The organism is Streptomyces sp. NPDC091377 (assembly GCF_044757045.1).
Taxonomy (GTDB): Bacteria; Actinomycetota; Actinomycetes; order Streptomycetales; family Streptomycetaceae; genus Streptomyces.
In genome coordinates, this window is record NZ_JBIVUE010000007.1 from 115,344 (window position 1) to 171,255 (window position 55,912).

Consider the following 55,912-nt stretch of genomic DNA (forward strand, 5'->3'; position numbering starts at 1 on the left):
CGTAGGCGCGGACCTGGTCGGTCAGGCGGCGGCGCCCCCGGTGCCCTGCCGGGGGCGCCGCCTCGACCGGGCGGACCGCGACCTCGGCCGTGGTCCGCCGCTGTGCCGTCTTGGTCATCTCGGGTCAGCCCCGGGCGAGGATGTCGTCGATCTTGCCGGAGGCGTCCTTCAGCAGGGAGTCGATGTCGGCGTCCTCCTTGGTGAGGACGGCGGAGACGACGCCGTCGAGGACGGAGTAGATCTGCTGGGCGTTCGGCGGCTCGATCTTCATGTCCAGCCGCTGGTTGCCGTCGAGGAAGGACTGGTAGTTCTCCACCGGGACATTGGCGTTGGCCTCTTTGACCTGCTGGTCCTTCTCGTCGGCGGTGCCGGTGAACAGCCGCGGCTCGGGCAGCCCGACGGGGGCGTCGTGCTGCTTGGCGCGGGCGTAGTCGCCGAGGAAGCCGTCGCCGGGGGTGAGGAACATGGCGTCGAGCCATCTGAGTCCGGCGCGGATCTGCTCGGGGTCGGCCTTCTTGTTGACCATGTAGCCGTCGCCGCCGATGAGGGTGCCCTGGCCGCCGGGCATGGGCGCGATGGCCATGTCCTCGTACGCGGCGCCCTTCTCCTTGACCAGGATCGGGATGTTGTCGGGGGCGGCGAGGTACATGCCGAGCTTGCCGGAGCCCATCATCTGCTGCACGTCGTTGATGACGAGGAGTTGCTTGCTGCCCATGGAGTCGTCGGTCCAGCGCATGTCGTGGAGGGTCTGGAGGACGGCCCGGCCCTGGGGGGTGTCGACGGTGGCCGACGTCCCGTCCTCGCTGACCACGTCGCCGCCCTGGGAGTACAGCTCGGCGGTGAAGTGCCAGCCGCCCTGGTTCTGGGCGCTGTAGTCGGCGTAGCCGACGGTGCCGTTGCCGAGGTCGGCGATCCGGTCGGCGGCGGAGCGGACCTCGTCCCAGGTGGTGGGCGGCCGGTCGGGGTCGAGTCCGGCCTTCTCGAACAGGGCGCGGTTGTAGATCAGTCCCATCGAGTAGCCGGTGCGCGGGACGCCGTAGATCTTTCCGTCGACGGTGTAGATGTCGCGCAGTTGCCGCTGGATGGTCTCGTAGCTCTTCAACTCCTTGATATACGGAGTGAGATCGGCGGCCTGATCGATGTCGACGACGTGCCGGGCGTCGGTGAAGTAGGTGTAGAACACGTCCTCCATCTGGCCGCCGGCGAGTTTGGCGTCGAAGGTCTTCGGGTCCTGGCACGGGAACGCGTCGTGCGGGACGACGTCGATGTCCGGGTTGGCCTTCTCGAAGGCGGCGACATCGTCCTCGAAGAACTGCCGGTCGACCTTGGCGCTCTTGGGCGGCATGCAGTTGACCGTGATGCGGGTCTTGCCGCCGGCCGAGTCCTCGTCGTCGGCACCGCAGGCGGTGAGCGCGGTGAGGGCGAGGGAACAGGCGGCGACGGTGACGACGGTGCGGCGGAACCCGGAGCTTCTCATCGGTGGACCCCTTCGGGCTGAGCGCTGAGCCCCTTCGGGCCGAGCGGGTGGGCAGCGCTCACTCAAGCACCGACGGCATCGCCACGCAAGATGTCGCGGAGGGATTGCAATAAATTGACAGCCGGTGTCGGCCTGGCCGGGGTCAGCCGCGCGGCGCTTGCGCGGTGGAGCCGCGGACCACCAACTCGGGCTCGAAGAGGAGTTCCTCCGCCGGGACCGCGCTCCCGGCGATCTGGGCGTTCAGCAGTTCCACCACGGCCCGGCCCATCGCCTCGATGGGCTGGCGGACGGTGGTCAGCGGCGGTTCGGTGCAGTTCATCAGCGCGGAGTCGTCGTACCCGACGACGGAGATCCGGGACGGCACGTCGAGCCCCTTGCGGCGGGCGGCCCGGACCACGCCGAGGGCGAGCGGGTCGCTGGCGCAGATGAAGCCGGTCACGCCCCGGTCGATCAGCTTGGCCGCCGCCGCGTGGCCGCCCTCGATGGAGAACATCGTCCGCGCCACGTGCTCATCGGGCAGCCCACCGGCGATCTCCCGCGCTGCGGCCAGTTTGCGCGCCGACGGCACATGGTCGGCGGGGCCGAGCACCAGGCCGATGCGCTCGTGCCCGAGGGAGGCCAGATGGCGCCACGCCTGCTCGACGGCGACCGCGTCGTCGCAGGAGACACAGGGGAAGCCGAGATCCTCTATGGCCGCGTTGACCAGCACCACCGGGATGTTGCGGCCGGCCAGCAGCCGGTAGTGGTCGTGCGGGGCGTCGGCCTGCGCGAACAGCCCGCCCGCGAACACCACGCCGGACACCTGCTGCTGGAGCAGCAGTTCCACGTAGTCCGCCTCCGAGACGCCGCCCTTGGTCTGGGTGCACAGCACCGGGGTCAGCCCGAGTTGGGCCAGCGCACCGCCGATGACCTCGGCGAACGCGGGGAAGATGGGGTTCTGCAACTCGGGCAGGACCAGCCCGACCAGCCGGGCGCGCTCACCGCGCAACTGGGTGGGCCGCTCGTACCCGAGCACGTCGAGCGCGGAGAGCACCGACTGCCGGGTGGCCTCGGAGACTCCCGGCTTGCCGTTCAGCACCCGGCTCACCGTGGCCTCACTGACCCCGACCTTCTTCGCCACTTCAGCAAGTCGTCGCGTCATGTCCGCAAGAATAGCGCAAGGTACGCAAGCGGCTTGCGTGAACGATGGGGCTCCGAGACGTGGAGAGAGCGTGGAGGCGGCGCGTGGGGTGCGTCGCTTGCGGGGCCCGGCGAGGCACGGCGGGGCCAGGCGAGGCACGGCGGGAAGGCATGGCGACAGCAGAAAAGCGAGGAGGGGGGTGGCCGGGGCGCGGGGAATCGACCGAGGCGCCGTCGGCGACCTGAACGCCGACGGTGCCCGGTCAGTTCTCGGGGGTGCGGACCACGCTCAGATGACTGACTCCGCCGCGGCGCTCACGGGCCGGGCGGCGCGGGGCGGCGGCGGGGCGGCGCGCCTCGCGCAGGACCAGCGTCAGCCGGGTGAAGCCCAGCTCGCGCAGGGCCCGCGGGGTCTCCCCGACGATCCGGCACTCGGTGGCGCCCCAGCGCGGGTCGGGATGGAACAGGGGACGGACCGAGCCGTCGTGCTCGAACGCGTACTCCCCCATCGCCCGGATCCAGTGCGGCAGCCCCTGGCGGAAGGCCGCGTCCATGATCGGGTCCTGTGCGATGTCCCGGCGGACGGACTGGAGCTGATGGTCGTGGCTGTGGCGCTCCACCGACACCGCGAAGTGGGCCAGCATCGGCAGACACCACTGCGTCTCATGGTCACCGAGTACCGTGCCCGCATCCGGATGGAACAGGACGAACCGCAGGAAGTTGTCCCACGGCATGGCCGTCGGATGGGGGCCGACCTCACGGAAAAGTGTCTCGAACGCGCTGTTCGCCAGGACCGTGTCCCAGCTGCGGTCCACGACGAAGGACGGGAAGGAGAGGGCATCCAGAAGCGCGGCGTAGTCCTGGAGATACGCCTGGGCCTCGCGGCTCGCGGGAAGGGACCGCGGCGCCGACCGCTGCCCACCTGCCTGATATGCCATCGGGAGGTCACCCCTCTTGCCTATGCGGCCTTCTCGCGGCGCCCCGATCCTGCTGCCCCGGGACAAGCCGTGTCAACTATCGTGGCATTCCGCGACAGTTGACGGCTGAAATTGGCCACAGTTGTGGCGAGACCTGGATGTGAGTTCGAAGCAACGGCTACGCTCCGGGAAGTTCACGGCAAACCGCTTGAGAGACGGCTGCTTGAGAGACGGCTGTGAGAAACGTAGGAGACACGTCGGTGACGGATGGCTACGAGGTTCCGGGCGCCACGGCGCCGGCAGTGCTGTCGGCCGTCATCGAACGCGTCACCGCGCTCACCGACCGGCTCGGCATCGCCCACACCGAGGTCTTCGACACCGCCCGGCTCTCGGTGGCCTGCGGGGTGCCCGAGCCCGTGGTCACCGCCCTGCTCGCCGGACGGGCCGCGGGGGAACCCGACGTACAGGCGCGCTTCCTCCAGCGGCTGGACCTGCTGCGCCGCACCCGCCTCAAGCCCAACGGGCGCAAGTACACCCAGCAGGAGATCGCGGACGGCGCCGGGATGTCCCGGCAGCAGGCCGGGGCGCTGATCAACGGCGACCGGCGGCCCACCATGGAGCACTGCGACGCCATCCAGCGGTTCTTCCGGGTGCACGCCGGTTTCCTCACCGCCGAGGACCCCGAGGCGCTCGCCGACACCCTCCGCCGCACCGAGCAGGACCTTCTCCAGCAGCTCACCGACCGCGAGCGGCAGGCGGCGGCCCGGGCCACCGAGGACCCGCTGGAGAAGCTGCTCCAGGACCACGGGGTGCGCGGTATCGCCTGGCGGGCCGCCCAGCTGCCCACCGACCAGCATCGCGACAAGGTCGCCGAATGGCTGGACATGCTCTTGGAGAGCGTCAAGCGGCCCGAGTCGTGATCCGGGGAGAACCAGTGGCCATCGGTAAGGAAATGCGCCGCCTGTGCGGCGAACTGGTCGCGGAGCTGACCCTCCCCGCGCCGGCGTCGCCCCCGGAGCTGTACGCCGCCCTGTGCGGCGCGATGGGCAGACGGCGCGGCCGTCCGGTCCAGTTCCGTACGGCGGCCTTCCCGCAGAACACCGCGAGCGGGCTCTGGATCGACCTCGCCGACCTGGACCTGGTGGTCGTGGAGGAGCGCACCGCCCCCGACCATCAGCTGGTGATCCTCGGGCACGAGCTGTGGCACATGGCGGCCGGGCACAGCGGTCACCATGTCGAGGGCGCCACGGTCGCCGCCCGGCTGCTGCGCGACGACGCCGACCTGCGGGCCACCGTCCGCACGGTCGCGGCGCGCACCCGTTTCGACCTGACCGACGAGCAGGACGCCGAGACCTTCGGGCTGCTCCTCGCCAGCAAGTGCCGCGGCTGGCTGGCCGGTTCCGCGCAACGGGGGCAGCGGGACCATCTGGCGGGGCGGATCGAGGCGTCGCTGGGGTACCTCGGACGGGAGTGACCGACTCCCCCCCCCGGGGGTGCCGTGAGGCTCTCCCGCCGGGTCCGCCGGGTCGGCGGGGTCCGCAGGGTCTGCGGGGTGCCGGGTTCGCGGGGTTCGCGGGGTATCTGCGGAGTCTGCGGGGTCCGCCAGGTCCGCCAGGTCCACCGGGGTGTCGCGGGGGGTGGCGCCGGAGCCCGTGGATGTCCTCTCCGCTTCCCCCGCGCCTCTCCTGGGCCCTGCCAGGGGTGGTGTCGTGCTGCGCTGTGCGGGCGAACGGGCGTGTGGTCGGGGTGGATTGTCAGTGGTGGTTGGCAAGCTGGTGGGTGCGTCCCGGATGTCCGGTGGCGCGACCGAGACGAGGGAGAGCCGACCGATGCGCACCGCCGTACCCACCGACCGCGAACGCACCGCCGTCCAGGCGTATCTGCGCCTGCTGCACACGGTCCGGGCGGCCTGTGACACGGACGCCGGGCCGCCCGGCAGCACGCGACCACCGCTCGTGCCGCCGTCCGTGCTCGCCGAGGCCGATCGGGCGCTCGCGGAGGCGGGGCTCAGCGGCAACGAGGAGTGGTTCTTCCGGATGCTGGGGAGCTGGTGCCCGCCGGTCCGGTAGCGCGGCCACCGCCCTGCCATCGCCCTCGGTCAGTCCGACGGCACGGTGACGGTCGTCGTCGCGAGCCCCCGCCGGACGCTCCAGCGGCCCTCGAAGAAGCGCAGACGGCGGCCGGCCACCACGGGGCCGGGGACCAGGAGTTCGGCGCGCAGCGTGCCCCGGGTGTCCACCCCGGCGTCCGGGATCAGTTCGATGTCGGCCTCGGAGAAGTCGAGCCACTTCCGGGTCAGCGGGAACCACGCCTTGTAGACCGACTCCTTGGCGCTGAACAGCAGCCGGTCCCAGTGCGGCCCGGGGTGGGCCGCCGTGAGCCGGGCCAGCCGGATCCGCTCGGCGGGCAGGGCGATGCTCTCCAGCACCCCTTCCGGGAGCGCCCCGTGGGGTTCGGCGTCGATGCCGAGGGAGGCGAGATCGCCCGCGCGGGCCAGCGCGGCGGCGGCGTAGCCCTCGCAGTGGGTCATGCTGCCGACCAGCCCCGGCGGCCACCCCGGGGCGCCGCGCTCACCGGGCAGCACGGGCTGCGGCGGCACGCCGAGTTTGTCCATCGCGCGCCGCGCGCAGACCCGTACGGTGGCGAACTCGCGGCGGCGTTTGGTGACCGAGCGGGCGACCAGCGCGGCCTCCTGCGGGTACAGCGCGGCCTCCGCGTCGTCGTCCGGGCCGAAGGTCTCCACGGAGACCACCGAGCCGGGCAGCAGGTCCCCGATCATCGGGCCGCGACCTCCTTGGGCAGGATCCGGCGCAGCTTGCCGGGCGGTTCGGACCGCTGGCGCCACTCGCGCGGATAGCCCACCGACACCTCCTCGAAGGGGACGCCCTCGTGGACGGTGCTGCGGGGGATGTGCAGATGGCCGTAGACCATGGTCCGGACGCGGAAGCGGCGGTGCCAGTCGGCGGTCAGCCGGGTGCCGCACCACATGGCGAACTCCGGGTGCCACAGGACGTCCGTCGGATGCCGGTCCAGCGGGTAGTGGTTGACCAGCACGGTGGGCAGGTCCTCGGGCAGCGCGGCAAGCCGGCGCTCGGTGGCGGCGACCCGGGCGCGGCACCAGTCCTCGCGGGTCGGGTAGGGGTCGGGGTGCAGCAGGAACTCGTCCGTGCACACGACGCCGGTGGAGTGGGCGTACTCCAGCCCCTCGGCCTTGGTGGCGCTGCCGGACGGCAGCCAGGTGTAGTCGTAGAGGAGGAAGAGCGGCGCGACGGCGACCGGGCCGCCCGGTCCGTCCCACACGGGGTACGGGTCCTCGGGTGTGATGACGCCGAGGGAGCGGCAGAGCGCGATCAGGTGCTCGTAGCGGGCGACCCCGCGCAGGGTGACGGTGTCCTTCGGGTGGGTCCACAGCTCATGGTTGCCGGGCGCCCACACGACCTTGCGGAAGCGGCCCGCGAGGGTCTCCAGCGCCCAGCGGATGTCGGCGACCGTCTCGGCCACGTCACCGGCCACCAGCAGCCAGTCCTCGTCCGTGGTGGGGCGCATCCGCTCGACCAGGGCGCGGTTCTCCTCGTACCCGATGTGCAGATCACTGACGGCCAGCAGTTGACCGGTGCCGCCGGCCGTGGATGTCACCCGTGCCCCCTTCGATCATGTCGACCTCACCACGGAAACATATCCGTGCGGCGACGGGCAAGGGCTGCCTTGATCAGACGGGGCACGGACAGACACAGACAGACACGGACAGGCACGCACAGGCACGGTCCGGTACGGACGGGCATGGACGGGCCTGGACGGGCGGGGGCGAGCAGGGATGGACGAGTACGGACAGGTACGGTCAGGTACGGGCGACAGGGTGCGTCAAGCGGACATCATCGGAAAATCCGTAACACGCATGTTGCACGCGTGGTCCCCGCAAACCCGTATGATCGCCCCGACACCACCGCCGCTAAACCTCCTGTCGCGCAGGGCGGTTCGGTGTGCCTCCAACCACCCCTGCCCGGGACGGGCCCGCTGAGCCCTGCCCACGAACCGTGAAAGGCGGCCTGCATGGTCTCTCGCGTACGCGTCTGGCTCAACCGCACGTACGCGGAGAACGTGTTCTTCATGGATCAGCTGCGGAGAAATCCCAGCGATCGGGCCGTCGAGATCCATGCGACCCACGGCGACCCCGACTCCCCGGTCCTGGCCGCCGCCGACACCGCCGAACTCGAACCGGAGGGCCTGTCGGCCGCCGGATACGTCGAATTCGCTCTGGACCAGTGCCAGCGGCGCGGTATCGATGTCTTCGTGCCCCGGCTGCACCAGTCGGCGCTGGTGGCACGCCGCGCCGACTTCGCGGCGCTGGGCACGGCGCTGCTGGCCCCGCCCCCGCAGGCGGTGGCGGTCTTCCGGGACAAGGTGATCGCGTACGAGGCCGTGCAGGCGATCGGGGTGCCGGTGCCGCCGTGGTGGCGGGTGCGCAGCGCCGATGAACTCCTCGCAGCCGTGGGGGAGTTGGAGGCGGCGGGGCATCAGGCGTGCTTCAAGCCCGCGTCCGGTGCGGGCGGGGTCGGCTTCCGGATGATCACCCGTACGCCGTTCTCGCTGAGCCAGCTGCACGGCTTCCCCTCCCCCCACGTCCAGCTCGATCTGGTGCTCCAGGCGCTGCGGGAGGCCGAGGAGCCGGTGGACTGGCTGGTGATGCCACGGCTGGAGCAGCCGGAGGTGTCGGTGGACCTGCTGACCGGGCCGGACAACCGGGTGCGGCTGGCGGTGGGCCGTACGAAGAACGGACGGCGGCGCGGGTTCAGCCTCGGCGAGCAGTGGCTGGAGCCGGCCCGGCGCACCGCCGAGGGCTTCGGGCTGCACTATCTGTCCAATGTCCAGTTCCGGATGTTCGGCGACCGTCCGGTACTGATGGACGTCAACACCCGCCCGGCCGGTGGCCTGCACCAGCTGTCGCTGTGCGGGCTCAACGTCCCCTGGGCGGCGGTGCAGTTGGCGCTGGGCGAGGACCCCGGGGAGCTGTCGCCGCCGTTCCTGGGCCAGGACTACACGGTGGTGTCGGGGCTGCGTCCGCTGCTGGAGTCGGCCCCGGCGCCGCGCCCCGAGGAGCCCGCGCCGCCGCGCCCGACGGTGCCCGCGCCGCGCAGCGAGGCGGCCCCGCTGCAACCCCTGACCCCCTGACCCGCCCCCGTGGCCGCCGAGGGGCGGGCTACCACGGCGGGCCACCACCGCGGGCTACCGCAGGTACGCGAGACCGGGGTGGACGGCCGTGTAACCGTCCACCAGGCGCCGGGCCACGTTGACCGAGTCGACCAGCGGGTGCAGCGCGAACGCCTTCACAGCCGTCGTACGGGAGCCCGAGCCGGCCGCGGCCAGCACCTCGCGCTCGACGGCCTTCACCGCGCAGACCAGGCCGGTGGCGTGGCCGGGCAGCGGGGCGACCGCGACCGGGTGGGCCCCGTTGGCGTCGACCAGGCAGGGCACCTCGATGACGGCCTCGGTGTCGAGCACGGCGAGGGTGTCGCGGTTGCGGGCGTTGAGGATCAGGGTGGTGCGCTCGTCGCGGGCGATGGCCCGCATCAGGGCGAGGGCGACCTTCTCGTAGCCGCCGGAGAGATCGTCGGCGTCGCGGTCGCCCGCGCCGGCGCTCTCCCGGTTCTCGGCCATGTAGGTGGCCTCGCGCTCGGCGCGGGTGCGGTCCCAGGCCGCGAGCGCGGGGGCGTCGGGGTCGCGCATCTCCTCGTAGAAGCGGGCCTGCTGGTCGTGGAGGAAGGCGCCGCGGGTCCGTTCGGCCTCCTGGTAGGCGCGGACGGTCTCCCGGTTGAAGTAGTAGTAGTGGAGATATTCGTTGGGGATCGCGCCGAGCGACTGGAGCCAGTCGGGGCCGAACAGCTTGCCCTCCTCGAAGGAGCCGAGGAGGGCGCGGTCGGCGAGCAGGCGCGGGAGTTCGTCGCGGCCGGCGATGCGCAGGCCGCGCACCCAGCCGAGGTGGTTGAGACCGACGTAGTCGATCCACGCCTCGGCGGGGTTGCGCACGCCGAGCGTCCGGGCGATGCGGCGGCCGAGGCCGACCGGTGAGTCGCAGATGCCGATGACCCGGTCGCCGAGGTGGCGGGCCATGGCCTCGGTGACCAGACCGGCCGGGTTGGTGAAGTTGATGACCCAGGCGTCGGGGGCGAGCCGGGCGATCCGGCGGGCGATGCCGTCGGCGACGGGCACGGTCCGCAGCCCGTAGGCGATACCGCCCGCGCCGACCGTCTCCTGGCCGAGGACGCCCTCGGCGAGCGCCACCCGCTCGTCCTCGGCCCGGCCCCGCAGACCGCCGACACGGAGGGCGGAGAAGACGAAGTCGGCGCCGGTCAGGGCCGTGTCCAGGTCGGTGGTCGCGGTGACGCGGGGCGCGTCGGGAATCCCGGCCGCCTGTTCGGCGAGGACACGGGTGACGGCCGACAGCCGCGCGGGATCCAGGTCGTGCAGCACCACCTGCGTCACCCGGCCCTCCGCCCGGTCGCCGAGCAGCGCCCCGTACACCAGCGGTACCCGGAATCCGCCGCCGCCCAGAATGGTCAGCCTCACGCCGTCTCCTCGTCTCTCAAGCCGCTGCCCGGCACACCCCCACCGACCGGCCGCTTCACCACGTCGACGGGGTGCGCGGTCGATGGGTTCGATGGGTCGATGGGTCGATGGGTCGATTATCGACCGGGGGCGCGGGCCCGGGCGGAAGCGGGGCGCTCCGTATATCCCTCTCACCGGTGAGGACCCGTCCCGCGCGGGTCGTGATACTGGGACGGCCCTGGTCGCGAGGAGCCGCCCATGCCAGCCCGGTCCTGGATCACCCCCGCCGTCACCCGGCTGCGGGCCACGAATCCCTACGTCATGGATGTGGCGTTCGCGGCCGTCGTCCTGTTCGCGACCACGGTGCAGTGGATCTTCCCGGGTGAGAAGTCCGAGCATCTGACCTGGCTGGGCTTCGTGCTGGGGGCACTGACCGCGCTCCCGCTGATCTGGCGGCGCCGGGCCCCGTTCCTGACGGCGTGCGCCGTGTCGGTGGCGACGACCTCGATGGCCCTGCACCACGCGCCGCCGCCCGACATGATCTACGGCGGGATGTTCGCGCTCTACACCGTGGCCAAGCTCAGTCCGCCCTGGCAACGGCGGCTCATGCTGGTGTGCTGGCTGGTCGGCTCCATCCTGACGTCGGCGCACAAGAACGACGCCCCGCTCTACCAGTACGCGTTCCTCGCGATGAGTGTGATCTGCGGTTACGCGCTCGGCATGCTGGCCCGGCTCCAGGGCGCCTACACCGCGCAGGTCGAGGAGCGGGCCCGGCAGTTGGAGCGGGAGCGGGCCGCCGACACCGAGCGGGCCAGGGTGCAGGAGCGGGCCCGGATCGCCCGGGACATGCACGATGTACTGGCCCACGCGGTGAGTCTGATGGTCGTACAGGCGGAGGCCGGGCCCGTGGTGGTGCGCAGCGATCCGGATCGGGCGGTGGCCGCGTTCGACGCGATCGCGGCGAGCGGCCGGGACGCGATGGGGCAGTTGCGGCGGATCCTCGGGGTGCTCAAGGAGGAACGGGCCAAGGGGGTGCCGCAGCGGTTGCCGCAGCCGGGTGTGGCCGCGCTGCCCGTCCTGGTCCATCAGGTGCGGGACTCCACCGGGCTGCGGGTGGAGATGCGCACGTCGGGCGAGCCGAGCCCGCTGCCGCCGGACACCGATGTCGCCGCCTTCCGTGTGGTGCAGGAGGCGCTCACCAACACGGTCAAACACGCGTACGCTTCCTCCGCGACGGTCGCACTCGACTGGACGGAGGACGCCTTGACACTGACGGTCACCGACGACGGACGCGGCCCCGCGGACACCCCCGGCGGGCACGGTCTGATCGGCATCCGGGAGCGGGCCGCTGCCTGCGGCGGCACCGCGCGCACGGGGCGTGGGCCCCAGGGCGGTTTCCGGGTGCTGGTCAGGCTGCCGTTCGCCGTCGAGCGGGAGGCGGCCGTCGGGTGAGCATCCGGGTGGTCGTCGCCGACGACCAGGAACTGGTCCGCAGCGGCTTCACCATGATCCTGGAGGCGCAGCCGGACATCGCCGTGGTCGCGGAGGCCGGGAACGGCGCCGAGGCGGTGGCCGCCGTCCGCGACCACGCGCCCGACGTGCTGCTGCTGGACATCCGGATGCCGGTGATGGACGGCCTGGAGGCGGCCCGTCAGGTGTGCGCGGGCTCCGACTGCAAGGTCGTCATGCTCACCACGTTCGATCTCGACGAGTACGTCTACGACGCCCTGTACGCGGGCGCGAGCGGCTTTCTGCTGAAGGATGTGCGCCGGGACGACCTGGTGCACGCGGTACGGGTGGTCGCGGCGGGCGACTCGCTGCTGGCGCCGACCGTGACCCGGCGGCTGGTCGCCGACATCGTGCGCCGCCGCCGCGAGGGGGCGTCGGCCGAGGCCACCCCGCAGCGCCTGGACGTGCTCACCGCCCGCGAGGTGGAGACCCTGCGGCTGCTGGCCCGGGGGCTGTCCAACGCCGAGATCGCCACGTCGCTGTTCGTCAGCGAGCACACGGTGAAGACCCATGTCAGCAATGTGCTGAGCAAGCTGGGGCTCAGGGACCGGGTGCAGGCGGTGATCTGCGCGTACGAGTCGGGGCTGGTGACACCGGGCGGCGGCTAGCGGCCTCCGGCGTGCGGCGTGCGGCGTGCGGTGGTGGGTATGGGGTCGGGCCGGTGGTCGGGTCACTCCCCACCCTCGTCCTCCCCCAGCTGCTCGAAGAGGGTGAGCTGGAGCGCGGCCGGGCCCTCCAGACGGGAGTTGAGGGAGTCCCAGGGGGTGCGGGTCGGCTCGGCGACCACCTCGGCCCCCGCGGCGGCGAGCCGTGCCGTGACGGCGGTGGAGTCGTCGACCTGGAAGGCGACACGGACATGGCCGGCGACCCGGCGGCCGACCTCCACGTCGTCGATGAACGCGGCGTGGTTCGGGTCGGTGATCTCCAGCGTGGCCCGGCCCGCCTCCAGGATCGTCACGTGGCCGTTCTCCGAGGAGTACGCGGCGCGTTCGGGCAGACCGAGCGCGTCCCGGTAGAAGCGCAGGGCCTTTTCGTAGTCCTCGGCACTCTCGGCGGTGACGACCAGACGCAGTTCGCGGACGGGGGATTCGTCGGACATCGGGGTTCTCCTTCACTGATCACCGGCATCACGGTGATCACGTCAACCGTCCGCCCCCGGCTTCCATTCCGCCTCCCTCTCAGGAGTGACCACTCCCCCGCACGGGCGATCTCCCGATACCGCTCGTCCCGGCGATCCGGTGACACCCCCCGCGCCGCGACGCTGTGGGCATGGCAAAACCCACGATCCGCCGGGAGGCACCGTGTTGACCGCACTCGCGCGGACGGCGACCCGCCGCCCGCTCACCATGATTCTCTTCTGGGCGTTGTTCCTGCTTCTCGGGTTCGGGCTGGGCACCGGGGTCTTCGCCCGGCTCTCCGACAATGTGCCGGAGGTCCCCGGTACCGAGTCGGAGTCGGCGGCCCGGTACCTCGACCGGGTCGACCCGGTGGGTGAGTCCATCACGGCGGTGGTCGCGGGCTCCGGGGTGACCGGGGCAGAGATACGCGGGCAGGTCGAGGCCGCCGTCACCGAACTGCGGGACATCGCCGGGGTGGCCGCCGTCCCGGACCCCTACACCACACCGGGACTGACCTCCGAGGACGGCCGGGCGGTACTGATCCCGGTCACCCTTGAGGGCGGTCTGGACGACGACGGTGAGAAGGAGACCGTGGACGCGGCGGTCGACCGGGTCCATGAGATCGAGGCGCCCGAGGTGCATGTCAGCGGGGGCCCGCTGCTGGGCACCCAACTCGGCGGCCAGGCGCAGAAGGACGTGCTGAACGCGGAGCTGATCTCCCTGCCGGTGGTGCTGGTGCTGCTCCTGGTGATCTTCGGCGGGCTGCGCGCGGCGGGGCTGCCGCTGCTGGTCGCGGTCAGCGGGATCGCCGGCGCGTTCCTCGCGCTGTTCGTCTTCAGCTACCTCACCGACATCTCCGTCTTCGCCATCCAGGTCACCACCATGCTGGGGCTCGGCCTGGCGGTGGACTACGCGCTGCTGATGCTGGTGCGGTTCCGGGAGGAGCGGCGGACCACCGCCGATCTGGCCGAGGCGGTGCACCGTACGGTCGCGGCGGCCGGGCGGACCGTGCTGTTCTCCGGGCTGACCGTGGCGGTGAGCCTGACCGGGCTGCTGGTCTTCCCCAGTGTGTTCCTGCGCAGCATGGGCCTGGCCGTCGCCGCCGTGGTCGTCATCGACATGCTGGCGGCGCTGACGCTGCTGCCCGCGCTGCTGATGCGGTTCGGCGGGAAGATCCCGCCCGCGAAGGAGCGCCCGGAGGGCGAGGAGGGGCGGGTCTTCGCCCGGCTGGCCCGGTTCGCGGCCCGGCGCAGGGTCGCCGTGCTCGCCGTGGTCGTCCCGGCCCTGCTGGTGCTGGCGTTGCCGGTGGCGGGGATGCGGATCAACACCGGTGACGCGAACCAGTTGCCCGCCAGTTCCGAGGCGCGTCAACTGTTCGACACCGTCGACGCGCACTTCCCGGCGGGCACCGGCGTCGCCCCGGTGACCGTGGTCATGAAGCCCGGCACCGACCCGGCCGTCGCCGAGCGCGTCCAGGCGCTGTCCCCGGGCGCCGAGACCCGGCGACTGCCGGGCGGGGCCGACGTCCTGGAGATCCCGTCGCCCGGCACGGTGGACGGGGACACGGCCACCGACCTGGTGAAGGAGATCCGGGAACTGCGCGGGGGCGAGTCCGTGGAGGTGACCGGTCCGGCGGCCCAGTTGGTCGACTTCCGGGACATGCTCTCCGAGCGGACGCCCTGGGCCGCCCTGACCGTCCTCGCCGGTATCTTCCTGCTGCTGTTCGCCTTCACCGGTTCGGTGCTGCTGCCGCTGCGCACCATCGCCACCACCCTGCTCAGTCTGGGAGCCGCGCTCGGTGTGGTGGTGTGGGTGTTCCAGGACGGCCATCTGGCGGGGCTGCTCGGCTCGGAGGAACTGGGCGCGCTCAGCCTGACCGCCCCACCGCTGATCATCGCGATCGCGTTCGGACTCGCCATGGACTACGAGTTGTTCATCCTGGCCCGGATGCGCGAGGCCCGGCAGCAGGGCGAGGACGAGCGGGAGGCCGTGGTCACCGGGCTGCGCCGCTCCGGCCGGGTGGTGACCTGCGCCGCGCTCTTGCTGGCGGTCGTCTTCGCCGCCTTCATGACCGGCGGGTTCGCCCCCATCCTCCAGATCGGTCTGGGGCTGACGCTGGCGGTCCTGATCGACGCAACGATCGTACGGATGCTGCTGGTGCCGGCGACGATGATGCTGCTCGGCAGGTACGCCTGGTGGGCGCCGAAGCCGCTGCGCCGGGTCCACGACCGGATCGGCCTCAGCGAGGAACCGCCGGCCCCGGCACCCCGGGAGCCCGCCGGGGTGTGACCCCGACCGGATCTCGGTCCGCAGGCTCGGCCGGTCATACGGGGCGGCCGGGCAGGCCGTCTCCAGGACGGCACGACACCGAGGCCAACGGCCGGCGAGTCTCCCGCGGGGGTGGGGACTCACCGGCCGTTCCCCTGCCGGGGGGGACGGGGCACGCATGTATGGGGGCACGCATCCACGGGTGCGCGGGGTCGCGAACCGCCGACGGGGGGCGGTGCGGGGGCGTGTTCGCGGGGGCGCGAATGCGCGGGGGTACGGCTCCACCGGGGGACGGGGCCACCGGGCCCCACCCCCACCCCCACCCCGGCTTCACCCGCTGAACTCACCTCCCCCCGAAGGGATTTCACGGCTTCACCTCTTGACGGCCGGAGTGACGGCGAGCACATTGACCGAACCGTGAGAGCGCTCTCACCCCCCGCACCCCCCGCATCCTCCGCGCCCCCGACCCCCCGCACCGCCCCCACCGCCCCCACCGCCCCCACCGCTCTCCTCGGTATCCGCGTAGCCACTCCCCACCCGAGAGGGACCCCCATGAGTGATCCCCGATCCCCGAGAAGCTCCGGCCGGTTGCGGCGCGGCCTGTTCGCCGTGCTCGGCACCCTCGCGCTCACCGCGACCGCGGCCACCGCCACCGGCCCCGCCGCGAGCGCCGCCGCTCCCCCGCCCCCGTCCGGTTGGACGCAGGTCTTCGCCGATGACTTCGACGGCCCGGCCGGCACCGGCGTCAACACCGCGAACTGGCAGTACGCCACCGGCACCGGCTATCCGGGCGGCCCCGCGAACTGGGGCACCGGCGAGATCGAACGGATGACGTCCAGCACCGAGAACGTCGCTCTGGACGGCGCCGGGAACCTCCGTATCACCCCGCGCCGGGACGCCTCCGGCACCTGGACCTCGGGCCGTATCGAGACCAACCGCACCGACTTCCAGCCGCCGGCCGGCGGCACCCTGCGGGTCGAGTCCCGCATCCAGATGCCCCACGTGACCGGCGCCGCCGCGCGCGGCTACTGGCCCGCCTTCTGGATGCTCGGCTCCCCGTTCCGGGGCAACTACTGGAACTGGCCGAGCGTCGGCGAGATCGACATCCTGGAGAACGTGCAGGGCCTCAACACCGTCTGGGCCACCCTGCACTGCGGCACCTCGCCGGGCGGCCCCTGCAACGAGACCACCGGCCTCGGCGGTTCCACCACCTGTCCCGGCGCCTCCTGCCAGTCCGCCTTCCACACCTACCGCATGGAGTGGGACCGTTCGGCGAGCGTCGAACAGATCCGCTTCTCCGTCGACGGCGTCAACTACCACACCGTCCGCGAGAACCAGGTCGACGCCACCACCTGGACCAACGCCACCGATCACGGCTTCTTCATCATCCTCAACGTGGCGATGGGCGGCGGCTTCGTGGACGCCTTCGGCGGTGGCCCCGACGCCGCCACCGTGCCGGGCCACCCCATGGTCGTCGACTATGTGCAGGTGCTCTCCTCCGCGGGCGGCACCACCCCGCCAGGTGACGGGCGGGACGCCTACGGCAGCATCCAGGCCGAGTCCTACGACGGCCAGTCCGGCACGCTGACCGAGGCCACGACCGACACCGGCGGCGGGCAGAACATCGGCGCCCTGGCCAATGGCGACTGGGCGCTCTACCGGGGTGTCGACTTCGGCTCGACGGCGGCACGGCAGTTCGTGGCGCGGGTGGCGAGCGGTGCGGGCGGCGGGGTGAGCGGACTGGTCGAGGTGCGCCTGGACAGCCGTGGCGCCACGCCGGTCGGGAGTTTCGCGGTGGGCGGTACGGGCGGCTGGCAGTCCTGGCGGACCGTACCGGCCAACATCTCCGGGGTGACCGGACGGCACGACGTGTATCTCACCTTCACCAGCGGCCAGCCGGCCGACTTCGTCAATGTGAACTGGTTCAGCTTCGGCCGCTGACGTTGTGTGGCGGGCGGCCGTCGGACCGCGGGTCGTCACTTCCGGCTCCCCACGCGCCGGAAGCGGCGGCCCGCTCCCACTGCGGGGGACGGTGTGGTGCGGGGCGGGCGGGAATGCGGGGCCGCCGTGCCCGGTTGATCCGATCGGCGTGGACGGATCGCTCTTCTGGCTGGTGGGAGGCCCGAATGTCATGATCGATATGCGGGCGGGCGAGGCCGGCCCCCCGGCGGTCGGGGAGGGCGTGGCCGAGGGGGTCGGTGCCGAGGTGACCTTGGTGTTCTCCCCGGCGGGTTACCGCCAGGTGATGGACGCCCGTTCCGCCGGGCCGGTGAGGGCACGGGCCGCGGGCCCGGATCTGGCTAGCATCCTTGCGATGGCCTCGTACTTCGCCGTGCCCTGGCGGCCGTCGAACCGTTCGGCGTCTCCTGCGACAGGGTCGTACGGCGGGGAACGAGAGAGGCCGACGCGAGGACGAGGACGTCACGGTGTCCGGGACAGCCCGGCCGATCCGGCCCGGCCCGCCGGGCACGGTGACCGAGTCGCTCAGAGGCGAGGGAGTTGACGGGCAATGAGCAAGAGACTGCCGCAACGGGGCGGAGCGGAGCGCCCGGTGGGCGAGCCGTCGGGCGCGGCGCCCGCGACGGGAACGCCCGCGGACGGGACGGCGGCGGCCACCGGGCCCGCCGGACCGCTCCCCCACTGGACCAACCCCCTCCGTGACCAGGGCGACCGCCGGCTCCCCCCGGTGGCCGGGCCCTGCGGACTCGTCGTCTTCGGGGTGACCGGGGACCTGTCCCGCAAGAAGCTGATGCCGGCGGTGTACGACCTGGCCAACCGGGGGCTGCTGCCACCGGGCTTCTCACTCGTCGGGTTCGCGCGCCGGGACTGGGCGGACGAGGACTTCGCGCAGATCGTGTACGAGGCCGTCAAGGAGCACGCGCGCACCCCGTTCCGCGAGGAGGTCTGGCGCCAGCTCGCCGACGGCATGCGGTTCGTGCCGGGCGACTTCTCCGACGACACCGCGTTCAAGCAGCTGCGCCACGCCGTGGAGGACCTGGACTCCGCACGGGGCACCAGCGGCAACTACGCCTTCTACCTCTCCGTGCCGCCGAAGTTCTTCCCGGCCGTCGTGCGCCAGCTGAAGAAGCACGGCCTGGCGAACGCGCCGGAGGGCTCCTGGCGGCGGGCGGTCATCGAGAAGCCGTTCGGTCGGGACCTGGCGAGCGCGCACGAGCTGAACGCGGTCGTGCACGAGGTGTTCGGCCCGGACCAGGTGTTCCGGATCGATCACTACCTCGGCAAGGAGACCGTCCAGAACATCCTGGCGCTGCGGTTCGCCAACACGATGTTCGAGCCGATCTGGAACCGGTCCTTCGTGGACCATGTGCAGATCACCATGGCCGAGGACATCGGCATCGGCGGCCGGGCCGGGTACTACGACGGCATCGGCGCCGCCCGAGACGTCATCCAGAACCACCTGCTCCAGTTGCTGGCGCTGACCGCGATGGAGGAGCCCGCCTCCTTCGACGCGCAGTCGCTGCTCGCCGAGAAGCTGAAGGTGCTCAAGGCGGTGCGGGGGCCGGCGGACCTGGGCCGGGACACCGTGCGCGGCCAGTACGCGGCGGGCTGGCAGGGCGGCGAGCAGGTCGTCGGCTATCTGGAGGAGGACGGCATCGACCCCGGGTCGGTCACCGACACCTACGCGGCGGTCAGGCTGGAGATCGACAACCGGCGCTGGGCGGGCGTCCCCTTCTATCTGCGCACCGGCAAGCGGCTGGGCCGGCGGGTGACCGAGATCGCGGTGGTCCTCCAGCGCGCCCCGCACTCCCCGTTCGACACGGAGGCGACGGAGGAGCTGGGCCGCAACGCGATCGTGATCCGGGTGCAGCCGGACGAGGGCGTGACGGTCCGGTTCGGTTCGAAGGTGCCGGGCACCTCGATGGAGATCCGGGACGTGACGATGGACTTTGCCTACGGCGAGTCGTTCACGGAGTCCAGCCCGGAGGCGTACGAGCGGCTGATCCTGGATGTGCTCCTCGGGGACGCCAATCTGTTCCCCCGTCACCAGGAAGTGGAAGAGTCCTGGAAGATCCTCGACCCGATCGAGGAGTACTGGGCGGCCCACGGCCGTCCGGCGCCCTACGCGTCGGGCGGCTGGGGCCCCGAGGAAGCCGACGAGATGCTCGCACGAGACGGACGGAGCTGGCGCAGGCCATGAAGATCGACCTGACCGACACCACGGCAAGCAAGATCAACAAGGCGTTGGTGGAGGGCCGCCGCGCCATCGGGACGCCCGCGGTGGGCATGGTCCTGACGATGGTGATCGTCACCGACGAGGAGAACGCCTACGACGCCATCAGGGCGGCCGAGGAGGCGTCGCACGAGCACCCCTCGCGCACCCTGGTCGTCATCAAGCGGCATGCCCGCACCCCGCGCGACCGCGCGGTACCGTCCCGGCTGGACGCCGAGGTGCGGGTGGGCGCCGACGCGGGCACCGGGGAGACGGTGGTGCTGCGGACGTACGGCGAGACCTCGGAGCACGCCGACAGTGTCGTACTGCCGTTGCTGCTGCCGGACGCGCCGGTCGTCGTGTGGTGGCCGGGAGAGGCGCCGGAGAACCCGTCGAAGGATCCGCTGGGCGCGCTGGCCCAGCGCCGGATCACCGATCTGTACGCCGTCGCGGACCCGTTCCGGGTGCTGGAGACCCGGGCGCGCACCTACGCGCCCGGCGACACCGATCTGGCCTGGACCCGGCTCACCCCGTGGCGTTCGATGCTGGCCGCCGCCCTGGACCAGTCGCGGACCGAGGTGATCTCGGCGGCGGTGGAGGCCGAGGAGGAGAACCCGGCCGCCGAACTGCTGGCCCGCTGGCTGCGGGCGCGGCTCGGCGTCACCGTCGAACGGGTCGTCACCCGGGGCCCGGTCGTCACCGCCGTACGGCTGGGCACGGCGGACGGGGACATCGTCATCGACCGTCCCGAGGGGCCGCTCGCCACGCTGTCGCTGCCCGGCCAGCCCTCGCGCACCCTGGCGCTGAAGGTGCGTCCCACCTCCGATCTGATCGCCGAGGAGCTGCGGCGCCTCGACGCGGACGAGATGTACGCCGTGGCCCTGCGGGGCGCGCCGGCCGAGGGGACCGTCTGATGTCGTACCCCAACCTCACCCGGCGCCCCGAGTGGACCGCGCTGGAGGACCACCGGGCCGCGTTCCACACCCCGCTGCGGGAGCTGTTCGCGGCGGACCCGGAGCGCGCCGGGCGCTATGTGGTGACCGTCGGTGATCTGCGGATCGACTACTCCAAGCACCTGGTCACCGACGAGACGCTCGCCCTGCTCGGCGAACTGGCCGTCGCCACGGACGTGGCCGGGCTGCGGGACGCCATGTTCCGCGGCGAGAAGATCAACAGCACCGAGGGCCGGGCGGTGCTGCACACGGCGCTGCGAGCCCCGCGCGACGCGGTCATAGCGGTCGACGGTGAGAACGTCGTCCCCGAGGTGCACGCCGTGCTGGACCGGATGGCCGCCTTCGCGGACCGGGTCCGTTCGGGCGCGTGGACCGGCCACACCGGCCGGCGGATCCGTGCGGTCGTCAACATCGGCATCGGCGGTTCCGACCTGGGCCCGGCGATGGCGTACGAGGCGCTGCGGGCGTTCACCGCGCGCGATCTGGTGTTCCGTTTCGTCTCCAACGTGGACGGCGCCGATCTGCACGAGGCGGTGCGGGACCTGGACCCGGAGGAGACGCTGTTCGTGGTGGCGTCGAAGACGTTCACCACGGTCGAGACGCTCACCAACGCCACCTCGGCCCGCGCCTGGCTGCTGGCGGGCCTGGGCGGCGAGGAGAAGGCGGTGGCCCGGCACTTCGTGGCGGTGTCCACCAACGCCGGGCAGGTCACCGGGTTCGGTATCGACCCGGAGAACATGTTCGAGTTCTGGGACTGGGTCGGCGGGCGCTACTCGTACGACTCGGCGATCGGGCTGTCGCTGATGATCGCGATCGGCCCGGAGCGGTTCCGGGAGCTGCTCGCCGGCTTCCGGCTGGTGGACGAGCACTTCCGCACCGCGCCGCTGGAGGCCAACGCCCCGGTGATCCTGGGCCTGCTGGGCGTCTGGTACGGCAATTTCATGGGCGCCCAGTCGCACGCGGTGCTGCCGTACTCCCACTACCTGTCCAGGTTCACCGCCTATCTCCAGCAGCTCGACATGGAGTCCAACGGCAAGTCGGTGGACCGGGAGGGTCACCCGGTGGAGTGGCAGACGGGGCCGGTCGTGTGGGGCACGCCGGGCACCAACGGGCAGCACGCCTACTACCAGCTGATCCACCAGGGCACCAAGCTGATCCCGGCCGACCTGATCGGCTTCGCGCGGCCGGTGGGTGAGCTGAGCGACCGGCTCAAGGGGCAGCACGACCTGCTGATGGCCAATCTGTTCGCGCAGGGCCAGGCGCTGGCCTTCGGAAAGACGGCGGAGGAGGTGCGCGCCGAGGGGGTGCCCGAGGAGCAGGTCCCGCACCGCACCTTCCGGGGCAACCACCCGACCACCACGATCCTCGCCCGCGAACTGACCCCGTCCGTGCTGGGCCAGCTCGTCGCGCTCTACGAGCACAAGGTGTTCGTGCAGGGCGCGGTCTGGCACATCGACTCCTTCGACCAGTGGGGCGTGGAGCTGGGCAAGGTGCTCGCCAAGCGCGTCGGGCCCGCCCTCACCGAGGGCGCCGACGTCCCTGGTCTCGACCCCTCCACCGCCGCCCTCGTGGCCGCGTACCGCACTCTCGGGAAGTGAGCTGACATGCAACTGGGCCTGATCGGACTGGGCAAGATGGGCGGCAACATGCGCGAGCGGATCCGCCGCGCGGGCCACACCGTCGTCGGATACGACCGCAACCCCGATGTCAGTGACGTCGGCAGTCTCGCCGAGCTGGTGGGCGCGCTGGAGGCGCCGCGCACGGTGTGGGTGATGGTCCCGGCCGGTGCCGTCACCCAGTCCGTCATCGACGAGCTGGGCGGGATGCTGGAGGCGGGGGACACCGTCGTGGACGGCGGCAACTCGCGCTGGACGGACGACGAGAGGCACGCGGCGGAGCTGGGCGCCAAGGGCATCGGCTTCGTGGACGCGGGCGTCTCCGGCGGGGTGTGGGGGCTCCAGAACGGCTACGCGCTGATGGTCGGCGGCGACCAGGAGCATGTCGAGCGGCTCCAGCCGGTCTTCGAGGCGCTCAAGCCGGACGGGCCGTACGGCTATGTCCACGCGGGCAAGGTGGGCGCCGGGCACTTCTCCAAGATGGTCCACAACGGCATCGAGTACGCCATGATGCAGGCGTACGCCGAGGGCTGGGAGCTGCTGGAGTCGGTCGACTCGGTGGACAATGTGCGGGAGGTGTACCGCTCCTGGCAGGAGGGCACCGTCATCCGCTCCTGGCTGCTGGACCTGGCGGTCAACGCCCTGGACCAGGACGAGCACCTCGACAAGCTGCGCGGCTACGCCGAGGACTCCGGCGAGGGCCGCTGGACCGTCGAGGCGGCCATCGACCACGCGGTCCCGCTGCCCGCGATCACGGCCTCGCTCTTCACCCGGTTCGCGTCCCGCCAGGACGACTCGCCGCAGATGAAGATGATCGCCGCGCTGCGCAATCAGTTCGGCGGACACGCCGTCGAGTCGGCCGACGAGCCGAAGTAGCCCGGCCGTGGGGGATCTTCTGCTGGTCCGGCACGGGGAGACGGAGTGGAGCCTGTCGGGCCGGCACACCGGCTGGACCGATCTGCCGCTCACCGAGCGCGGTGAGGAGCAGGCCAAGTCGCTCGCTCCGCTCCTGTCCGGCCGGCCCTTCGCCCGGGTGCTCACCAGCCCGCTGGGCCGCGCGGTCCGCACCGCCGAACTGGCCGGCCTCACCGGGGCCGAAACCGAACCCGACCTGCGCGAATGGGACTACGGAGGCTACGAGGGCGTCACCACCCGCGCGATCCACCGCGGCCGGCCCGACTGGTACCTGTGGACCGACGGCGTACCGCCGGGCACGGAGGGCCACCCGGGCGAGTCACCCCACCAGGTGGGCGCGCGGGCGGACCGGCTGCTGGCCGCGCTCGCCGCCGCGCTCGACACGGGCGATGTGGTGCTCGTGGCGCACGGCCACTTCCTGCGGGTGGTGACGGCCCGCCGCCTCGGCCTCCCGCCCGCCACCGGCCGTCTGTTCCAGCTGGCGACGGGGACGTTGAGCCGGCTGTCGACGGAACACGGGCGACCGGTGATCGCGGAGTGGAACACCAGGCCGTAGCGCCCCGCCCGCGGCGCCCGCCGAACAGCGGTCCGTCAGCGCCGTGTTGACAGCCGCGGGCGGTGGCATCAGAGTCGCGTTCCGATGGAGATCAATCATCTGACGCCGGCCGAACGGCGGGTGTGGCGGGCCTTTCCGCGCGGGGAGACGGTGGACTTCCGCACGGCCGGCGACGGCAGCGCGGGCGGTGCGGACGGTACGGGAGGTGCGGACGGTACGGAAGGTGAGGGCGGTACGGGAGGTGAGGGCGGCGCGGCCTGGGGGCCGGAGCGGACGCTACGGGCCTCGGTGGTCAAGGCGCTCCTGATCAGCGGGCCGCAGGTGGAGGGGGAGGTACCGGCGCTGCGGGTGTGCGGCGCCCGGGTGACCGGCCCGCTCGACCTCACCCACGCCGTGATCGACACTCCGGTGCGGCTGAGTCACTGCCACTTCACCGACCCGCCCGAGTTCTACGGCGCCCAGTTGCGCCGCCTCAGTCTGCGCGGCTCCAGTCTGCCCGCCCTCGATCTGGGCAGCGTCCGTATCGAGGGCGTGCTCCAGCTCTCGGAGTGCCGGATGCGCGGCCGGATCCAGCTCGCGGGCGCCCAGATCGCCGGAGCGCTGTTCCTCGCCCGCGCCGAACTCACCACCCGGGACCCCACCAAGGCCGCGATCCGGCTCGACGGGGCGACGGTCGGGGAGGACATCTGGGCGCCGGGGGTGCGGGCGACCGGGGAGATCCGGCTCAACGGCGCCACCGTCAACGGCAGCGTCAACCTCTCCGACGCCCGGCTCGACCCGGCCGAGGGGCTCGCCCTCGACGCCCAGAAGGCCACGGTGGAGGGCGACATGCTGCTGAAGCGCGCCCGGATCCGCGGCTGGATCGGCCTGCGCGGCGCCCGCGTCACCGGCCGCCTCGACCTGTCCTACGTCGATCTCGCGAAGCCCGGTGCGGCGGTGCTGCGGGCCAACAACGCGACCGTCGGCCAGCTCTGGCTGCGCAAGGGGCCACCGGTCGACGGCCGGATCAGTCTGCGGCACACCCAGATCGACGTGCTGTTCCTGGAGCCGGAGAAGGTGCCCGGCACGGTCTACCTGGAGAGCCTCGTCTACACCTCGCTCATCCCCAACGAGCCCGCCGCGCGGCGGCTGCCCCTGGTGGAGCGCGACGGCGACGGCTATGTGCCGTACGCCTACGAGCAGTTGACGGCCGCGTACCGCAGGAACGGCGACGAGGACTCGGCCCGCCGGGTCCAGCTCGCCAAGCAGCGCCGCCACCGCACCACCCTCGCCTGGTACGGCCGCGCCTGGGGGCATGTCCAGGACGCGGCCGTCGGCTACGGCTTCCGTCCGCTGCGCGCCTGCGGCTGGCTGCTGTCGCTCCTCGTCATCGGCACGGTCGCCTTCACTGTGCACCGTCCGCGCCCGCTGAAGCCCGCCGAGGCGCCGGAGTTCGACCCGTTCTTCTACACCCTGGACCTGCTGCTGCCGGTCATCTCCTTCGGCCAGGAACCGGCGTTCGCCCCGGACGGCGCGTTCCAGAAACTGTCGTACGTCCTCGTCCTGGCGGGCTGGATCCTGGCCTCGACGGTGATCGCGGGTGTGACGCGGGTGGTGAACCGTCAGTAGCCGACGACGAGCGCGGCGGGCGGGGTGACTATCGTGGGCCGGTCACACGGACAGGGTGACCGGTGACAGGGCGACGGGGTGACAGGAGAGGGGGCGGGGCGTGGCGGGGGCCGGGTGGATTCGGGTGCCGGTCGGGGACGACGCGGCACGGTGGGCCACACGGGGGCACAGCCGCAAGGTGCTGCTCGTCGTGCACAACGTGACCTCGGCGACCCGGCTGCTCGATGTCCTGCCGCTCTTCCACGACGACTTCCGGGTGCAGTTGCTGGCCACCTGCACGGGCTCGTCCGCGTTCGGCTCGGGCGTCGCCGAACTGCTCGCGGACACGGGCGTCCCGGTCGTCCCGTGGGAACAGGCCGTACGGACCCCGGTCGCGTTGGCGATCTCGGCCAGCTTCGGCGGTCAACTGCCCTCTTTGAAGGGGCAGTTGACGATACTCTCCCACGGCGTCGGATATACTAAGAGGCTGGCGACACCCGACACCCGACACCCGACACCCGACACCCGACACCCGACACCCGACACCCGACACCCGACACCCGACACCCGGGGGGCCGAGGGGCCGGGAGGTGGTGAGGAGGGGGGTCCGGTCTTCGGGATGTCTCCCGAGTGGCTGCTCGACGGCGACGGGGCGCCGGTGGCGGACGCGCTGGTGCTGTCCCACCCCGAGCAGGACGAGCGGCTGCGTGCCGTCTGTCCGCGGGCCGCGCCGACCGCCGTGCTCGCCGGGGACCCGTGCTGGGACCGCATGCTGGCGGCCCGCCCCCACCGCGACCGCTTCCGCCGGGCCCTCGGGGTGCGCGAGGGGCAGCGGCTGGTGCTGCTCAGCTCCACCTGGAACCCGGAGTCCCTCTTCGGCGACGGGGGCGACACCGACGTGCTGCCGTCGCTGCTGCCCGCGCTGGCCGCCCAGTTCCCGGCCGACGAGTACCGGCTCGGGGCCGTGCTGCATCCGAACATCTGGCACGGTCACGGCCCCGGGCAGCTCCGGGCGTGGCTGGACGGGGCCAGGCGCCGCGGACTCACCCTGATCGATCCGCTCCACGGCTGGCGACAGGCGCTCGTGGCGGCCGACGCGGTGATCGGCGACCACGGCTCGGTCACGTACTACGCCGCCGCGCTCGGCACCCCCGTCCTGCTCGGCGCCGCGCCCCTGTCCGGGCTCGCCCCCGACGCGCCGGTCCACGCCTTCGTCCGCGACGCGCCCCGCCTCGACCCCACCCGCCCCCTGCGCCCCCAGCTCGACGCCCTCATGGCGTCCCACCGGCCCGACCCCCGCCCCGCCGCGTTCGTCAGCTCGGTGCCCGGCGAGTCGGCGGCGCGGCTGCGCCGGCTCTTCTACGCCCAGATGGGCCTGCCCGAACCCGACCGCCCCGCGCTGCTCGAACCCCTCCCCCTGCCCCCGTACGAGCCCGCGACCCACACGGAGCCGCAGCGGGTCGTCACCCGCGTCGGCGCGGACGGGGTCCTCACGGTCGTACGCCGCTCGGGGACCGCCGGCACGGAGGCCGCCGACGACGAGGGGGAGGCGCAGGTCGCCGTGCACGAGGACACCCGCGACCCCGGCCGGCTCACCGTGGCCGACGTGGTGTTCCGCGAGACGGATCCCGCCGACCCCCGCTTCGGGTCACCGGCGCGGTGGACCGCCGACATCCTGGACCGGTATCCGCACTGCGCGCTCGCGGCCTGTGTCACCGCCTCCGACACCTGTGTCGTACGGCTCCGTTCGGGTGCCCTGCTGGAGCTACGGGTCCGGGGCGGCGCCGATCCGGTGGCCTGCGCCTGTGCGCTGCACGCGTGGGTGGCGGCGGGGCGGGATCCGCAGGAGCTGACCGGGTCCGGGCTGACGGTGCGGACGGGGCGGGCGACCCATCAGGTGGACGTCACCGTGCGGTGAGGCCACGGGGCTCGCGGGTCAGTCCGTGTCCAGGCAGCGCTGACGCAGCTCACGCAGATAGCGCAGGGGATACTCGGCGTTCTCCTGGGCGAGTGCCGCGAGTGCCTCCTCCACCAGCGGGAGGGCCGCTTCGGGTGCCCCGCCGTCCAGTCGGGTCTCGGCGAGATCGGTGAGGGTGCGGGCGGTGTTGTAGGACTCGCCGGTGTCGCGGAAGAACCGCAGGGCGCGCTCCAGGTGGCGGAGCGCCTCGGGGTGGTCGCCCTGTCCGCGCAGGGCACGGCCCCGGTGGCGCTCCAGCAGGGCGCGGGCGCGGGGCAGGTCGGCCGCGCCCTCGTCGTCGGGGCCGATGCCGTCGAGAACGCGGCCGGCCTCCTCGAAGCGGTCGTACGCCTCGGTGAAGCGCCACTGCCGCAGACGGAGCAGGCCGAGGAACTCGACGGCGGAGGCGTGGCCGCGCGGGTGTCCGGCGGTGCGCTCGGCGTCGGCCGCCGCGAGGGCCTCACGTTCGGCCTCGTCCCAGCGGCGCACCTCGGTGAGGGTGTGGGCGAGCTGGGCGTGCAGGGCGCCCGCGGCGCGGGTTCCGGGGACATGGGTGTCGGCGGTCCGGACGCCGGTGCGCAGGGCGGGGAGCAGGGTCTCGTGGCGTCCGGCCTTGAGCTGGAGCGGCCACAGCGCGCGGCAGAGCAGGGTGACGGTGCCGGGGTCGCCGAACTCGTCGGCGGCGGCGACCGCCTCGACCAGGTTCGCGGTCTCGGCGGCGAGGGCGGCGAGGGCGGCGCCCCGGTCGGGGAAGTCCGGCCGGTCCGGCCGTTCGGGCGGTACCCGCCAGCTCTCGGGGAGGGCGGCGCGGGCGGCGCCCACGGCGAGGCGGGTGTAGTGGCCGACCGTGCGGGAGACGGCGGCCGAGCAGGCCGCGATGCCGTCGGTGCCGGCCGCGAGGCGTTCGGCGTGGGCGCGCACGGCGGGCCGGTAGCGGTAGCGGCCGGTGTCGGTGCGCTCCAGGAGCAGGGTGTCGGCGAGTTCCTCCAGCAGCCGGGCGGCGGTCTCCGGGTCGGTGTCCGCGGCGCGGGCGGTGGCGGCCGGGTCGAGCGCGGGCCAGTCCCGGAGTCCGGCGAGCCGGTAGAGGCGGGCGGCGTCCGGGGGCAGGAGGCGGTAGGAGTCGTCGGCGGCGGCATGTACCGGATCGTTCACGTCGGGGCCCTCCGGTGCGCGCGGGGTGGGCACGAGGGGCGCGGTGAGCCGGGGTGCGGCGGCGCGCAGGGCGTAGGGCGAACCGGCGCAGCGGTCGAGCACGGCGGGCAGGGTGGCGCGGGCGGCGCCGATCGCCGGTTTGCCGGCCAGTTCGGTGAGGAGCCGTACGGCGTCGCGGCGGGCGAGCGGGCCGACGGGGACGGGCAGGGCGTCGAGGCCGGTGAGGGGGCGGCGGGCGACGACGACGGTGAAGACGTCCGGCGCTGCGGGGAGCAGGGGGCGGAGCTGGGCGGTGGAGCGGGCGTGGTCCAGGACGAGCAGCAGCCGGCGGCCGGCCAGGGTGCGCCGGAGCAGTTCGGCGCGGTCCTCGGTGGCGGGCGGCAGTTCCTCGTCGGGCAGGCCGAGTCGGCGCAGCAGGGTGGCGGGGGCCGCCTCGGGGGCGAGGGTGCGCAGATCGGCGTAGAGCTGGCCGTCCGGGAAGCGGGCGGTGTTGCGCCAGCCCCAGTGCAGGGCGAGGGTGCTGGTGCCGATGCCTTCGGGGCCGTGCAGGAGGGCGAGCCGGGGGCGGCCCTCGAAGGGGCGGGCGGCTTCCTTGTCGAGGAGCTTGAGCGCGTCCCGGCGGTCGGTGAAGGAGCGGGGCGCGGCGGGCAGACAGGCCGGCGCTCCACCGGGGGCGCCGGGCGGTCGTACGCCTGCCGCGAAGCGGGTCCAGGTCCGGGCGAGCCGGGGGTCCTCCCGCAGCCGGTCGTGGAGGAGCCGGGCCACCGCGTCGAGTTCGGCGGGGGTGTCCGGTGCGGGGACCTCGCGGCCGGTGATCCGGCGGACCAGGCCGCCGGTCGACTCCCAGGCCCAGCGGCCGGCCTCGTTCGCCATGCCCAGTCCGACGGCTCCGAGGACCGCGCCGATGGCGCCCAGCGAAATCGGGTCCAGCATGCCGTGTTCTCCCCTCGCACCCCGCGGTCACGGTGGGGCAACCCTAGCCGTGACCACGAGACATGACGAACCGTCACCTCACGGCGCCGGGAGGGGCGGCGGGTCAGCGGCGGGGCGCCCCGTAGACGCGTTCCACCCGTACCCGCAGCACGAGGCGCCGGTCGCGGACCATCGCGGCGCGGAAGTCGTCCCAGTCGGGGTGTTCGCCGCTGGCGTCGCGGTAGAGGCGGATGAGTTCCTCGACCGTGTCGTCGTGCGGGTCCGCGGCGACCGGGGTGAGGTCGGCGGTGCCCTCGGCGACCGTGTAGGCCCAGTGGTCGGCGGTGGTGACGTGGTACGACACGCGGGGGTCGCGGCGGGCGTTGCGGGTCTTGGCGCGATCGTCCGTGACGGAGATCCGCAGGAGCTGTTCGTCGGGGTAGTAGGTGTGCATGACGTTCGACAGCTGGGGCCGGCCGTCGCGCTTGAGGGTCACCAGCACTCCGCCGTGCTCGTCGGTGAGCAGTCGGCGCAGCGCCGCGTCCTGGGTCTGGTCCTGGGTCTCGTCCTGGGGCTGGTCCTGAGTCATGTGCGGGAGAACCGGGCCCGGGGGGCCGTCATTCCCGGTCGCGGGCGAACGGGTGACGGAGGCCGGTGGGGAGCCGGTGGCCCTGCGAGGGCGCGCGGGTGCGGCACCCCGCGGCGCGGTCTCCGGCTCACCCCGCGGCCCGGCCCCCGCGGCGAGGGAAATGTCTGAGGTCGGCGCAGTGGGGTATGCCCGTCGGTGCCTCGGTGGATGTGGGAAGTGGAGGAGGGCACGTGGTGGCTGAACTGCGGCGGGAGGTCGACCCCGGTGAGGCGGGGCTGGATCCGGTGGCGCTGGAGCAGCTGGACCGGCACTTCGTCCGGCTCGTGGAGCAGGGCCGGCTGCCCGGCTTTCTGGTGGCGGTCGCCCGGGGCGGCCGGGTCGCCCATCTGACGACGCACGGACGGCGGGACATAGCCGCCGGGCTGCCCGTCGAGGCCGACACCCTGTGGCGGATCTACTCCATGACCAAGCCCGTGACCTCGGTCGCCGCGCTGACCCTGGTGGAGGAGGGGAGGCTGGCGCTGGACGCCCCGGTCGCCCGGTACCTGCCGGAGTTCGCGGACACCCCGGTCCATGTCGGGGGTTCGGGCGCGCGGATGCGGACCCGGCCGGTCCAGCGGCCGATGCTGGTCCGGCATCTGCTGACCCACACCGCGGGGCTGACCTTCGCCTCGTACCACGCCCACCCGGTGGACGCGCTGTACCGTGCGGCGGGGCTGGAGTCCTCGGTGTCGCCCGGGGCGGATCTCGCCGAGACGGTCGAGGCGTACGCGCGGCTGCCGCTCCAGTTCGAACCGGGCACGCAGTGGAACTACTCGGTGGCCAGCAATGTGCTCGGGCGGGTCATCGAGGTGGTGTCCGGGAAGCCGCTCGACGTGTTCCTCGCCGAGCGGGTCTTCCGGCCGCTCGGGATGCCGGACGCCGGTTTCGAGGTCGACGCCCGGCAGGCCGTACGCCTCGGTGAGCTGTACGGCGAGAAGGCCGACGGCAGCGGGGGCATCGAGCCGGTTCCCGGGCTGCCGCTCGACGGGCGCCCCCGGTTCCTGTCCGGGAGCGGCGGTATGGTCGCCGGGGCGTACGACCTGCACCGGTTCATGGAGATGCTGCGGCGGCACGGGGAACTCGACGGGACACGGCTGCTGTCGCCCGCCACCGTGGACCTGATGACCGCCAACCATCTGCCCGGCGGCGCCGACCTGCGGGCCTTCGGCAGCAGGCCCGCCCATGACCATCCCTCCAAGGACGGGGTCGGGTTCGGGCTCGGGGTGTCCGTGGTGGTCGACCCGGCGCGGACCGAGGCGCCCGCCGGGGCGGGGACGTACGGATGGTTCGGGGTGGCGACCACGATCTTCTTCGTGGACCCGGTGCGCGATCTGACCGTGCAGTTCTACACCCAGGTCAGACCGCGCTCCTCGCACACGGCGTTCCCGGCCCTCAAGCGGCTGGTGCACGAAGCCCTGCTGGAGTGAGACGCCCCGCCCCGATCACGACCAGTGCGCCACCGCGTCCAGGTGGGGCAGATGGTGGTCCAGACGCTCCCGCTTGGTACGCAGATAGGTGATGTTGTCCTCGCACGGCGGGATGAGCAGCGGCACCTGCTCGGCGATCTGGACGCCGTGCCGCAGCAGCGCCTCCCCCTTGCGCGGGTTGTTGGACATCAGCCGCACCGACCGCACCCCGAGGTCGCTCAGGATCGCGGCGGCCACCCCGTAGTCGCGGGCGTCGACCGGGAGGCCGAGCGCCAGGTTGGCCTCCACCGTGTCCAGGCCCTCCGCCTGGAGCGCCATGGCCCGCAGTTTGGCGAGCAGTCCGATACCGCGGCCCTCATGGCCTCTGAGGTAGACGACGACCCCGCCGCCCGCGGCGACGACCGCGCTCAGCGCGGAGGACAGCTGATCGCCGCACTCGCAGTGCTGGGAGCCGAAGGCGTCACCGGTGAGGCATTCGGAGTGCAGCCGGGTCAGTACGTTCTCGGTGCCTATGTCGCCGTGCACCAGGGCCACTTGTTCGTCGCCCCGGTCGTGGTCGAGGTAGCCGACCGCGCGGAACATCCCGTACACCGTGGGCAGCGGGGCATTCACGACCCGTTCCACTCCGGTGCGCTGTGCGGGCTTCGTGGACTTCTTGCCGAGTACGCCGATGTTCTCTGTCATGATCTGATTCCTAAGCTTCCTGAGCTTCTTGAGTTTTCTGAGCAGAGACGAAAGGCCGGGAAAAAGATGGGTGATGCGCGGATAGCCTCGGTGGCGGCGCACGGTCCGCTGCCCGTGGACACCACGGAGGACGTACGGGCCCGGGGCGCGGGTCTGCCGTCCCAGATCGCGGTGCTGCCCGTGGGGAGCTTCGAGCAGCACGGCCGCCATCTGCCGTTGGCGACGGACACCCTGGTCGCCTGTGCCGTGGCCCGGGACATCGCCGCCGCCCACCCGGTGCACCTCCTTCCTCCGGTGACGATCTCCTGCTCGCACGAGCACTCCGCCTGGCCGGGGACCGTCAGCATCTCCGCGGTGACCCTGCACGCGGTGGTCAGGGACATCGCCGACTCACTGCGCCGCTCGGGCGTCGACACACTGGTGGTGGTCAACGGCCACGGCGGGAACTACGTGCTGGGCAATGTCGTCCAGGAAGCCTCCGCGCGCGGTGAGCGGATGGCGTTGTTCCCGGCCCTGGAGGACTGGGAGCGGGCGCTGGAACGGGCGGGGGTGGAGACGTCGTTGCTCACCGACATGCACGCGGGGGAAATCGAGACCTCCGTTCTTCTGCACGCTCATCCGGAAGTGATCCGGCCCGGCTATGAGTCCGCCGATTTCGTCGCCGACGACCGACGCCATCTGTTGACTCTCGGAATGTCCGGCTATACCGATTCGGGCGTCATCGGCCGTCCTTCCCTGGGTTCGGCGGAAAAGGGGAAGGCGTTGCTGGACAGCTTCGTGGATTCCTTCGGGGAACGCTTCGAGTTGCTCACGCGGGGGCCGGGGGGCGACGGGGGTGTCGGGGGCGCCTCGGCGTAGTCGGGGGTGCGGGTGCAGGTGCGGGTGCAAGTGCGGGCGCGGGTGCAGGTGCGGGCGCAGGTGCGGGTGCGGGCTGGGGGCGGGGTCGGGCGGTGGCGGACGGCCAGGACGATCGCGCCCGGGAGGCTCGCCGCGAAGCTCAGCACTCCGTAGACCACCGCCGTCGACAGTCCGGCCTGCGCGCCGAGTCCGGCCGCCGCGAACGCCCACGCGGTGACGCCCTCGCGCGGGCCCCAGCCTCCGACGTTGAGCGGCACGCTCATCGCGAGCAGGGCCAGCACCCCGAGGGGCAGCAGGACCAGGACCGACGCCGGGACCCCGGCGACCCGGGCGGCCACGACGAACAGGGCGAGGTGGCCCGCGAGGACGAGGGCGGAGGTGCCGAGGACGCCGGGGGCGGTGCGGCGGGAGAGGAGGGCCTCGCGGATCTCGGCGGGGAGGGTGTGGCGGGGGGTGTGGCGCGGTGCGCGGGGGTGGGCGTCGCGGGGGCGGGCGTCGCGGGGGCGGGCCTCGCGGGGGCGGTTCATGCGTACGGCGGCCACGATGGCGGCCGTGCCCGCGGCGGCGGTGAGGAGGGGGAGGGCGATCTGGCGGGTCTCGTCGCGGACCGGGGAGGGGAGGGTGAGGAGTACGGCCGTACCGGCGAGGGCGAGGACCAGTTGGCCGGCGGTGCGCTCCAGGACGACGGCGCGGACGCCCCGGCCGCGGTCGCCCTCGCTGTGTCCGTGGCGGACGGCGCGGTGGACGTCCCCCAGCACCCCGCCGGGGAGGGCCGCGTTGAGGAACAGGGCGCGGTAGTAGTCGGCGACGGCCGGCGCCAGGGGGAGGTGGAGGTGGAGGGCGCGGGCCACCAGTTGCCAACGGCGGGCGCTGAGGGTGGTGGTGAGGAGGCCGATGGTGAGAGCGGCGGTGAGGGCGGGGGCGTCGATGCGGGTGAGGCTGTTCAGGAGGGCGTGTGTGCCGAGGTGTTGGATGAGGAGGGCGAGGGTGGCGGCGCCGATCACTGTGCCGAGGTGTTTGTGGCGGGGGGTGGGGGTGGGGGTGGGGGGCGTGGGTTGTGGGGTGGCCGTGCGTCGGGGTTTTTTGCGCAGTTCCCCGCGCCCCTTCGGGGTGGGGGTGGGGGTTGTGGGTGGGGGGGTGCATGTTCGTTGGGGTTGATCGCGCGGTTCCCCGTGCCCCTTCGGGGTGCGCGTTCGTCGGGGGTCGTCGGGGGTGGGGGTCATGTCGGGCCGTTCGTCGGGGGAAGGGCCAGGAGGTCGGTGTGGTGGACGGTGATGTCGAGGGCGGCGGCGTCCAGGGCTTCCAGGCGGGCGGACAGATAGCGGGCGGCCCGGGGTCCCAGGGACGGGGACTGTTCCACCGCCGCCGTCACCCAGCCCCGTAGCCACGCGGTCAGCAACGGGGCCTGCGCCGGGCCCAGGCGCCAGGGGGCGGGCCTGAGGTGGACCTCGGCGCCCCGGGTCGAGAAGGCCGTGGCGGCGGCGGTGACGGCGTCGGGGCCCAGGAGGCCCTCGCGGCGCTGGTGGGCGTTGAACGCCTCGGTGAGTACGCCGTCCAGGGGGTCCTCCGGGGTCAGGTCCACCCGGCCGGCCACCGACAGGGTCAGCAGGGTCGGGCAGCCGGCCGACACGCACGCGGCGGCGAGGGTGTCGATCTCCTCGGCGCGCAGGACGTCCAGCAGCGCCGACGCGGTCACCAGGGACGCGGGGGACGTGCCGGTCAGGGAGGCGGGGGTGAGCCGGGCCAGATCTCCCCCGCGGGTCTCGACGGTGACGGTGGAGCCGTGGGCGGCCGAGCGGGGCGAACCGGCCGCCGCGAGGCGCAGCAGGTGGGGGTCGCGGTCGTGCAGGACCCAGTGCTGGGGGCCGTCCAGGCGGGGGGCGAGCCAGCGGCCCATCGAACCGGTGCCGCAGCCCAGGTCGTGGACGACCGTGGCCGTGCCGTCCGACCCGGCTCGCAGAGCGGCCCGCAGAGGGCCCAGCAGGTCCGTCGCGCGGGCGGCGGCGTCCGCCGGTTCCCGCAGTTCGAGCCACTCGGGCGCGTAGCGCGTCGGCTCCTCGGGGAGTGTCTCCGTCATGCCGCCCTCCGTGGGGAAGCGGTCAGTCGTCCCAGGACGCCCGCCAGGGACCTCGCGGTGGACGCCCAGCCGCCCAGGGCGGCGCGGCGGGCCCTGGCGGCGGCCTTGAGGCGTCGGCGTACGTCCGGTTCGCCGAACCAGCCGCGCAGTTCGGCGGCGAGGGCGGCCGGGTCCTCCGGCGGTACGAGGATGCCGGGCACTCCCCCGTCGGGCGCGCGGCCGACCGCCTCCGGGACACCGCCGACGTCGGTGGCCAGGACCGGGATGCCGCGCGCGAGTGCCTCGGTGACCGCCATGCCGTAGGTCTCGGCGTACGAGGTGAGAACCATGAGGTCGGCGGTGGCGTAGGCGGCGTCGAGGTCGGCGCCCGTACGCGGTCCGGTGAGCCGGATCCGGTCGGTCAGCCCGTGCCGGGCGATGCGGGCGCGCAGGTCGGCGACGTATCCGGGGTCCTGAGTGAGCGCGCCGACACTGTCGCAGGTCCAGGGCAGGTCGGTGACCTGGGCCAGCGCCTCGACCAGCCGGTGCTGCCCCTTGCGGGGGGTCACCGCGGCCACGCACAGGAGTCGGGAGACCCCGTCGGTGCCGGGGGCGAGGGGGGCGATGTCGGCGCCGGGGGTGGCGACATGGACGCGGTCGGGGGCGAGGCCGTGGTGGGCGACGAGGCGGCGGGCCGCCCAGTCGCTGGTGGCGATCACGGCGGGGACGCCGCGCAGCAGGGTGCGTTCGCGGGTGTCCAGGTCCTCGGCGAGGGCGCGGGTGAGGCCCGTCTCGTCGGCGAGCGGGAGGTGGACGAGGACGGCGAGGCGCAGCCGGGCCGCCTCCGGGAGCACGGTCGTGGGGACACCGCAGGCGACCAGGCCGTCCAGGAGTACGACGGCGTCGTCCGGCAACTGCCTTAGCAGCCTGGCGAGTTCGGCGCGGGCCTCGGGTCCGGGGCGTGGCCAGCCGCCGGGCATGAGGTGGCGGTGGACCTGCCAGCCGAAGCCGGGCAGGTCGAGGCTGACCCGGCGGTCGTAGGCGTTGCCGCCGCTCGGGGTGGCCGGATCGTCCACGCCGGCGGGCATGACGAAGTGCAGGGAGCGCAGGGACATGGGGGTGCTGGTCGGGCCGGCCGCCGCAGCGACCCCGGTCACCCCGGTCACCCCGGTCATCCCGGTCCGGTCGGTCACCCGGGTCTGGTCGGTCACCCCCGTCGTCCCGCTCACAGCGCCCGCTCGTGACTCGCCCAGGCGACGTGCGACTCATGGAGTGTCACGGAGAGGCCGGTCAGTCCGCGTGCCCCCTCGCCGAGGGCGCCCTGGTGCACCCGCTCGGCGAGTCGGTCGGCGATGACCTTCGCGAGGAACTCCGTGGAGGTGTTGACGCCCGCGAAGGCGGGTTCGTCATCGAGGTTGCGATAGTTCAGCTCACCTGTGACGGCGCCGAGTTCCCGCGCGGCCAGGCCCATGTCGACGACGATGTTGTCGTCGTCCAGCTCCTCCCGCCGGAAGGTGGCGTCCACCAGGAATGTCGCTCCGTGCAGGCGCTGTGCGGGGCCGAACACCTCGCCGCGGAAGCTGTGGGCGACCATGATGTGGTCGCGGACGGTGACACTGAACAACGCGGGACCCTCCAGACGCAAGGCGTGAACTGCCGGGGAATACGGCTGTTTCCCTTCCCGCGTTCACGAGAGCGCGCGCCTTCTCTCAGGTCAAGCCCGCTTCCCCCGGAGTTGGCCGAGTCCCGACGGCCGGTCAGGGCGTCTGCGGGTACCGCACCCGGTGGCACAGGGCGGGGATCCGGCCGGAGGCGATGAGCGGCATCACGACCGGGAGTTCCTCGAAGGCGCACTCGCCGGTGACGAGCGCGTCCAGGCGGGGGTCGGCGAGCAGGTCGAGGGCGAGGGCGAGCCGGTCGGCGTAGCCGCGGGTGGCGCTGCGGGCCGGGGAGACGGTGCCGACCTGGCTGCTGCGGATGACCAGTCGCCGGGAGTGGAACGCCTCGCCGAGCGGGAGACCGACCCGCCGGTCGCCGTACCAGCTGAGTTCGACGACCGTGCCCTCGGGGGTGAGCAGGTCCAGGGCGCGGGCGAGGCCGCGCTCGGTGGCGCTGGCGTGCACGACGAGGTCGCAGCCGCCGAGGGCGTCCTCGGGCGCGGCGAAGTCCACGCCGAGCGCGGCGGCGATCTCGGCGCGGGCGGGGTCGGCGTCGACCAACTGCAGCCGGACGCCGGGGAAGCGGGTGAGGAGCGCGGCGACCGAGCAGCCGACCATGCCGCCGCCGACCACCGCGATACGGTCGCCGATCAGCGGTGCCGCGTCCCACAGCGCGTTGACGGCGGTCTCGACGGTGCCGGCGAGGACCGCCCGCCCGGCGGGCACGGAGTCCGGTACGGGGGTGACGGCGGTGGCGGGGACGACGTAGCGGCTCTGATGCGGGTAGAGGCAGAAGACGGTGCGTCCGAGCAGGTCGGAGGGGCCCTCCTCCACCTCGCCGACATTGAGGTAGCCGTACTTCACGGGGGCCGGGAAGTCGCCTTCCTGGAAGGGCGCGCGCATCTGCGCGTGCTGGCTGCCGGGGACTCCGCCGCGAAAGACGAGGCTCTCGGTGCCGCGGCTGATGCCCGACCACAGGGTGCGGACGACGACCTCGCCGTCGGCGGGTTCCGGGAGCACGGTCTCCCGCAGTCGGCCCTCACCCGGGCGGTCGATCCAGAACGCCCGCGCGGTGCGCTTCATCCGCATCCTCCTGAACGATCGGGAAGCTGTCCACGTACCTGGTGTGCACAGGCCGCGCACAGTACGCGGCGTCGAACGACTCTGTCACACGGCCGGAGGATGCGCGGTGGCCCTGAACAACACCTTGGGAGTGCGGCCGGTTCTTCAGGAACCGGCGGTCGGCGCGGGGGCCCAGCTTCTGCTGCTGGCCCTGCTCGGGTCCGCGTTCGGGATCGGGACGGCGGGGCTGCTGAGCGGGCTGGTCTTCGCGCTCGCCCTGTGGGCGGTGCTGACGGTCGCGCTGCGCCGCTCCCGGCTGAGCAGGTTCGGTCCGGCGAACCGGGTGACGCTCGGCCGGGCCATCCTGGTCGGCGGGGTGACCGCGCTGGTCGCCGACTCGTTCCGGTCCGCGCCGCCGGTCACCCTGCTGGTCGGGCTGACGGCCGTGGCGCTGGTCCTGGACGGGGTCGACGGCAAGGTGGCGCGGCGCACGGGCACCTCGTCCGCGCTCGGCGCGCGCTTCGACATGGAGGTCGACGCGTTCCTGATCCTGGTGCTGAGTGTGTACGTCTCCATGGAGTTGGGGCCCTGGGTGCTGGTGATCGGCGCGATGCGGTACGTCTTCGTGGCGGCGGCCCGGGTCTGGCCCTGGCTGACGGCCCCGTTGCCGCCGAGCACGGCCCGTAAGACGGTCGCGGCGCTGCAAGGGGTGCTGCTGCTGGTCGCGGGTGCCGGGTTGCTGCCGGGTGCGGTGAACGCCGGGGTGGCGGCGGTGGCGCTCGCGCTGCTGGTGTGGTCGTTCGGGCGGGACGTGGTGGGGCTGTGGCGCGGGTCGCGGGTGCGGGTGCGGGTGCGGGTGGTGACCGTGGTGGTACGGGGTGGGGGGCGGGAGCCGGTGCTGGAGACCGTGGCGGGCTGACGGCGGCGGGAGCCGGTGCTGGAGAGCGCGGCGGGCTGACGGCGGCGGGAGCCGGTGCCGGAGAGCGCGGCGGGCTGACGGCGGCTCAGGCCGGGGCCGTCCGCGGGGCCGTCCGTGGGGCGGGGCGCGGCAGGAGGCCCACGGCTCCCGCCGCGACGGCGGCCAGCACCAGCCACGGCACCGGGGCCGGCAGCCCGGAGTCCAGCAGCAGGCCGGTCGCCGCGCTCCCCACCAGCACGATCAGACCGGACACCGACGACAGGGCACCGGTGTACAGGCCCAGTCGCCCCTCCTCCGCCAGATCGGGCACCCAGCCCCGGGCCGCGGGCGCGACCAGCATCTGCCCCAGGGTGAGCAGGACGACGAACCCGGCGCCGGGCAGCAGTCCCGCCGCACCGGACCGTCCGGCGGGCAGGGCGAGGGCGACCACCGCGAACCCGGCGGCGATCAGCAGCAGCCCGGCCGCCATGGACGTACGCGGCGCGAGCCGCTCCCCCACCCATCGGGTGAGGGGCAGTTGCGCGGTGACCACCAGCAGCGAGGACAGCGCGAACAGCCAGGCCAGCGCCTGCTGGGAGCCGGTGGCCCGCTCGACCTCGGCGGGCAGCGCGAGGTAGAGCTGGTTGTAGGCGAGCAGGTAGGTCCCGTAGGCGCAGCACAGGGCGAGGAAGCGGCGGTTGCGCAGGAGCAGTGCCGTACCGCCCGCGAAGCGGACCGGCGGCCGGTCGGGGACGCGCTGCGGCAGCAGCCGGGCGTGCCCGGCGAGGACCAGGACGAAGACCCCGGCCCCGGCGAGACACACGGTACGGAAGTCGACCGCGAGCAGCAGCGCCCCGAGCAGCGGTCCGACGAACGCGCCGGCCTGTCCGGCCGCGGTGAACAGGGCGAGCACCCGGGTACGGGAGCCGCCGCCCGCCGCCTCCCGCAGCACGGCCTGCCGGGCGACCTCGGACTCGACGGCCGGGGAGAACAGCGCGGCGGCGAACCCGATCAGGAGCACCGCGCCGATCACGGCCCAGGTCCGCTCGGCGAACCCGAGCCAGCCGAATCCGGCGATGCGCAGCAGACAGCCGGCGAGCACCACGGGCCGTATCCCGTAGCGGTCGGCGAGGGCCCCGCCGACCACGAACAGGCCCTGCTGGCTGAAGGTCCGCAGCCCGAGCACGAACCCGACCAGCCAGCCCGCCATCCCGATCGCCGTACCGAGGTGGTCGGCGAGGAACGGCAGCACGGCGAAGAAGCCGATGTTGAAGGCGAGCTGGGTGAGGACGAGCAGCCGCAGCAGCGGGGACAGCGGTGCGGAGCGCGGCCGGGTCGTGCCGGGACTCACCGCGCCCCGGCCCCCGCCGGCTCCTTCGCGGGTACGGGCCTTGCGGGTACGTCCCCCTCCCGCGTCCGGCGTCGGGGCGGCCGTACCCCGCCCGCCGTGCTGACGGCGAGCGCGCCGAGCAGGGCGAGGACGGCGGCGGGGGCGAGGACGGCCCAGGGGGCGCGTTCGGCGTAGGGCTGGTTCTCGGCGAGGAGCAGGCCCCACTCGGGGGACGGCGGCTGGGCGCCGAGGCCGAGGAAGGCGAGGGAGGCGAGGGTGAGGGCGACGCCGGGCAGCCGGAGCAGGGCGTGGCGGGTGACCGGCGGGAGGACGGCGGGCAGGAGTTCGTGCCGGAGCAGGTACCAGGGGGTGGCGCCCAGGGAGCGGGTGGCGGTGATGTGCAGGGCGGCGCGTTCCTGGCGGAGCAGGGCGGAGGTGTGGGCGGCGAGCGGGGCCCAGGCGACGGCGGCGACGGCGAGGGCCGGGGTCCAGGTGCCGCGTCCGGCGAGCGCGGTGACGAGGAGGGCGCCGAGGACGGGCGGGACCGCGTTGACCGTGTCGGCGAGCGGGCCGGAGAGCCGGGGCAGCAGCCCGAGCGCGACGCCGGTGAGCAGGGTCACGGCGGTGATGGCGAGGGCGAGCAGCAGGGTGTCCAGGGCGCCGTGGGCGACGCGGGCGAGCAGATCGCGGCCGAGGGCGTCGGTGCCGAACGGGTGGGACCAGGAGGGCGCTTCGAGCCGCCGTCCGGTGTCGAGGGCGAGCGGGTCGCGGGGCAGTCCCGCGGCGATGACGGCGAGCAGGACGGCGGCGAGGGCGAGCGGCAGCAGGCCCCGCGCGGGCGGGGTGCGGCGGTGCAGGGTGGGCAGTGCGCCGTCGTCCAGGGCGGGGCCGATCAGGAGCCGGGCGGCGAGACGGGCGGCGCCGGTGGCCGCCGCGGCGAGCAGGACGAGGGCGAGGGTGCCGGCCTGGAGGACGGGGAGGTCCTGGGCGAGGGCGGCTTCCAGGGTGGTCCGGCCGAGGCCGGGGATGTCGAAGATCTGCTCGACGGCGACGGCGCCGCCGGTGATGCCGACGACGAACAGTCCGGCGTTGGGCAGCAGCGCGGGCAGGGTGCGGCGGACCGCCTGGCGGGCGATGCGCCGCGGGGGTATGCCCCGGGCGGCGGCGGCCTGCGCCCAGGGTTCGGCGAAGGCGCCGGGCAGGAGGTCGTCCAGGAGTCTGCCGAGCACGGCCCCGGCGGGCAGACCGAGGGCGAGGGCGGGCAGCAGGGTGTACTGGGGGCCGTACCAGCCGAGGGCGGGGAGCCAGCCGAGCTGGACGCCGACGACGGTGGCGAGCACGGACGCGGTGAGGAACTCGGGCAGCGCGGCGAGCACGGCGGACCCGGTGGCGCCGCGCCGGCCACGGCCCCCGGTGCGCAGGGTGCGGGCGCAGACGAGGGCGGCGGTCAGCGCGGCCACGGCCAGGGCGACGGCGGTCAGCAGCAGGGAGACGCCGAGTGCCTGGAGCACGGTCGGGGTGACGTCCGCGCCCGAGATCCAGGACTGTCCGGCGTCGCCGCGCGGCAGCCCGCCGAGCCACTCCCCGAGCAGGTGGAGCGGGCCGCGGTCGAGTCCGAGCTGGGCGCGGATCGCGTCGAGGACCTCGGGGGTGGGGTCGCGGTCGGCGGAGCGGGCCTTGAGCACCGTGAGCGCGGGGTCGGTGTGCGCGAGCCACGGCAGCAGGCCGACGAGACAGACCAGCAGCGCGGCGAGACCGGCACGCCACAGCAGCGTGCCCACGGTGCTCCTCATCGTCAGCGCCGGGTGCCGGTGGTGACGAGGGTGCGCTCGTAGGGGTCGAGGAGGACGCCGCGCACGGACGCGCCGACGCCGGTGATGATCCGCTGGTGGACCAGCGGGACGACGGCGTCGGTGCCGAGGAGGCGGGCCTCGGCGGTCATGACGGCGTCCCGGCGCTGGTCGGTGTCGGCGGTGGCCTCGGCCTTCGCCACGGCCTGGTCGACGCCCTTGTCGCAGAGCAGGGCGAGGTTGTAGCCGCCGTCGCAGCCGTAGTCACCGGCGAGGATGGCGACCGGGTCGCCGGTGTCGACCAGGCTGTTGCGGGCGAGGACGAACGCGTCGAACTCGCCGTCGAGGGCGTCGCTCTCGATCCGGGAGTACTCGCGGACGTCGAGGGTGACCTTGAAGCCGGCCTTCTCCAGTTGCTGCTTGAGCACCTGGGCGACCTCGGGCAGTTCGGGCCGGTTGTCGTAGGTGGCGAGGGTGATGCCGGTGCCCTCGGGGTCCTTCGCCCGGGCCCGTCCGGTGGGCTCCTTCCGCTTGCCCTCGGCCCAGCTCACGGCGGGCCCGTAGACGCCGACGCCGGGGTCGGCGTGGCCCTCGTAGACGCCCTCGGCCAGTGCGGCGGGGTCGACGGCGGCGCGGGCGGCGGCGCGCAGCCCCGGGTCGGCGAAGACGCCCTTGTCGCTGTTGAGGAGCAGGTTGGTGGTGCGGGTGGTGGCGGTCTCGCGGACCGTCTTCTGGTCGAGGGTGGCGGCCTGGGCGACGGGGATCGCCTCGGCGATGTCCACCTGTCCGGTGCGCAGGGCCGCGGCGCGGGCGGTGCCGTCGGCGATGAAGCGGACGTCGATGCCGGGGGCCTGGGCGCGGCCGTCCCAGTGGTCGTCGTTGCGTTCGAGGGTGGCGGAGCCGCTGCCGGACACCTCGGTCAGCTCGAAGGGGCCGGTGGCGGTGCCGAGCGGGTCGACGCGGTCGCCGTCGTACGCCGTGGCGGCGAGGACGGCGAGGTTGGGGCTGGCGAGACGCAGCGGGAGGACCGGGTCGGGGTCGCCGGTGGTGATGCGTACGGCGTCGGCGCCCTCGGCCTTCGCGGTGAGGGTGATGCCGGAGAGTGCGGCGGGCCGGGGTTCGGCCCCGGCGGCGTGGGTGAGGGCGGCGGCGACGGCGGCCGGGGTGACCTCGGTGCCGTCCTGGAAGACGGCCTCGCGCAGGGCGAACCGCCAGGTCCGGTCGGACTCCCGCTGCCAGGACTCGGCGAGGGCGGGCGCGGCGGCCCCGTTGGCGTCGAGGGAGGTCAGTCCCTCGGTGATGCCGAGGCGGCTGAGGATCGTGGCGTCGGCGCCGTACGGGGAGAGCTGCTCGGCGGGCGGGAAGGCGAGCGCGACCCGCAACCGCTCACCGCCGCCGTCGGCACCGGAGCCGGAGCCGCCGGAGCTGTCGGAGTCGGGGCCGGAGGCGAAGCAGCCGGTGAGCAGGGGTGCGGCGAGCAGGGGGGCCAGCAGACGGTGGCGCCGCGAGAGGGTGGCCCGTCGCCGGGGGGTGGACGGTCGCTGGGGGGCGGACTGTCCCTGGGGGACGGACGGTCCCTGGGGGACGGACGGTCCCTGGGGGACGGACGGTCCCTGGGGGGTGGACGGTCCCTGGGGGGTGGACGGTCGCTGGGGGGTGGTGGAACGCATGGACTTGGCTACCGCCCGATCGGTATCTCGAAGTGGATGATCCCCTGCCCGCCACCGGGATCGTCCCGTTCGTCGTGCACGACCTTGCCCAGGGACCGCCAGAACGCCTCGGCGCCGGGTACGGCGGGGTCGGTGTGCAGATACACCGACCGGTACGCGTGGTCGGCGGCGAAGTCCAGCAGTTCCTCGACCAGCCGCCGCGCGATGCCGCGCCGCCGGTGCTCGGGCCGTACGTAGATCCGGCGGAGCTGCGCGGTCGGCCCGGACGGGTAGCGCGCGGCGAGGTGCGCCGGGTTGGGGGGATGCAGGGGGCCGCGCGAGTCCAGCGCCCCGGTGGCCACGACCTCGCCCTCCTGGAGGGCCACGAGGAGGGTGTGCCGGTCGGGGGTGAGGTAGGCGGCGGCCGGGTCGACGATGTCGCCGTGCCACCGCGGTACGTAGCCGGTGCCGAAGTCCCGGTAGACGGTGTCGAGCATGACAGCTCGCGCACCGTCCACGTCCTCCGGCCCCGCCGTCCTGATACTGGTCTCGCGCACTTGCACATAGTACGCAACAGGTAAAAGTGGCTGATCAGGTACCTGCCTGTGTGGTGCGCGTGTGCTAGTGCACCCGGTCTGGGCGCGGCCGGGCCAGGGCAGTCCGGAGCGGTCGAGGGCGGTCGAGGGCGGGCCAGGCGTGCCCGGTCGGGGTGTCTGGCCGCCGCCGCCCACCCCCGCCGGGTGCTCGCGGATGAGGTCCGCGAAGTGGTGGCCGGAACTCTTGATGGTGCGCCGCTGGGTGCGGTGGTCGACATGGACGAGGCCGAAGCGCTTGTCGGCGGACACCATCAGCAGGATGAGGGGGGCCTCCGCGGCACACCGTGCCGGTCCGCCGGCCGCCACACGGACTCGCTCTGCGGCTCCGTCCCGGCCACCGCGTCGAATACCGCGATCGCGCCGTCCAGCACCCGCAGCGAGCGTTCCACCTCGTCGGCGAAGTCGACGTGGCCCGGTGCGTCGATGAGGTTTCCTCACCTCACCCCACCTCGTAGAAGCGTCTCCGCACTCCTCTGAGCCAGCTCTCCGCCGCCCGCTCGTCCGGCTGTTCCGGCAACGCACTGCGGGTGCTGTCGAACGCCTCCTCGAACGAGCGCAGCAGCGGGCGTGCCACCTCCGGATCGGCGGCGACCTGCTCACCGAAGCGGTGGAACTCCTCCGGGTCCTCCACCTCGATGGTCAGCCGTCCGCTCCGGTACAGCTCATACCCCTGATGGCAGAGCCGCTTGAGATGCCGGGCGTGCTTCGCCGTGCGCTTGCGGGTGTCGGCCGAGAAGGAACCGTCCGCCCTCCCCTCCAGCCTGCGGAACTGCTGGGTGGCATAGCCGAGGTAGGCATCGCGGACCCGCCGCGCCCCGAGGAACGTCGTACGGATGCCGATCAGCTCCTCCCCCGACCCGGTCCGCACCTCGTACAACTCCTCCGGCAGCCACACCAGTTCCAGCACCGTGGGATTTCCGCTGAGCGCCAGCCGGCACCACTTGGCCGCCTCGTGCAGGGTGATGTCCGGCGCGGTGCCGACGTAGGACTCCTTGGGCGGGCGCAGCCCGTGGAGTTCCTCGGTGGGTGCCGCGAACAGCCCGAGCCGGTCCACGTCGGACCCCTCGCGGGCGAGTCCGTACGCCGTGGAGCCGACGATGCCGGAGAGCAGTACGTTCGGCACGCTTTGCGGCGCGGACGCCTCCGCCTCCGTGTTCCTGACCTCTGTCTCTGTCATCATGCCCCCGTCAGTGTCATGGTGTCCGCGCCTCCGTGAACCGGGCGGCGGAACGTCAGCATGCACGCCCCCACCCACCGCCGACCTCTCATTTTCCGGCCCCCGAAGTGACGGGGGACGGCACCACCACCCCCCGGCCGCGGCCCCCGGGCACCGCTTCCCGCACCTCACCTCACCTCACCTCACCTCACCGAGAGGAGCCGATCGTGCCGCCGACGACCACGCCCGGCCGATGCTGTGTCGTCGGCGGTGGCCCCGCCGGGATGATGGCGGGCCTGCTGCTGGCGCGGCAGGGCGTGGAGGTGACCGTCCTGGAGAAACACGGCGACTTCCTGCGCGACTTCCGCGGCGACACCGTGCACCCCTCGACCCTCCAGGTCTTCGAGGAACTGGGGATGATCGACGAATTCCTGCGGATCAAGCACAGCAAGGTCACCACGATCCGTATGGAGACCCCCACCGGGACGACGACCTTCGCCGACTTCTCCAGGCTGCGCGGACGCTTTCCCTACGTCGCCTTCATGCCGCAGTGGGACCTCCTCGACTTCCTCGCCCGCAAGGGGCGTGAACTCCCCGCCTTCCGCCTCGTCCAGAGCGCCGAGGTCACCGACCTCATCCGCGAGGGCGACCAGGTGCGCGGAGTCCGGGCGGACACCCCTGACGGCCCCTTGGAGGTCCGCGCGGACCTCGTCCTCGCCTGCGACGGACGCCACTCCACCGTCCGCCGCGCCGCCCGGCTCCCCCTGTCGGCCGACGAGGTCCCGATGGACGTGCTGTGGTTCCGTGTGAGCCGAGAGCCCGACGAGGCCGATGGCCTCCTCCACTCCGGCCCCGGCTACCTCCTCATCACCATCGACCGCGACGAGTACTGGCAGGTGGCCTACGTCATCCCGCGGGGCACCTACGACGCCGTGCGTGCCGCCGGTCTCGACGGGCTGCGCGACCGCGTCGCCGCCGTACGCCCGGGCCTCGCGGACCGACTTGAGCGGGAGCTGACCGACTGGGACCAGGTCAAGCTCCTGAACGTACGGGTCGACCGGCTGCGCACCTGGTACCGCCCCGGACTGCTGTGCATCGGTGACGCCGCCCACGCGATGTCTCCGGCCGGCGGGGTCGGTATCAACCTCGCCGTCCAGGACGCGGTGGCCGCCGCCCGCATGCTGGGCCCGGTCCTCAGGGCCGGCCGCACCCCGACCTCCCGGGAACTGGCCGCCGTCCAGCGACGCCGGATGTTTCCGGTGAAGGTCGTCCAGGCCGTGCAGGTGCGGATGATGGGCGACCTGTACCCCAGGGAAGATGACCCGGACGGGACCCGGGGCGGGGGCTCCGCGCTGGAACGGTCACCGGTCGCGCGCATGATGCGCCGGTTCCCGTTCCTGACCGGCTGGACGGCCCGGTTCATCGGATGGGGCCTGCGACCGGAGCATGTGAACTGACCCGGGCCTCAGCCCTCACCCCCAGCCCCCAGCCCCCGGCTCACGTCTCCCGCTGCGGCACATACTCGGCCTCCTCCAGCCCGAAGGTCCACGCGACACCTTCCCGCGCGGTCCGGGTGCTCGGCGGCACCCGCAGCCAGTAGGTGCGGTAGGTGCCGTCCGGCTCCGGGGTGGAGTTGACCACCTCGACCGTCACCATCGGCTCGTCCCCGGCCAGGTCGATGCGCCAGAGCACACCCGCCTCGTCCCGCTGGACGGGCTCGGCGCCCGACTCTCTCAGGTAGCGGTCGTAGCCGTAGTGCTCCAGCATCACGCGGCGCAACTCGGCGTTCTCCTCGTCCCGTATCCGCTGCGGAGTCAGTCCGGCCAGCTCGGTCAGGAACTCGGCCGGGACCGGCATCCCGCGCCACGCGTACAGGGCGAATCCGTCGGGGTAGGCGAGCGCCGGGCCGTCCCCCCGGTCGAGTCGGCCCGCCTCGTCCCGGTACAGCTCGACGGGTCGCTCACTGAGGATCGCGGTCCTCTCGTACGGCCACCACCAGCCCGCGTTCCGGGCGACCGCCAGGATGCCCGCCAGCGGCTCGGCGCCCTCCTGGCCGTCGAACGCCGCCAGCCAGGCCGCATCGTGCTGGCCGAGTACCGCGTCGAGCAGGATGAGCCGGACGGCCGACGCCCCGCCCGCCGCCGAACCGACCTCGACATCGGCCTCCGCCTCCGCCTCCGCCCCTGCCCCTGCCCCTGCCTCGATCACGCCGGTGCGGATGCGCTCGCTCAACAGGTTCATGCCGTCCCACAGCTGCGCCCCCGTCAGGGCCCAGTGCTCGGCCCACGCGGCGGGGCCGAGCCGGTCGAGGACCCGCTCGCGGACAGCGGCCCACGGTCGGCTGCGTACCGCGTCACGGACACTGACACCCGCCGTCCCCTCCTCCATGAGCCGCGCGGCCGAGGCGGCGCCCTCCCTCGGGGAGCCCACCCACACGATCCGCTCCGGCTCGGACAGACCCGCCAGGCGGTAGGCCAGCCGTACCCCTTCCTCGGCGGCGGCACGGTCGGCGGGCCCGGTCGCCGCCGCCACCTCACGCCACCTCCCCGCGGCATCCACCGGCGCGGACGCCCCCGCCGACGGCGGCGGTGACTACGCCTGCCAGACCGACGGCATGGTGGGGCTGGGCTGCGGCGCCCGCTCGTACACCTCAGGGCTGCACTACTCCTTCGACTACGCGGTGGACATGCACCGCATACGCGGGATCATCGACGCATACACCGCGCGCTCCGTCGACGCCTTCCGGCACGCCGACTTCGGCTGGGAGATGACACCGGAGGAGGCCCGCCGCCGTCATCTCCTCCAGTCGCTGCTCCAGGCCGAGGGACTGCGGGTCGCGGACTACACGTCCCGCTTCGGCGCCGCGCCCGGCGACGACTTCCCCACCGAGCTGGAGCGCTTTGCCGACCGGGGCTGGCTGGACGGTTCCACCGGCCCCGACCTGCTGCGGCTCTCCCCGGAGGGGCTGGCCCACTCGGACGCGGTGGGTCCCGAACTGTTCTCCGCCGGCGTGCGCGACCGCATGGCCGCCTACGAGGTGAAGTGACCCGAGCAGCCATGGACCTGACGATCCTGTACCGGGGCCCGCTGGCGTCGTGCGACTACGACTGCCCGTACTGCCCATTCGCCAAGCGCCGCGACAGCCGCGCCGAACTGACCGCCGACCGTGCCGCGCTGGAGCGCTTCGCCGCCTGGGCCGCCGATCAGCGGGACGACCGGCTCTCGCTGCTGTTCACTCCGTGGGGCGAGGGCCTGGTCCGCTCCTGGTACCGCCGTACGCTCACCGAACTCTCCCGGCTGCCCCACATCCGCCGGGTGGCCATCCAGACCAACCTCAGCTGCCGTACCGACTGGCTGGCCGACGCCGACCTCGACACCCTCGCCCTGTGGTGCACCTTCCACCCCGGGCAGACGCCGTACGACCGTTTCCTGGCCAAGTGCCACGACCTGGCCGCCCGAGGTGTCCGGCACAGCGTCGGCGTCGTGGGCCTGCCCGAACATCTGGAGCAGGCCCGGCGCCTGCGGGCCGATCTCCCCGCGCGGGTCTATCTGTGGGTCAACGCGGCGGAGGGCCGTACCTACACCGACGCCGAGGCGGACGAGTGGACCGGCCTCGACCCGCTCTTCCCGTACAGCCGCCATCCGCACCCGAGTGCCGGGTCCGTGACCGACCGGACCCGGCACCGTCGGGCACCTCACTCCCCCCACTCGCCCGCCTTCTCCTTCCCTTCCGCCGTGTAGCGGAGCAGGAAGGCGAAGACGCCGGCCAGTCCGGCCAGGACGCAGGCGAGGTCGGCGACGTCGGTGCCGAAGCCCGTCATCAGTTCGGCGGAACCGACGGCCATGGCCACCGTCTGGCCCGCGACCACGACGACTCCGCCGATCAGGAAGAGCGCGACGAGAACACGGGAGGCGTTCAGACAGATCGTGTACATCCGGGTACTCCTCGTCCGGGGGTTCCTCGGCGTCCGGGGGTTCTCCTTCCGCGGGTTCGTCATCCGGGAATCCATAGCGCTCCCATCACCATCAGGACGCCCATGACGTAGGACGGCACCAGGTAGTAGAGCGTCACCGGGACGAAGATCCGCACCGGGTTGATGGAGGCGATCCCCGCCGCCACGTACAGCGGTGCGGCGCCGGGTGGTGAGCAGCCCTCGGACGAGGCCCACACGATGACGGCGGCGAAGGCGATGTACGGCGGGACGTCGGCCGCCGTCAGCGCGGCGAAGGCGACGGGCCCGACGGCCGCGAGCGTGGAGGTCGTGTTGAGGGGCCCCGCGACGATCACCACGACCAGTCCGACGACGAGGGCCGCGACGATCTGCGGCACCCCTTCCAGGCGCTCCAGGTAGGGGGTGAGCTGTTCACCGATCCCCAGGGTGTTCAGCACGTTGGAGGCGGCGAAGGCCGAGATCATCGTGACGCCGATCAGCCCGAGTTTGGGACTGATCTCCGACAGCAGGGCCCACCATTCCCGGCCGCCGCGCGGCAGTGACCGCCGCTCGACGATCAGCCCGGCGATCAGCATCACCACCGGCAGCCAGACCAGCAGCGGCACGGCGTCGGAGACGTCGAGTCCGCCCATCCGGTCGCCGAGGAGATCGCTGGTCGGCGAGGTCGTCAGCACGATCGGCACCGCGATGGCGGCCAGGACGATCAGTGAGGTCCAGCCGGCCGCGAAGGAGCGGCGCAGCGGGTGGATGTCCTCCGGTGCCATCGCGCCCACGCCCCGCCGTTTGACGATGACGTAGGCGATGACCAGCCGCATCGCGACCATCCAGGCGCCCACGACGAAGAGGGTGGCGACCACGTCCTCCGCCCGGAGCACCGGCAGTACGGTCGGCGCCGCCAGCAGGATGAAGAAGGCGCCGCTGAACGGGAAGGTGGCGCCGACGCCCGCGTTCCCGGCGAGGACCAGTGCCGCGGTCTCACCGCTCGCCCGGGAGCGTTTCATCCAGGGGATGGTGATGGAGCCGATGGTGGCCACGATCGCCGCGCCGTTGTGGGCGACGGCGCCGAAGAGACCGGCCGAGACGGTCGCCGCGTAGGCGGAGCCGCCCTCACGGCGGCCGAGCAGCGAGCTGAGGATATCGATCATCCGCTGCACGAGCCCTGTTCTCGTCAGCAGTTCGCTGACGAAGACGAAGGCCAGGGCGGCGAAGGTGATCTCCGACTTCAGCCCCTCCAGGAGGCTCTCCCAGGCGACCCGCGGGGCGTCGGTGCCGGCGAACGCGGCGGTGATGACGAAGCCGACGACCATGGCTTCGCCGATGTTGCGTCTGAAGCCCACGTTCCACACGATGATGGCCCCGATGAAGGCGACCAGTGCGAGTATCGCGTTCAACGGCCTCGCCCCCGACATGCGCGACGGACCGGAGCAGACGGGCCGCCGACTGCGGAGGGACGGCCGTCGGACGGGGCGGGATGGCCGCCGGACGGGGCGAGATGGCCGCCGGACAGGGCGGGACGGCCGCCGGCCGGGTACGGCTCAGTCCAGTGGCTGGGCTTCCAGTCCGGCTCTCCGGTAGGCATCTCCCGCCTCCTTCCCGGTGAGGAAGGTGTGCAGCGCGCGGGCCTCGGCCCGGTCGACGGCCGCGGTGCCCAGCGCCGCCGACAGCTCGGTGAAGTGCTGGGCCCCGTCCGGCAGCGGCCCCACCACCCGGGCCTGGGGCACGAACAGCAGCTCACTCATCTGCTGTACGGCCAGATCCGCCCGGCCGTCGACCACGGCCAGCGCGGTGAAGCCCTTCTCCACGACGGTGGCCCGCGCGTTCACCTCGTCCGCGATGCCCAGCCGCTCCAGCAGCCCGGCGAAGTGGACGCCGCTGGCCCCGGTGCGGGAGTACGCGACCGAACGGGCCGAGCGCAGCGCCGTGATCAGCGCGTCGACCGTGTCGATGGCGGGCGGTTCGGCGCCGGGCGGCATGGCCAGGCCGATCCCGACCCGGGCGATGCCGCGCACCGAGGCCCGGTCGATCACGCCCGTCTCGCACAGTGCCGGGAACGCCCCGGTCACCCCGACCATGACCTCGGGTCGGGCGCCGTCCTCGATCCTCCGCAACAGGACGTTCGTAGGATCGTAGACGCCGTCGACGGCGGTTCCGGTCTGCTCGGTGAACGCCGTGAGGATGACGTCGTCGAGGGCCTTCTTCACGGCCAGAGCGCTGAAGAGCGACACCGTGTGCGGTTTTTCCGCGGACATCTTCGTCCTTTCACAAAGGTGGGGGAACGGGTGCTCCCGGGAGCGGGTCCCGGGGGTCCGTCCGGTTTCCCCAAGGTGTTTCGGGGGGTGGGTCAGGGGGTGCCGGGGCGCAGCACCGCGCGCTGGGCCACCGTCAGCGGGCGGGTGCGGGCGCCGCGCAGCAGCAGGAAGAGCTTGGCCGTCTCCTCGATCTCCTCGGCCGTCTCCAGCGCGCGCTCCAGGTCGGGGGCGGCGGCGAACGGCCCGTGGTTGCTCAGCAGGAGCGTGGCGTGGTCGCGGGCGAGCACGTCGATGGCGGCGGCCATCCGGCTGTCGCCAGGGGCGAAGTACGGCAGCATCGGGAGGGTGCCGACGCGCATCGCGTAGTAGGCGGTCAGCGGCGGCAGGACGTCCTGCGGGTCGACGTCGGCCAGGCAGGAGACGGCTGCCGCGTGCGTGGAGTGCGTGTGCACCACGGCACCGGCGCCGGGCCTGGCGCGAAGCATCGCCGCGTGCAGGAACGCCTCTTTGGACGGCTCGGCCCCGGACACATGGGCCCCGTCGGTGTCGATGACCGACAGGTCCTCGGCGCGTACGGTGGCCAGGCTCGACCCCGTGGGTGTCACCAGGATGTGCCGACCGGCGCGCACCGAGACATTGCCCGTGCTGCCGTGGGTCAGTGAACGGGCGGCGATGGCCCGCGCGGTGGCGATGAGACGGTCCCGCTCGTCCCGGTGATCGGGTCCGCTCATGGGTGGTTCACCCGCTCAGCGGGAGACGCGGAGGCGTCGACCAGCAGAGTGGAGCCGCCGAAGTTCCCGGACTTGAGCAGCAGCGCAAGGGGACGAGGACCCAGGGGGTGGATCCACGGCACTCCGCGTGCGGCCTCCGTGCCGACGTGGGCGCCGGTGACGCCGAGCGCGGCGACCACGGCGCCGGAGGTCTCGCCGCCGGCTGCGATCAGCCGGCGCACCCCGCGCTCGACCAGCCCGGCCGCGATGAGCCCGGTGGCCTCCTCCAGTACGGCGGCCGACCGCTCCACGCCCAGCGCCCGCTGGGTCTCGCGCAGCAGTTCGGGGGCGACCGAGGAGTACAGGACGGGTGCGGCGCCGCCCGCGGGCAGGGAGTCGTACCAGGTGAGTGCGGTGTCGGCGAGCGCCACGGGGTCGGGTGTCGCCACCACGTCCAGGTAGTGGCCGGGGCTGCCCGCGTCGGTGAGTGCCGTGAGCTGTTCCAGGGTGCGGCGGGAGCAACTCCCGCTGAGTACGGCGGCCGGTCCGCCCGGCACCTGGGCGGTGTCGGCGGTCTTGTGTGTGTCGGCGGTCTCGTGCGTGTCGGCGGTCTCGTGCGGGTTGGCGGTCCCCTGCGTGGCGGCGGTCCCCTGCGGGTCGCCGGTTTCGTGCGGCCGGGTGCCCCGGGTGCCGTCGGCGCGCTCTTCGGCGTAGGCGTGTGCCAGTCCGGCGGCGAGTCCGGCGGCTCCGGCGACGAGCGGTGCGCCGAGCGCGGCCCGGCCGAGCGTGCGCAGATCGCTCTCTTCGATGCCGTCGGCCAGCACATAGCGCGCGCCGCGGGCCCCAGCGGCGGCCAGCACGTCCCGTACGGCCGTCTCGCCCCGCCGTACGGTCGCGAGCCGGATCAGGGCCACCGGTTCGCGGGTCTGGGCGCGCAGCACCCTGGGCAGGTACGAGTCCCTCATGGGGGTCACCGGGTGGTCGCGCATGTGGGACTCGCCGAGCAGCAGGTCGTCCACGAAGAGGCAGCCCTGGTACTGGGTCCGCAGATGCTCGGGCGAACTCGGGGTCAGCGGGACGGGACCGGCCCCCGTCGCATCGGCGAGCCGGTCCAGGACCGGGCCGATGTTGCCGTGCGGGGTGGAGTCGAACGTCGAGCAGAACTTGAAGTAGATCTGTCCCGCGCCCTGTCCGCGCAGCCACTCCAGCGCGGCGGTGGACGAGGCGACCGCGTCGGCCGCGGGCACCATCCGGCTCTTCAGCGCGACGACCAGCGCCTGGTGTTCGGGCAGCCGGGCCGGGGGCGTGCCGTCGTTCCGCGCGCCCCCGTCGTCCGGGACGCCGAAGAACAGCAGGGTCCGCAGTCCGGCGCGGCGCAGCGCCACGGCGACGTCGGTGGCGCCGGTGAAGTCGTCGGCGATGACCCCGAGCGGCGCCGTACCGGGCCGTCGGCCGGTCGGGGGGTGACTGTCTCGTCGTACGGTCATAGCGGTCTCCCGGTGAGGGCGGAGCGCAGGGCGGCGGCAGCGGCCTGCGGGCCGGAGACCACCGGCACCCCCAGTGCGGTGGAGAGCGCGGCGGCGGCCGGTGCCAGTGAGTACTGGGCGAGCAGGACCGCGTCTGCGGTGGCGAGGTGGGGCAGGCAGGCGTCCCGCAGCGCGTCGGACAGGGCGGCGGTGTCCTCCCTGCGGGCGGCGTCGAGGGCGTCGGGAGCGACCACGCCGAGCGGTTCGGTCGCCGAGCCCGCCGCCGTCGCCGCGGCCGAGAAGCGGGTCACCGAGTCCCGCATCGCGGCCTCGAAGGAGGCGAGGACCAGGACCCGGCCGAAGCCCGAGGTGAACGCCCTCTCGAAGGCGGCCGTGTCGGGCGCCAGCAGGGGGACCGGGGTGTCGACGGCTTCGACGAGCGAGCCGTACAGCGAGCAGGTCAGCAGCACTCCGTCGGCCCCGCCGGACAGGGCGTGCCCGATGAGCCGGCCCATCCGGTCCACGAGGGCGGACGGCAGCGGGCCGTGCCGCGGGGCGTCGGTCAGCAGCCGGTCGTCCAGCAGGTTCCAGGGCTCGGCGGCGGGGAACTCCTCGGCCAGTCCGGCGACCGCCGGGGCGACGGCGGTGGGCGTGGCGCTGATCAGCGCGATTCTCGGGGCGATCTTTGGGCCGCTCATCGGGCCGCCTATCGGGGCGATTCTCGGGGCGCTCATCGGGCCGCCTCCGCCGAGGTCGTCGTGGTCGTCGCCGCCATGGTCGCCGTCGTCGCCGTGGTCGCGGTCGTCGCCGTGGTCGCCGTCGTCGCGGTCGTCGCCGCGCTCGCGGTCTGCTCGGTGAGCCAGGAGAGACCGTTCACCGTGCCGTTCGCCGGGCGGTACTCGCACCCGATCCAGCCGTCGTACGAGGCGTCCAGCAGCGTACGGAAGATCCGCGGCCAGGAGATCTCGCCGCTGCCCGGTTCGGTCCGTTCCGGGGGGTCGGCGAGTTGGAGGTGCCGGACCCGGGGCAGGTGCGCGCGCAGGGTCGGGACGAGGTCACCTTCCTGGACCTGCACGTGGTAGAGGTCCAGGAGCAGCCCGAGGCCGTCGCCGCCGAGCGCTTCCACGACGGCGGCGGCCCGGGCCTGGGTGTCCAGCAGGAAGCCGGGCACATCACGGCTGTTCTGTGCCTCGACGACCAGGCACACCCCCGTGCCCCGCGCCCGTTCCACGGCCCACGCGAGGTTGGCGACGTAGAGGGCGAAGGCGCGGTCGTGGCTGACGTCGGCGGGCCGTACGCCACCCACCACGTGCAGGAAGTCGCAGCCCAGCTCGACCGCGTAGGCGAGGCCGCGTTCCAGGTCGGCGCGGAACCGGTCGGTGTACCCGGGCAGACAGGCCACGCCCGCCCGCTCCGGTGTACCGGGCTCTCCCATCGGCGCGTTGATCAGCACCTGGTGCAGTCCCGCGTCGGTGAGGCGCCGGCGCAGACGGGCGGCGGGGTACGGGTAGGGGTCGGCGTACTCGACGGCGGTGAAGCCGGCCGTCGCCGCGGCGTCGAAGCGTTCCTCGAAGGGGACTTCGGTGAACAGCCATTTGAGGTTGGCGTCGAAGCGCAGCCCGTTCGGCGCCAGCATCAGCGTGCTCCGGCGGCGGCGCTCGCGCAGCCGGGGTTGACGATGTGCTCCGGGGTGCGGCCGGCGAGCCGGTCGATCACCTGCCGGGCGGCCATGGCACCGGACCTGGCGCGGGCCTCCACCGTGGCGGCGCCGATGTGCGCGGTCACCTGGACGTTGTCGAGGGCGCGCAACCTGCTGTCGGCGGGCAGTGGTTCGCGCTCGGTCACGTCCAGCGCGGCGCCCGCCAGCCGGCCCGCCTCGACGGCGTCGGCGAGCGCGTCCTCGTCCACGATCCCGCCCCGGGCGGTGTTGATCAGGTAGGCGTCGGGTTTCATCCGGCGCAGCGCGGCGGCGTCGATCAGATGCCGGGTGGTCTCGTCCAGGGAGAGGTGCAGGGTGAGGAAGTCGGCCGCCGCCAGCACGCCGTCCAGCGGCCGTGCCTCGACGCCGGTCTCCTTGAGGAAGTCCTCGTCCAGCCAGGGGTCGTGGGCGACGACCCGCATGCCGAGGGCGAGTGCGGCGCGGGCGACGGTCTTGCCGATGGAGCCGAGGCCCACGACGCCGAGTGTGGTGCCGTGCAGTTCCCGGCCGCTCTCCTGGGCCCAGCCGCCGCCGCGCACGGCGGTGAGGTTCTGCGGGATGCGCCGGGCGCAGTTCAGCATCAGCGCCAGGACGTGTTCGGCGACGGACACGCGGTTGGTGCCCGGGGTGACGGTGACGGCGACTCCGTTGCGGGTCGCCGCCTCGACGTCGATGTTGTCGTAGCCGACGCCGCAGCGGCTGAGGATCCTCAGTCCGGACGCCGCCTCGATGACCTCGGCGGAGAAGGGGTCGGTGCCGGCGACGACGCCCGCCACGTCCGCGACGTACGACGTCAGCGTGCGCCCGGTGGCCTCCCGGTCGGCGCGACGGCCGAAGACGGTCTCCAGACCGGCGTCCCGGAGGAGCAGGTCGACCGGGCCGCCGGGTTCGAGATACGGCGTCGTCACGAGTACGCGGCGCGCACGTTCGTCGGAGGGCTGTGTCATGAGGGTCCTCTGTGTTCTGCGGCTGCTTGTTTCTTCTACGGCTTTCTTCTACGGCCACCGTGGCCTGGACTATAGTATAGGATTGCATCAAACGCTATAGCGATGGCCGATAGGGATGATCGGCAAGGAAGGGGCCGCGCTACCATCGAGCGACGAAGGAGATGCACATGGCTAGGCGCCCGTCCGATCGGCAACCCTTGGCCGACCAGATGTACGACGTGCTGCTCAGGCAGTTCATGGACGGACTGTGGTCACCGGGTCAACCGCTGAACATCGGCGCGCTCTCCCGCGAACTGAACGTCAGCCAGACCCCGCTGCGTGAG

At 73.2% G+C, this 55,912-nt stretch carries 49 protein-coding genes and 4 pseudogenes (2 of these 53 only partly in view); 22 read left to right on the forward strand and 31 right to left on the reverse strand.

Annotated features, from left to right (window positions below):
• The 4 genes from ACIQNG_RS17465 to ACIQNG_RS17480 form a co-directional block, all read right to left on the reverse strand.
• Window positions 1-118, reverse strand: the 5' end (the start) of a protein-coding gene (locus tag ACIQNG_RS17465; protein ID WP_401485855.1) for a carbohydrate ABC transporter permease. Its footprint begins 839 nt before the window's first position; only the first 118 of its 957 coding nucleotides appear in the window; its start codon is at window positions 116-118; the stop codon falls past the left edge of the window.
• Between the two features lie 6 nt (window positions 119-124).
• Entirely contained in the window at window positions 125-1,477 is a 1,353-nt protein-coding gene (locus ACIQNG_RS17470; RefSeq protein WP_401485857.1) for an ABC transporter substrate-binding protein, read from the reverse strand.
• Between the two features lie 142 nt (window positions 1,478-1,619).
• On the reverse strand, window positions 1,620-2,618 hold the full coding sequence (locus ACIQNG_RS17475; protein ID WP_401424667.1) for a LacI family DNA-binding transcriptional regulator: 999 nt from the start codon (window positions 2,616-2,618) through the stop codon (window positions 1,620-1,622).
• A gap of 241 nt (window positions 2,619-2,859) precedes the next feature.
• Window positions 2,860-3,534, reverse strand: a complete 675-nt coding sequence (locus tag ACIQNG_RS17480; RefSeq protein ID WP_401485859.1) for a hypothetical protein — start codon at window positions 3,532-3,534, stop codon at window positions 2,860-2,862.
• Between the two features lie 239 nt (window positions 3,535-3,773).
• Here ACIQNG_RS17480 and ACIQNG_RS17485 point away from each other — a divergent pair, with 239 nt between their 5' ends.
• The 3 genes from ACIQNG_RS17485 (at window position 3,774) to ACIQNG_RS17495 (ending at window position 5,582) form a co-directional block, all read left to right on the forward strand.
• A complete protein-coding gene (locus tag ACIQNG_RS17485; RefSeq protein ID WP_401424669.1) occupies window positions 3,774-4,433 on the forward strand; it encodes a helix-turn-helix domain-containing protein in 660 nt (219 codons plus the stop codon).
• A gap of 32 nt (window positions 4,434-4,465) precedes the next feature.
• Entirely contained in the window at window positions 4,466-4,987 is a 522-nt protein-coding gene (locus tag ACIQNG_RS17490) for a toxin-antitoxin system, toxin component (RefSeq protein ID WP_401425171.1), read from the forward strand.
• Window positions 4,988-5,342: 355 nt separating this feature from the next.
• Entirely contained in the window at window positions 5,343-5,582 is a 240-nt protein-coding gene (locus tag ACIQNG_RS17495; RefSeq protein WP_401424670.1) for a hypothetical protein, read from the forward strand.
• Between the two features lie 29 nt (window positions 5,583-5,611).
• Here ACIQNG_RS17495 and ACIQNG_RS17500 read toward each other — a convergent pair whose 3' ends face one another.
• Window positions 5,612-6,292, reverse strand: a complete 681-nt coding sequence (locus ACIQNG_RS17500) for a 4'-phosphopantetheinyl transferase (RefSeq protein WP_401485862.1) — start codon at window positions 6,290-6,292, stop codon at window positions 5,612-5,614.
• Window positions 6,289-7,149, reverse strand: a complete 861-nt coding sequence (locus ACIQNG_RS17505; RefSeq protein ID WP_401424672.1) for a metallophosphoesterase family protein — start codon at window positions 7,147-7,149, stop codon at window positions 6,289-6,291. The genes ACIQNG_RS17500 and ACIQNG_RS17505 overlap by 4 nt, the downstream gene beginning before the upstream one ends.
• A gap of 414 nt (window positions 7,150-7,563) precedes the next feature.
• Here ACIQNG_RS17505 and ACIQNG_RS17510 point away from each other — a divergent pair, with 414 nt between their 5' ends.
• Window positions 7,564-8,682, forward strand: coding sequence for an ATP-grasp domain-containing protein (locus ACIQNG_RS17510; RefSeq protein ID WP_401424673.1), 1,119 nt, complete (start codon window positions 7,564-7,566; stop codon window positions 8,680-8,682).
• 54 nt (window positions 8,683-8,736) lie between these two features.
• Here the strand turns inward: ACIQNG_RS17510 and ACIQNG_RS17515 are convergent, their stop codons facing one another.
• Window positions 8,737-10,077 carry a 6-phospho-beta-glucosidase gene (locus tag ACIQNG_RS17515; RefSeq protein WP_401485865.1) on the reverse strand — a complete coding sequence of 447 codons (1,341 nt, stop codon included), beginning with the start codon at window positions 10,075-10,077 and terminating at the stop codon, window positions 8,737-8,739.
• A 237-nt stretch (window positions 10,078-10,314) separates the two neighbouring features.
• Between ACIQNG_RS17515 and ACIQNG_RS17520 the strand changes: the two genes are divergently transcribed.
• Together ACIQNG_RS17520 and ACIQNG_RS17525 are read left to right on the forward strand one after the other, a co-directional pair.
• On the forward strand, window positions 10,315-11,508 hold the full coding sequence (locus ACIQNG_RS17520) for a sensor histidine kinase (RefSeq protein ID WP_401424675.1): 1,194 nt from the start codon (window positions 10,315-10,317) through the stop codon (window positions 11,506-11,508).
• Window positions 11,505-12,173: a response regulator gene (locus ACIQNG_RS17525; RefSeq protein WP_401424676.1), complete on the forward strand. Its 669-nt coding sequence runs from the start codon at window positions 11,505-11,507 to the stop codon at window positions 12,171-12,173. The genes ACIQNG_RS17520 and ACIQNG_RS17525 overlap by 4 nt, the downstream gene beginning before the upstream one ends.
• A 62-nt stretch (window positions 12,174-12,235) precedes the next feature.
• Here ACIQNG_RS17525 and ACIQNG_RS17530 read toward each other — a convergent pair whose 3' ends face one another.
• Window positions 12,236-12,664: a VOC family protein gene (locus ACIQNG_RS17530; protein ID WP_401424677.1), complete on the reverse strand. Its 429-nt coding sequence runs from the start codon at window positions 12,662-12,664 to the stop codon at window positions 12,236-12,238.
• Between the two features lie 202 nt (window positions 12,665-12,866).
• Between ACIQNG_RS17530 and ACIQNG_RS17535 the strand changes: the two genes are divergently transcribed.
• The 9 genes from ACIQNG_RS17535 (at window position 12,867) to ACIQNG_RS17575 (ending at window position 26,667) form a co-directional block, all read left to right on the forward strand.
• Window positions 12,867-14,972: an MMPL family transporter gene (locus ACIQNG_RS17535; protein WP_401485868.1), complete on the forward strand. Its 2,106-nt coding sequence runs from the start codon at window positions 12,867-12,869 to the stop codon at window positions 14,970-14,972.
• A 531-nt stretch (window positions 14,973-15,503) separates the two neighbouring features.
• Window positions 15,504-16,892: a glycoside hydrolase family 16 protein gene (locus ACIQNG_RS17540; RefSeq protein WP_401485870.1), complete on the forward strand. Its 1,389-nt coding sequence runs from the start codon at window positions 15,504-15,506 to the stop codon at window positions 16,890-16,892.
• A 568-nt stretch (window positions 16,893-17,460) separates the two neighbouring features.
• Complete coding sequence (gene zwf / locus ACIQNG_RS17545; protein WP_401485872.1) at window positions 17,461-19,110, forward strand: glucose-6-phosphate dehydrogenase; 1,650 nt, start codon at window positions 17,461-17,463, stop codon at window positions 19,108-19,110.
• A complete protein-coding gene (gene opcA, locus ACIQNG_RS17550; RefSeq protein WP_401485874.1) occupies window positions 19,107-20,036 on the forward strand; it encodes a glucose-6-phosphate dehydrogenase assembly protein OpcA in 930 nt (309 codons plus the stop codon). The genes zwf and opcA overlap by 4 nt, the downstream gene beginning before the upstream one ends.
• Complete coding sequence (gene pgi / locus ACIQNG_RS17555) at window positions 20,036-21,673, forward strand: glucose-6-phosphate isomerase (protein ID WP_401424682.1); 1,638 nt, start codon at window positions 20,036-20,038, stop codon at window positions 21,671-21,673. Before opcA ends, pgi begins: the two co-directional genes overlap by 1 nt.
• Before the next feature lie 6 nt (window positions 21,674-21,679).
• On the forward strand, window positions 21,680-22,567 hold the full coding sequence (gene gnd, locus ACIQNG_RS17560; protein ID WP_401424683.1) for a phosphogluconate dehydrogenase (NAD(+)-dependent, decarboxylating): 888 nt from the start codon (window positions 21,680-21,682) through the stop codon (window positions 22,565-22,567).
• 7 nt (window positions 22,568-22,574) lie between these two features.
• The gene (locus tag ACIQNG_RS17565; protein WP_401485877.1) at window positions 22,575-23,162 is read left to right on the forward strand and encodes a histidine phosphatase family protein; all 588 of its coding nucleotides are present in this window, start codon (window positions 22,575-22,577) and stop codon (window positions 23,160-23,162) included.
• Between the two features lie 84 nt (window positions 23,163-23,246).
• Entirely contained in the window at window positions 23,247-24,770 is a 1,524-nt protein-coding gene (locus ACIQNG_RS17570) for a membrane-associated oxidoreductase (RefSeq protein ID WP_401485879.1), read from the forward strand.
• A 190-nt stretch (window positions 24,771-24,960) separates the two neighbouring features.
• Window positions 24,961-26,667: a hypothetical protein gene (locus ACIQNG_RS17575; RefSeq protein WP_401485881.1), complete on the forward strand. Its 1,707-nt coding sequence runs from the start codon at window positions 24,961-24,963 to the stop codon at window positions 26,665-26,667.
• An 18-nt stretch (window positions 26,668-26,685) separates the two neighbouring features.
• On the opposite strand, the gene ACIQNG_RS17580 is transcribed toward ACIQNG_RS17575, so the two are convergent.
• Both ACIQNG_RS17580 and ACIQNG_RS17585 read right to left on the reverse strand, forming a co-directional pair.
• Entirely contained in the window at window positions 26,686-28,791 is a 2,106-nt protein-coding gene (locus tag ACIQNG_RS17580; protein WP_401485883.1) for a tetratricopeptide repeat protein, read from the reverse strand.
• 103 nt (window positions 28,792-28,894) lie between these two features.
• Window positions 28,895-29,359 (reverse strand): TIGR03618 family F420-dependent PPOX class oxidoreductase, encoded by a 465-nt coding sequence (locus tag ACIQNG_RS17585; RefSeq protein WP_401424688.1) that lies wholly within the window; start codon window positions 29,357-29,359, stop codon window positions 28,895-28,897.
• Window positions 29,360-29,592: 233 nt separating this feature from the next.
• Between ACIQNG_RS17585 and ACIQNG_RS17590 the strand changes: the two genes are divergently transcribed.
• A complete protein-coding gene (locus ACIQNG_RS17590; RefSeq protein WP_401485885.1) occupies window positions 29,593-30,828 on the forward strand; it encodes a serine hydrolase domain-containing protein in 1,236 nt (411 codons plus the stop codon).
• Window positions 30,829-30,843: 15 nt separating this feature from the next.
• On the opposite strand, the gene ribA is transcribed toward ACIQNG_RS17590, so the two are convergent.
• The gene (ribA, locus tag ACIQNG_RS17595; protein WP_401485887.1) at window positions 30,844-31,512 is read right to left on the reverse strand and encodes a GTP cyclohydrolase II; all 669 of its coding nucleotides are present in this window, start codon (window positions 31,510-31,512) and stop codon (window positions 30,844-30,846) included.
• 66 nt (window positions 31,513-31,578) lie between these two features.
• Between ribA and ACIQNG_RS17600 the strand changes: the two genes are divergently transcribed.
• Window positions 31,579-32,370, forward strand: a complete 792-nt coding sequence (locus tag ACIQNG_RS17600) for a creatininase family protein (RefSeq protein ID WP_401424691.1) — start codon at window positions 31,579-31,581, stop codon at window positions 32,368-32,370.
• Between the two features lie 182 nt (window positions 32,371-32,552).
• Here ACIQNG_RS17600 and ACIQNG_RS17605 read toward each other — a convergent pair.
• The 5 genes and pseudogenes from ACIQNG_RS17605 to ACIQNG_RS17625 all read right to left on the reverse strand — a co-directional run.
• A pseudogene (locus tag ACIQNG_RS17605) lies at window positions 32,553-33,593 on the reverse strand (lysylphosphatidylglycerol synthase transmembrane domain-containing protein); the annotation flags it as partial.
• Complete coding sequence (locus ACIQNG_RS17610) at window positions 33,590-34,447, reverse strand: SAM-dependent methyltransferase (protein ID WP_401485889.1); 858 nt, start codon at window positions 34,445-34,447, stop codon at window positions 33,590-33,592. The pseudogene ACIQNG_RS17605 and the gene ACIQNG_RS17610, both read right to left, overlap by 4 nt.
• A complete protein-coding gene (locus ACIQNG_RS17615; protein ID WP_401486309.1) occupies window positions 34,444-35,601 on the reverse strand; it encodes a glycosyltransferase family 4 protein in 1,158 nt (385 codons plus the stop codon). Before ACIQNG_RS17615 ends, ACIQNG_RS17610 begins: the two co-directional genes overlap by 4 nt.
• A 50-nt stretch (window positions 35,602-35,651) precedes the next feature.
• Window positions 35,652-36,050 (reverse strand): 6-pyruvoyl trahydropterin synthase family protein, encoded by a 399-nt coding sequence (locus ACIQNG_RS17620; protein WP_401424693.1) that lies wholly within the window; start codon window positions 36,048-36,050, stop codon window positions 35,652-35,654.
• Window positions 36,051-36,183: 133 nt separating this feature from the next.
• Entirely contained in the window at window positions 36,184-37,167 is a 984-nt protein-coding gene (locus ACIQNG_RS17625) for a zinc-binding alcohol dehydrogenase (protein ID WP_401485891.1), read from the reverse strand.
• A gap of 106 nt (window positions 37,168-37,273) precedes the next feature.
• Between ACIQNG_RS17625 and ACIQNG_RS17630 the strand changes: the two genes are divergently transcribed.
• Window positions 37,274-38,065 (forward strand): CDP-alcohol phosphatidyltransferase family protein, encoded by a 792-nt coding sequence (locus tag ACIQNG_RS17630; RefSeq protein WP_401485893.1) that lies wholly within the window; start codon window positions 37,274-37,276, stop codon window positions 38,063-38,065.
• An 85-nt stretch (window positions 38,066-38,150) separates the two neighbouring features.
• Here ACIQNG_RS17630 and ACIQNG_RS17635 read toward each other — a convergent pair whose 3' ends face one another.
• The 6 genes and pseudogenes from ACIQNG_RS17635 to ACIQNG_RS17660 form a co-directional block, all read right to left on the reverse strand.
• Window positions 38,151-39,395: an MDR family MFS transporter gene (locus ACIQNG_RS17635; protein ID WP_401485895.1), complete on the reverse strand. Its 1,245-nt coding sequence runs from the start codon at window positions 39,393-39,395 to the stop codon at window positions 38,151-38,153.
• Window positions 39,392-41,167 carry an ABC transporter permease subunit gene (locus ACIQNG_RS17640; protein ID WP_401485897.1) on the reverse strand — a complete coding sequence of 592 codons (1,776 nt, stop codon included), beginning with the start codon at window positions 41,165-41,167 and terminating at the stop codon, window positions 39,392-39,394. Before ACIQNG_RS17640 ends, ACIQNG_RS17635 begins: the two co-directional genes overlap by 4 nt.
• A gap of 2 nt (window positions 41,168-41,169) precedes the next feature.
• Complete coding sequence (locus ACIQNG_RS17645; protein WP_401485899.1) at window positions 41,170-42,834, reverse strand: ABC transporter substrate-binding protein; 1,665 nt, start codon at window positions 42,832-42,834, stop codon at window positions 41,170-41,172.
• Between the two features lie 8 nt (window positions 42,835-42,842).
• A complete protein-coding gene (locus tag ACIQNG_RS17650) occupies window positions 42,843-43,370 on the reverse strand; it encodes a GNAT family N-acetyltransferase (RefSeq protein WP_401424699.1) in 528 nt (175 codons plus the stop codon).
• Window positions 43,371-43,681: 311 nt separating this feature from the next.
• Window positions 43,682-43,840 (reverse strand): annotated as a pseudogene (locus ACIQNG_RS17655) (GTP-binding protein); the annotation flags it as partial.
• A gap of 8 nt (window positions 43,841-43,848) precedes the next feature.
• Window positions 43,849-44,586 (reverse strand): DNA polymerase beta superfamily protein, encoded by a 738-nt coding sequence (locus ACIQNG_RS17660; protein ID WP_401486310.1) that lies wholly within the window; start codon window positions 44,584-44,586, stop codon window positions 43,849-43,851.
• Between the two features lie 206 nt (window positions 44,587-44,792).
• On the opposite strand from ACIQNG_RS17660, the gene ACIQNG_RS17665 reads away from it, so the two are divergent.
• Complete coding sequence (locus tag ACIQNG_RS17665) at window positions 44,793-46,022, forward strand: FAD-dependent oxidoreductase (protein ID WP_401485901.1); 1,230 nt, start codon at window positions 44,793-44,795, stop codon at window positions 46,020-46,022.
• 40 nt (window positions 46,023-46,062) lie between these two features.
• Here ACIQNG_RS17665 and ACIQNG_RS17670 read toward each other — a convergent pair whose 3' ends face one another.
• The gene (locus tag ACIQNG_RS17670) at window positions 46,063-47,124 is read right to left on the reverse strand and encodes a DUF6745 domain-containing protein (protein ID WP_401485903.1); all 1,062 of its coding nucleotides are present in this window, start codon (window positions 47,122-47,124) and stop codon (window positions 46,063-46,065) included.
• A gap of 4 nt (window positions 47,125-47,128) precedes the next feature.
• Here ACIQNG_RS17670 and ACIQNG_RS17675 point away from each other — a divergent pair.
• Together ACIQNG_RS17675 and ACIQNG_RS17680 are read left to right on the forward strand one after the other, a co-directional pair.
• Window positions 47,129-47,611: pseudogene (locus ACIQNG_RS17675) on the forward strand (coproporphyrinogen III oxidase family protein); the annotation flags it as partial.
• An 11-nt stretch (window positions 47,612-47,622) separates the two neighbouring features.
• Window positions 47,623-48,225 (forward strand): annotated as a pseudogene (locus ACIQNG_RS17680) (STM4011 family radical SAM protein); the annotation flags it as partial.
• Between the two features lie 35 nt (window positions 48,226-48,260).
• Here the strand turns inward: ACIQNG_RS17680 and ACIQNG_RS17685 are convergent.
• From ACIQNG_RS17685 to ACIQNG_RS17720, 8 genes are all read right to left on the reverse strand, one after another.
• Window positions 48,261-48,500 (reverse strand): hypothetical protein, encoded by a 240-nt coding sequence (locus ACIQNG_RS17685; RefSeq protein WP_401424706.1) that lies wholly within the window; start codon window positions 48,498-48,500, stop codon window positions 48,261-48,263.
• A 59-nt stretch (window positions 48,501-48,559) separates the two neighbouring features.
• Window positions 48,560-49,909: a TRAP transporter large permease subunit gene (locus ACIQNG_RS17690; RefSeq protein WP_401485906.1), complete on the reverse strand. Its 1,350-nt coding sequence runs from the start codon at window positions 49,907-49,909 to the stop codon at window positions 48,560-48,562.
• Window positions 49,910-50,053: 144 nt separating this feature from the next.
• Window positions 50,054-50,767, reverse strand: coding sequence for a substrate-binding domain-containing protein (locus ACIQNG_RS17695; protein ID WP_401485908.1), 714 nt, complete (start codon window positions 50,765-50,767; stop codon window positions 50,054-50,056).
• A gap of 92 nt (window positions 50,768-50,859) precedes the next feature.
• Window positions 50,860-51,498 carry a class II aldolase/adducin family protein gene (locus ACIQNG_RS17700; RefSeq protein ID WP_401424709.1) on the reverse strand — a complete coding sequence of 213 codons (639 nt, stop codon included), beginning with the start codon at window positions 51,496-51,498 and terminating at the stop codon, window positions 50,860-50,862.
• Window positions 51,495-52,964 (reverse strand): four-carbon acid sugar kinase family protein, encoded by a 1,470-nt coding sequence (locus ACIQNG_RS17705; RefSeq protein ID WP_401485910.1) that lies wholly within the window; start codon window positions 52,962-52,964, stop codon window positions 51,495-51,497. Before ACIQNG_RS17705 ends, ACIQNG_RS17700 begins: the two co-directional genes overlap by 4 nt.
• The gene (locus ACIQNG_RS17710) at window positions 52,961-53,677 is read right to left on the reverse strand and encodes a hypothetical protein (RefSeq protein WP_401485912.1); all 717 of its coding nucleotides are present in this window, start codon (window positions 53,675-53,677) and stop codon (window positions 52,961-52,963) included. Before ACIQNG_RS17710 ends, ACIQNG_RS17705 begins: the two co-directional genes overlap by 4 nt.
• Entirely contained in the window at window positions 53,674-54,579 is a 906-nt protein-coding gene (locus tag ACIQNG_RS17715; RefSeq protein WP_401485914.1) for a hydroxypyruvate isomerase family protein, read from the reverse strand. Before ACIQNG_RS17715 ends, ACIQNG_RS17710 begins: the two co-directional genes overlap by 4 nt.
• Window positions 54,579-55,589: a phosphoglycerate dehydrogenase gene (locus ACIQNG_RS17720; protein ID WP_401485916.1), complete on the reverse strand. Its 1,011-nt coding sequence runs from the start codon at window positions 55,587-55,589 to the stop codon at window positions 54,579-54,581. The genes ACIQNG_RS17715 and ACIQNG_RS17720 overlap by 1 nt, the downstream gene beginning before the upstream one ends.
• Before the next feature lie 167 nt (window positions 55,590-55,756).
• Here ACIQNG_RS17720 and ACIQNG_RS17725 point away from each other — a divergent pair, with 167 nt between their 5' ends.
• Window positions 55,757-55,912 carry the start of a GntR family transcriptional regulator gene (locus ACIQNG_RS17725; protein ID WP_401485918.1) on the forward strand. It continues 621 nt past the right edge of the window, so the window shows 156 of its 777 coding nt (coding positions 1-156); its start codon is at window positions 55,757-55,759; its stop codon lies off the right edge, out of view.

Bases quoted from the DNA above. Each gene is read 5' to 3' on its own strand.
- ACIQNG_RS17470 (WP_401485857.1), bottom strand. From the start codon at position 1,477: ATGAGAAGCTCCGGGTTCCGCCGCACCGTCGTCACCGTCGCCGCCTGT.
- ACIQNG_RS17475 (WP_401424667.1), bottom strand. From the start codon at position 2,618: ATGACGCGACGACTTGCTGAAGTGGCGAAGAAGGTCGGGGTCAGTGAG.
- ACIQNG_RS17480 (WP_401485859.1), bottom strand. From the start codon at position 3,534: ATGGCATATCAGGCAGGTGGGCAGCGGTCGGCGCCGCGGTCCCTTCCC.
- ACIQNG_RS17490 (WP_401425171.1), top strand. From the start codon at position 4,466: ATGCGCCGCCTGTGCGGCGAACTGGTCGCGGAGCTGACCCTCCCCGCG.
- ACIQNG_RS17495 (WP_401424670.1), top strand. From the start codon at position 5,343: ATGCGCACCGCCGTACCCACCGACCGCGAACGCACCGCCGTCCAGGCG.
- ACIQNG_RS17500 (WP_401485862.1), bottom strand. From the start codon at position 6,292: ATGATCGGGGACCTGCTGCCCGGCTCGGTGGTCTCCGTGGAGACCTTC.
- ACIQNG_RS17510 (WP_401424673.1), top strand. From the start codon at position 7,564: ATGGTCTCTCGCGTACGCGTCTGGCTCAACCGCACGTACGCGGAGAAC.
- ACIQNG_RS17520 (WP_401424675.1), top strand. From the start codon at position 10,315: ATGCCAGCCCGGTCCTGGATCACCCCCGCCGTCACCCGGCTGCGGGCC.
- ACIQNG_RS17530 (WP_401424677.1), bottom strand. From the start codon at position 12,664: ATGTCCGACGAATCCCCCGTCCGCGAACTGCGTCTGGTCGTCACCGCC.
- ACIQNG_RS17540 (WP_401485870.1), top strand. From the start codon at position 15,504: ATGAGTGATCCCCGATCCCCGAGAAGCTCCGGCCGGTTGCGGCGCGGC.
- zwf (WP_401485872.1), top strand. From the start codon at position 17,461: ATGAGCAAGAGACTGCCGCAACGGGGCGGAGCGGAGCGCCCGGTGGGC.
- opcA (WP_401485874.1), top strand. From the start codon at position 19,107: ATGAAGATCGACCTGACCGACACCACGGCAAGCAAGATCAACAAGGCG.
- pgi (WP_401424682.1), top strand. From the start codon at position 20,036: ATGTCGTACCCCAACCTCACCCGGCGCCCCGAGTGGACCGCGCTGGAG.
- gnd (WP_401424683.1), top strand. From the start codon at position 21,680: ATGCAACTGGGCCTGATCGGACTGGGCAAGATGGGCGGCAACATGCGC.
- ACIQNG_RS17570 (WP_401485879.1), top strand. From the start codon at position 23,247: ATGGAGATCAATCATCTGACGCCGGCCGAACGGCGGGTGTGGCGGGCC.
- ACIQNG_RS17580 (WP_401485883.1), bottom strand. From the start codon at position 28,791: ATGCTGGACCCGATTTCGCTGGGCGCCATCGGCGCGGTCCTCGGAGCC.
- ACIQNG_RS17585 (WP_401424688.1), bottom strand. From the start codon at position 29,359: ATGACTCAGGACCAGCCCCAGGACGAGACCCAGGACCAGACCCAGGAC.
- ribA (WP_401485887.1), bottom strand. From the start codon at position 31,512: ATGACAGAGAACATCGGCGTACTCGGCAAGAAGTCCACGAAGCCCGCA.
- ACIQNG_RS17600 (WP_401424691.1), top strand. From the start codon at position 31,579: ATGGGTGATGCGCGGATAGCCTCGGTGGCGGCGCACGGTCCGCTGCCC.
- ACIQNG_RS17610 (WP_401485889.1), bottom strand. From the start codon at position 34,447: ATGACGGAGACACTCCCCGAGGAGCCGACGCGCTACGCGCCCGAGTGG.
- ACIQNG_RS17615 (WP_401486309.1), bottom strand. From the start codon at position 35,601: ATGACCGGGGTGACCGGGGTGACCGGGGTCGCTGCGGCGGCCGGCCCG.
- ACIQNG_RS17625 (WP_401485891.1), bottom strand. From the start codon at position 37,167: ATGAAGCGCACCGCGCGGGCGTTCTGGATCGACCGCCCGGGTGAGGGC.
- ACIQNG_RS17640 (WP_401485897.1), bottom strand. From the start codon at position 41,167: ATGAGGAGCACCGTGGGCACGCTGCTGTGGCGTGCCGGTCTCGCCGCG.
- ACIQNG_RS17645 (WP_401485899.1), bottom strand. From the start codon at position 42,834: ATGCGTTCCACCACCCCCCAGCGACCGTCCACCCCCCAGGGACCGTCC.
- ACIQNG_RS17660 (WP_401486310.1), bottom strand. From the start codon at position 44,586: ATGACAGAGACAGAGGTCAGGAACACGGAGGCGGAGGCGTCCGCGCCG.
- ACIQNG_RS17685 (WP_401424706.1), bottom strand. From the start codon at position 48,500: ATGTACACGATCTGTCTGAACGCCTCCCGTGTTCTCGTCGCGCTCTTC.
- ACIQNG_RS17695 (WP_401485908.1), bottom strand. From the start codon at position 50,767: ATGTCCGCGGAAAAACCGCACACGGTGTCGCTCTTCAGCGCTCTGGCC.
- ACIQNG_RS17700 (WP_401424709.1), bottom strand. From the start codon at position 51,498: ATGAGCGGACCCGATCACCGGGACGAGCGGGACCGTCTCATCGCCACC.
- ACIQNG_RS17705 (WP_401485910.1), bottom strand. From the start codon at position 52,964: ATGACCGTACGACGAGACAGTCACCCCCCGACCGGCCGACGGCCCGGT.
- ACIQNG_RS17710 (WP_401485912.1), bottom strand. From the start codon at position 53,677: ATGAGCGCCCCGAGAATCGCCCCGATAGGCGGCCCGATGAGCGGCCCA.
- ACIQNG_RS17715 (WP_401485914.1), bottom strand. From the start codon at position 54,579: ATGCTGGCGCCGAACGGGCTGCGCTTCGACGCCAACCTCAAATGGCTG.
- ACIQNG_RS17720 (WP_401485916.1), bottom strand. From the start codon at position 55,589: ATGACACAGCCCTCCGACGAACGTGCGCGCCGCGTACTCGTGACGACG.